Source organism: Bradyrhizobium sp. USDA 4354 (genome assembly GCF_054060315.1).
In genome coordinates this window covers 5,117,643-5,174,324 of sequence record NZ_JBSSDC010000001.1, presented here as the reverse complement: position 1 = coordinate 5,174,324, position 56,682 = coordinate 5,117,643, and the positions used below count along the sequence as shown (strand labels likewise).

Genomic DNA, 56,682 nt, shown 5'->3' with positions numbered 1-56,682 from the left:
AGTACTTCGTCCGCGGCCTGACTGCCGGGGCCGTGAAATGATGGGGTCGTCATGGCAGCACTGAGCATCCGCGCCCTGTCCAAGCGCTACGCCAATCTGGAGGTGCTGAAGGGCATCGATCTCGACATCGAGAGCGGCGAGTTCACCGTGCTGGTCGGACCGTCCGGCTGCGGCAAGTCCACGCTGCTCAACATCGTCGCCGGGCTCGACCGCCCGAGCGCGGGGACGATCGAGATCGGCGGACGCGTCGTCAACGATGTCGCGCCCAAGGACCGCGACATCGCCATGGTGTTCCAGTCCTACGCGCTCTATCCCTCGATGACGGTGCGCCAGAACATCACCTTCGGCATGGAATGCCGAGGCGTCGCCAAGGCGGAGCAGGAGAAGGCGGTCGCGAACGTGGCCAAGCTGCTCCAGATCGAGCCGCTGCTCGGCCGCAAGCCGTCGCAACTGTCCGGCGGCCAGCGCCAGCGCGTAGCGATGGGCCGGGCGCTGGTGCGCAATCCCCTGCTCTTCCTGTTCGACGAGCCGCTCTCCAATCTCGACGCCAAGCTGCGCGTCGAGATGCGGATGGAGATCAAGCGCCTGCACCAGCGCATCGGCGCCACCATCGTCTATGTCACCCACGACCAGATCGAGGCGATGACGATGGCGACGCGGATCGCCGTGATGCATCAAGGCAGCGTGCAGCAATTTGCCGACCCCGACACCGTGTACCGCTACCCCGCCAATCTGTTCGTCGCGCGCTTCATGGGCTCGCCGCCGATGAACACCATGCCGGCGCGGCTCGAGGCCGCGAATGACGGGCCGGTGGTCGTGATCGGCGCGGGGCGAGCCGACGAGGTTCGTCTGCGCCTGAGGGGATATGACGCTGCGGCACCCTATGTCGGGCGCGAGGTGGTGTTCGGGATCAGGCCGGAATGCATTGCCGAGGGCAGCCGCACGTTTTCCAGCGATGCGCCTGTCCTCGTCAACGCGCCGGTGGAGTTGGTCGAGCCGACCGGCGCCGAGACGATGGTGTTGCTGCGGCTCGGGGGTGAGCCCGCGATGGCGCGGATCTCGCCGGATATCCGCCCCGCGCCCGGCACGTCCGCCGCCTTCGCGCTCGACACACGCCGCATTTGCCTATTCGACCCCGAGACGGAGCGACTGATCGCATGACGAAGACGACCTATTCAGGCCTTGCGGGCCGCGTGGTGTTGATCACCGGAGGCGCCAGCGGCATCGGCGCCGCCTTCGTCCGGGCCTTCGCGGCCCAGGGCGCCCGGGTCGCCTTCTTCGACATCGACGCGGACGCCGGCGAAACGCTGGCGCGGGAAGTGGCGGCTTTGTCCGTGACCGCGCCGCTGTTCGTGCCGTGCGATCTCCTCGACATCGACGCCTTGCACAGCGGGATGGCAGAAATTCATCGTTCGCTCGGTGATGCCGCCGTTCTCGTCAACAACGCCGCCAACGACCAGCGCCAGGTTCTGTCCGAGGTCACGCCGGCCGAATTCGACTGGATGATCGGCGTCAATCTCAAGCACGTCTTCTTCGCAGCGCAGGCGGTGGTGCCGCAAATGCGGGCGCGCGGTGGCGGCTCGATCATCAACATGTCATCGATCGCATGGATGCGCGGCGCGCCGGCGCTGCCGGTCTACGCCGCGGCAAAAGCGGCGATCGTCGGCTTCACCAACTCGCTGGCGCGGTCGGTTGGCCCCGACCGCATTCGCGTCAACGCGATCGCACCGGGCATGGTGATCACCGAGCGCCAGCGCCGGCTATGGTATCCCGACGCGCAAGTCATCGCCGAGATGCGCGCGCGTCAGGCCGTGCCCGACGCGGTGACGCCCGACGACATCGCCAACATGGCGCTGTTCCTCGCCTCCGACGAGAGCCAGCGCATCACCAGCCAGTGCTTACGGGTCGACGCGGGCCTCGGTTAGGGCGTGTACTCATGAAATCGTTTCGGGTCCGCTTTGCTGTTCGAGTGAGACGCCAAACACACACATCAATGCATGCCGCTGGGCCAATCGGCGCCTTGAGCGCAGCCCACCTGATCGCAAGATGTGATTTTCGACAATAGCTATTGGAACTAGGAAACCTTGGGAAGTTCGCGCGTTTAGGGGCCGGAGCAAGCCATGGAGGAGAACCATGCGAACAGCAATTCTCGCATTGATTGTAGCTGCCGCAAGCGCAATTAGCTTCCAAGCAACGGCCCAACAGCAAAAGGCCGCACCCAGTGACCAAACCAAGGAGGAGATGCACCGTGATGTAGACCAAGGGCTCAAGGCTGGCGAGCCCAACGAGCAGATGCAGCGTGAAGCGGACAAAGGGATCAAGACCCGCAACTCCGGAGAGTCCGGATACGTGGCCGATCAAGACAAGCCGGCCGCTTCTGCGCATCCTCCGGGACGACCGGGAAGTGAGCAGACCACGGGTTCAGGTGGCCAGACCAGCGCTCCGAAATAGAACCCTTAGCGATGCGTTCTAGGTCGGTCACGAGTTGCATGGCGCCCAGAAGTGGCCAGCGTCCAACTTCGCGTTCGGGCCCTGCTTGGCGTGTCAACCTAAAGCGGAACGGCTTAGGTTGAATCGATCGCTGTGGCGCGTTTACGTCTCCCGCGAGAGGCGTAGACCGCCTCCGGCGGCCGTCATCTCTAAAGACGCCGAGGCAAAGCCTCGGCTATGGCGAAGCGCTGGGTGACGGCTTTCACGTCTCGGGTCACCATCAGGAAGCAGACCTCGCGGCGCCCCGAGCTAAGGTCAGCCACGGGCCAAAAGCGAAGATGACGCCCCATTCGCTTTAGCAGACTCAGCGGTCCTCGTTCTGGAAGATAGATCTAAGCCACTCAACTGAAGGCCGCACCAGCAGCCAACCTCGCAACCCAAGAGCCTTCTTGCAAGCGAGCAACCACCACCGGCGCGTTCCTCGAACGCTGGGATCGATGCTCACCGCAAGCTTCGAAAGGCGTGCTGAGCTTTCCATCGCTCCTTCGTTGAAGGCAGCGCTTGCGCAGCGGATCGCTTCAAGCGCCAACATGTGGATCAACCAGGCACGAAGATCATCAGCGTTCGTCAACCTGGCGGCGCAACTATTCAGGAAGTGTTCAATCGCCGCCTTGCGTTGGAGCAGGTCTTGCTCCCGCGAAGGCTCACTTGACATATTGGCCGAGTGCGATCGATACACGGCTTGATCAGCAGCAATGACCCCCACGTCGCCGTGTGCGGCGAGCCGCAACCACATTTCCATATCAGAGGCGTAGGGCAAGTCAGCCAAATACCCGCCCACTCTTTTCTGCAGGCTCGTGCGAACCACTACGGTCGGTGACAGCACAATGTTTCTTGCGCCGCTCAGTGCAATGAAATCACGTCCGGACAAAACGTGGGTTCTGGATCCCACTCCTGTTCTACGGCGCGAACTCTCCCCTCGTTGATCCAGGACAACCGCGCCTCCGAAGGTGAAAGCGACAGAAGGATAGTCGTCCATCAGATCGGCCGATCTCTTGAGGGCACCGGGCAGCAGGTAATCGTCCGCAGACAGCAAAAGCATGTAGTCGGCTCTCACCCAGGCGATGCCTTCGTTGGCGGTAGCGATGAGACCTTGATTCGAGGTGTGCCTGCGGTAATTGGCGCGGGGATCGGAGCCAACTAACTCTTGCGCAACTTCCGCAGTATTGTCGGGCGACGCATCATCGATGATCAGCACGCGCAATTCGGGACCGCATTGCCTCAAAACGCTCTCGACGCACTCTCGCAGGAAGTGCCCGTACCGGAAGCAGGGAACAACGACGTCTACGGAGCTCACGTTTATTGTCGGATTCCACCGACTCACAAAAAGCGTCGAGATCTATCTGTTCAATGAAATATGATTGAATGGGTTCCTGGCCCGCTGCCACGACAGGTCGTTCATCTGCTGCTTTCAACGCTGCGGATCAAATCCCGCTCCTTTCAGGGTACCCCCCCCGGGCCCGCAATGGGTCACAGATCGCCGCCAGGCCAAGTGACTTCCGCTGGGCCGTCGCAAGCAGACGTTTTATCAGTACTCGCCCTAGGTTGTTCGCCGGTCCTTGCGCATGGTCGCGAGAACGATGTCGGCGGCGAGCACGCTCGGCGATTTGTTGCCGGTCGACATGATCTGATCGAGCTTGGCGAATGCCTCGACCTGCTCCCGGCGGAGCGGCGAATCCGTCAGCAGCGCGGAGAGCGCCGGTGCCAGCTTCTCCGGCGTGCACTCCTCCTGCAAATACTCCGGAATGACATCCTTGCCGATCACGAGATTGGCGAGGATCACCGAGGAGACGCGGATGGCGCGGCGCAGGATGAACGCCTCGATGGCACCGACACGATATGCCGTCACCATCGGAATGCCTGACAGTGCGAGCTCGAGCGTCACAGTGCCGGATTTCGCCAGCGCGGCGTGCGCGATCCGGAAGGAGGCACGCCTCTCGTTCTCGCCGATCACGATGTGAGGCTTGACCGGCCAATGCGCGATGCCTTCGCGGATGGTGGCTTCGAGATGCGGCATGGTCGGCAGCATCAATTCGAACGCGCAGCCCTCAGCCTGCAAGCGGCCGAGCGTAGCGCCGAACACGTCGAGATGATGCCTGACCTCGCTTCGGCGGCTGCCGGGCAGCACCAGCAGCACGGGCGGCTCACCGTCGCGGCGCTTCTGCTCCTCCACGCTCGGCCGCAGCGAGCCCAACTGCTCGATCAGGGGATGGCCGACATAGCTGCAGGGCGGCCCGCCGAGCTTGCGATATTCCTCCGGCTCGAACGGCAACAGGCCGAGCACATGGTCGACATAACCGAGCATGGTCCGTGCCCGTCCCGGCCGCCATGCCCAGAGCTGCGGCGAGACGTAATCGACGATCGGAATCGCCGGACTGCGTGAACGCACGCGGCGTGCGACACGGTGGGTGAAGTCGGGGCTGTCGATGATGACGAGCGCGTCGGGCGCGGCCTCGGTGACGGCGTCGGCCGTCTTTCGGATCAGTCGCAGGATCTTCGGCAATTGCTGCACCACCGCGGCAAAGCCGACGATCGACAGCTCCTCGATCTGAAACTGCGATTCGAGGCCCTCGCGCGCCATGGTGCGGCCGCCGACGCCGACGAACTGCACACCATCGCCGAGCCGCTGGCGCAGCACCTTCATCAAGGCACTGCCGAGCCTGTCGCCGGATTCCTCCGTCGCGATCAGGAAGATCTTGCGCTTGGGATCGCGGTCCTGCATCACGCGGGCAGGCCGAGGACGAAGAGATATTTCGCGTCGGCAATCGCGATCATCGCTTGCGGCTCCGCGGCGATGGTATTGCCCGCAATGACGGCGATGCCGGCAAGGCCGGCGGCCGCGACGCCCTCGATCGTGCGCGGGCCGATCGTCGGCAGGTCGAAGCGCAGATCCTGGCCGCTCTTCGGCACCTTCACCAGCACGCCGCGTCCCGTGGCGGCGCGGATGCGGCCCTCCTCGCGCAGCCGCGCGACGCGGGCGAGCAGCGCGTCGGTGCCCTCGATGTCCTCGACTGCGACCACATGGCCGTCGATCACCACCGCAGCCTGGCCGATGTCGAACGGACCGAGCGCGGTCAGCACCGCTCGGCCGCGCTCGATATCGGTCTTGCTGGTGTCGCTCGGCCAGGCGCGGCTGATGCAGCCCTCGGGCATCAGCAGATCCGGCGCGACATCCTTGATGCCGACCATGCGGAAGCCGTCCTGCTCGAGGATGCGCCCGACCCCCGACAGCAGATGATCGTCGCCGCCGCGGAAGGCGCGAATGACATTGCCGAGCAGGCGCAGCGTCTTGACGTCGAAACGGATCTCGGACAGCGAGGGCCGTACCAATGTGCCGATGAAGATCAGGTCGCGGCAGCCTTCCTGGCGAAACAACCGCATCGCGCGGCCGAGCTGGCCGACCGAGATCCAGCGGTGCCGGAACTGCTCCACGCGCGCCGGATCGCAGGCCCCGCGCAACGGAAACAGCACCGGCGTGATGCCGCGCGCGGCGAGCGACTCGGCGACCGCGAACGGCATGGCGCCGCCGCCGGCGACGATGCCGACCGGTGACGAAACCTGCGAAGCCGCCGATGTCATGCCCGCGGCCATCACAGGATCACTTCGCGATGGCAGGAAGACAGAGCGGGCGCTTGCCCTTGCCGATGAAGTCGAGAATCTCGGCGATCGCGGGGTCCTCGCCCGCGAGAGGCCGCGCCGCCTCCAGCCGCTCGGCGAAGGTGCCGGGCCCGTGGAAGAGTTTCTGATAGAACGCACGCACGGTCGCGAGCCGCTGCTTGGTGAACTTGCGACGCTTCATGCCGATCAAATTGAGACTCTCCAGCACCGCATATTGGCCGTTGACCAGCCCATAAGGGATGACGTCGTCGCGCACGCCGCACACGCCTCCGACCATGACATAGGGGCCGATGCGTGTGAACTGGTGCACCGCGGACAGGCCGCCGATGTAAACGGCATCGCCGATCTCGCAGTGACCGCCGAGCGTCGCCGACGTCGCGAAGATCACGTTGTCGCCGACGATACAGTCATGACCGACATGGCTGTTGTTCATGTAATAGCCGCCGTTGCCGACGCGGGTCAGCCCGCCACCCTTGATCGTGCCGACATTCATCGTCGCACCTTCCCGGATGGTGCAGCCAGAACCGATCTCGAGCCGGGTCGGCTCACCCTTGTAACTGAGATCCTGCGGGGCGCCGCCGAGCACTGCGAATGGCGAGATCACGCAGCCATCGCCGAGCGAGGTGCGGCCGATGACGGTGACATGTCCGATCAGCTTGCAGTTCGCGCCGATCACGACGTTCGGGCCGATGATGCAATAGGGTCCGATTTCGGTACCCTCGCCGATCACGGCGCCGTCCGCGACCCGTGCGGTGGGATCAATCTTGCTCATCAAGCCAATCTTACTCGTCAAGAAGGTCTGGTTATGTATTGAAGTCGCTTGGTTTTCGGGTGGTTAGCGCGACTATGACCGATCTGTCCAGTGACGTATCATCTCGGCGTGTTTCAAGTGCCGGACGAGGCGGCCTTCCCGGCCCATCAACACGTTCATGCGGAGCTTCAACGATCGTGGTCAGGGCCCTGATCCTTCTGCTTGCACAGCTCGCGGCTACACCGATCGTGTCCGAGACGGTCGAGACCGGCGAACACCGGCTCGTCGATCTCGGGACATTTGAATGCCGGGACATCACCCGCAGCACCGTGCTTCAGCGGGTCTGCTACGATCGCGCGCAGCAGGACCTGATCGTCGCGAGCAACGGCGCCTATGACCGCTATTGCGGCGTGACCGCCGAGACGGTCGAGCGCCTCCTGGGCGCGCCGTCGATGGGCCAGTTCTTCAACCGGAATATCAAGCGCGAGACGACCGCCGGGCGCTACGCATGCCCGACGCGCGAGCCGGTCCAGAACGGTTGAATCCACTCAGTCCGTCAGCATGGCGCCGACGTCGGCCTCCGCGACGACCTGGCCGTTGACCTTGGCGTCGCCGTGAAACCACCACATGGCCTTGCGGCGCCCGAGCGAGCGCATGTGATACTCGATGGTGTCACCGGGCAGCACCGGCTTGCGAAACTTGCATTTGTCGATGGTGAGGAAATAGACCGCGCGTGGCTTCTCGGTGCCTTCGACCGACTTGATGCCGATCACGCCGGCGGTCTGCGCCATCGCCTCGATCATCATGACGCCGGGATAGACCGGGCGTTCGGGGAAATGCCCCTGGAAGGCCGGCTCGTTGAAGGTGACGTTCTTGATGCCGATGCCGCTGTAATCGGCGCGGATGTTGATCACGCGGTCGATCAGCAGCATCGGAAAACGGTGCGGCAGGGTCTGGAGGATCGCGTTGATATCCACCAGCTCGAACTTAACAGGTGATTCCGCCGTCATTCCCGTCCCTCGTCCTTCGGATCGGCCTTGCTGTCGCGTACCAGGCGCTCCACCGCGATGATCTCCTTGAACCACTGCTTGGTCGGCTTGGCGAAATGCCCGCCCCAGCGACCGCCCGGCGGGATGTCGTCCTTGACGGCGCTCATGGCCGTCACCTGAGCTCCGTCGCCGATCTTGAGGTGGTTGTTGATGCCAACCTTCGCTCCGAGCGCCACGTTGTCGCCGATGGTCAGGCTACCGGCGAGGCCGATCTGAGCCGCCAGCAGGCAGTGCCGACCGATCGTCACATTGTGGCCGATCTGGACCTGATTGTCGATTTTGGTCCCCTCGCCGATCACGGTGTCGCGCAAGGACCCACGGTCGATCGTGGTGTTGGCGCCGACCTCGACATCGTTCTGGATCAGCACCCGTCCGGTCTGCGGCACCTTCAGATGGCCCTCGGGGCCGAAAAAGATGAAGCCATAGCCGTCCTGGCCGATCGAGCAGCCGGGATGGATCAGCACATTATTCCCGATCAGGGCGCACTGGATCGCCGTGCGGGCGCCGACATTGCAGTCGCGGCCGATCTTGACGCCGGGGCCGATCACCGCTCCGACGCCGACCACGGTACCGCTGCCGATCTCGACGTCCGGGCCGATCACGGCCAGGGGATCGACGATCACACCGTCCTCGAGCCGGGCCGAGGGATCGATGACGGCGGACGGCGCGATACCGTCATTGCCGACCCAGGATTGCGGCCTCAGCGCGTCCCCATGCCACTCCCGCGCGATCCTGACGAAGGCGCGGAACGGCTGCGCCACCCGCAGCACGGCCACATGCGCGGGCACCTCGGCCTCGAAGCGCGGGCTGACCAGACAGGCACCCGCCTTGGTCGCCCTGAGCTGATCGGCATATTTGAGGTTATCGAAGAACGCCAGATGCATCGGGCCCGCTTCGTCGAGCGAAGCGAGGCCCGTGATGACGTGGCCGCCCCTCTCGGGATCGACCAGCTGCGCCTTGGTCAGCGTGGCAATCTCGGCCAACGCTGTGGCAGGCGGCTTTGTGAAAAAGATCGGCTGCGCCATTCCACCTCGTCGCGGTCCGGCTTCGGCATGAAGCGGTCAGGCCGCATCATGCCTCATGTCTTGGATTGGCACGATCCCTTTCGGAAACCGGCTCCAGTGATCCGGATCGTGCCGTGCTGATCGAACTAGAACGTGGTGCCGCCGCCGAACCGGAACTCCTGCGTGCGGTCGTACTTGCCCTTGGTGAGCGGTACGGCGTAGTCGAAGCGCAGCGGACCGAACGGCGACTGCCAGATCAGGCCGACACCGACTGACGTGCGAACGACCTTGCTGTCGTCGAAGACGAGGCCGGTACAGGTTCCGGCGCTCGACGGATTGACCGTCGACGGGATACAGCCGGGCACGTTGACCTCGTTGGTGGCGGTCCAGCTCGTTGGTCCCTTGTAGTCGTAGAGGCCGCCGGCGTCGGCATAGACCGCGCCCTTCAGGCCCACTTCCTTGGGCAGGAACCAGAACGGCATCTGCAGTTCGAGCGAAGCGCCCCAGTACTTGGTGCCGCCGAGCGCGTCCTGCGAGCCAAAGGGATTCAGGTCGCGCGGGCCGATGCCGTTCGGGGCAAAGCCGCGGACGAGGTTCGGGCCCATCTGGAAGTGGTCGAGCATGCGCAGATCGCTGCCGATCTTGTTCAGCATGCCGCTCTGCAGGCGCACGAGGCCGACGATGTCGGACACCAGCGGCGTGTAGTACTTCGCGTCGATGACCGACTTCAGATAGGAGACGTCGCCGCCGACGCCCGCGAAATCCTGCCGGAAGTCGACGAGCAGACCGTCGGTGGGGTTCTTGTTGTTGTCCAGCGTGTTGTAGGTCAGCGTATAGCCGAGCGCCGAGGTTAGGGTCTTGCCGTTGGCAAGCTCCTTGCGCACCGGCAACGAGGCTTCGCCGTCGCTGTAGCAGCCGAGGCCACCGGTCGAGCTCAGGTCGATCGGCGGCGTCTGCGCCGCGGCGAAGGCCGGGCTCGGATTGAAGTTTGGTCCGGGAACGTTGTTACAGTTCGCCAGGTAGTACGGCAGCGTGATTTCCTGCTGGTAGATCGAGTAGCGCACTTGGAGCGCCAGATCTTCACGCAAGGAGAAGCCGAGGCGCGGCGAGAAGCCGAGCGTCTTGGTGCCGTAGGAGATGTAGCTGTTGGACAGCTGCTGGCGCTGATAGAGGTCGAGGCCGAGCGCGACGCGATAGTCGAGCAGATACGGCTCGACAAACGACAGCGAGTAGCCGCGGGCGTACTGGCCATAGGTCACCGACGCCTTGGCGAACAGGCCGCGGCCGAGCAGGTTGCGCTCGGAGACCGAGACTTCCGCCAGCGCGCCGTCGGTCGTGGAGTAACCGCCCGAGATCGAGAAGTCGCCGGTCGATTTCTCTTCCATGTCGACGATCAGGATGACGCGATCGCTGGAGGAGCCGGGCTCGGTCGTGATCTTCACGCTCTTGAAATAGTCGAGGTTCTTCAGGCGCCGCTCGGCGCGGTCGACCAGCGCGCGGTTGTAGGCGTCGCCTTCCGAGATGTCGAACTCGCGGCGGATCACGTAGTCGCGCGTGCGGGTGTTGCCGCGCAGGTTGATGCGCTCGATATAGGTGCGCGGGCCCTCGTCGACGTTGAACACGACGGACACCGTGTGCGCTTCGAAGTTGCGGTCGCCGCCGGGCCGGACCACGGCGAAGGCATAGCCGCGGCGCGAGGCCTCGATCTGCATCTCCTCGACCGATTTCTCGACCGATTCGACGTTGTAGAGCGAGCCAACATTGACGCGCGAATAGGCGCGCAGCGAGGAGGGATCGAAGTTCGGAATGCTGGAGCGGAAGTCGACCGCGCCTACGCGGTATTGCGCGCCTTCCTCGATCTTGAAGGTGACGTTGAAGCCCTTCTTCTCCGGATCGTATTCGGTGAGCGCAGCAACCACCTGGACGTCGGCGAAGCCGTTCTTGAGGTAGAAGCGACGGATCAGATCGCGGTCGGCCTCGACACGGTCCGGATCATAGATGTCGCCGCTGGCGAGGAAGCTCAGGAGGTTCGATTCGCGCGTCTTGATGACGTCGCGGAGGCGGTAGGACGAGAAGGCATTGTTGCCGACGAACTCGATCGACTTGACGCCGGTCTTGGCGCCCTCCTCGATGGTGAAGATCAGATCGACGCGGTTGTTCGGCTGCTCGATGACCTCGGGCGTGACGCGCACGTCATAGCGGCCGGACCGGCGATAGATTTCGGCGATTCGCAGCGTGTCGGACTGTACCATGGCGCGGGAGAAGGTACCGCGCGCCTTGGACTGGACTTCAGTGGTGAGCTGCTCGTCCTTGATCTTCTTGTTGCCCTCGAAGGCGATGCGGCCGATCACCGGGTTTTCCACCACGGAGACGATGAGCTGGCCGCCGGAACCGCGGTTGATCCTGACGTCCTGGAACAGGCCGGTCTCGATCAACGCCTTGAGGCCGTCGTCAATGGCGGCCTGATCCAGGCGGCCGCCCGGACCCGGCTTGAAATAGGAGCGGATCGTCTCCACCTCGACGCGGCGATTTCCTTCGACGGAAATCGACTGAACGGTCTGAGCGAGCGCAGACGAAGACACCAAAACAGCCCCAACCGGGGCAACCACCGGCGCGCCGAACAAGATCAGGGTTGCGAGCAAGCCCCCCCGGAGTCGCAGTCCAAACTTCATCGCGCAACGCGCCCTTATCATTCCGTGCCAGACCCAACCCCAACGCCGGTCCGGAGATTCCCCAAGTTCAGGCCGCTTGTAGCCAATTTCGCCGACGCCGCAAACGGCCGAAAGCGCCGTAATTTCAATTTCATTCCAGGACGTTGCTCAACAGCAACGCCACAAAAAAGCCCCTATCAGGAAGCGGCCATCCGCAGGATGTCGTTATAGGTCGCAAACACCATCAACATCAGCACCAAGCCGAGTCCGATTCGGAACCCCATCTCCTGGGTCCGCTCGGACAAGGGCCGGCCCCGGACCACCTCGGCCGCATAGAACATAAGGTGGCCGCCATCGAGCAGCGGGATCGGGAACAGGTTCAAGAGGCCGATTGAGACCGACAGCACCGCGCAGAGATTGATCACGAACTGGAACCCGGCGCTGGCCGCCTGTCCCGACATCTTCGCGATTCCCAGGACGCCGCTGACCTCGTTCGGATTGCCCTGCCCGACGAACAGGGAACCCAGGAACTTGAAGGTGCTGGTGATGATGAACCAGACCTGCTCGACCCCGATCTTGAGCGCTTCGCCGATGCCGACCGGCGTGGTCGAGGCCTCCCCGGCCTGCGACTTGTGCTCGACACCGAGCACGCCGAGACGGTGGCTGTTGCCGAACGGATCCTTGCGCTCGAGCAGCGCCGGGGTCGCGGTCAGCGAGACGATGGCGCCGTCGCGCTTCACTTGGAAGGTAAGCGCCGAACCGGCGTTCATCGCAACGATTCGCTGCATGTCGGCAAAGCTCTCGATCGGCCTGCCGTCGATCTGGACGACGACGTCCCCGACCTTGAAGCCGGCCGCAGCGGCCGCGCCATCGGCGACGACACCGTCGACGCGCGCGATCGTGCTCGGCTTGCCGTAGTAGAGGGCCATGCCGGCGAAGATCAGCGCGCCCAGAATGAAATTGGCGATCGGTCCGGCCGCGACGATAGCCGCTCGCGGGCCGACCTTCTTGTGGTGGAAGCTGCCGGCGCGCTCCTCGGCCGTCATCGCCGCGAGCGTCTGGGCCGACGGGGTTGAGGCCTCGCTCTCGTCGCCGAAGAACTTGACGTAGCCGCCGAGCGGGATCGCCGAGATCTTCCAGCGGGTGCCATGGCGGTCGTTGAAACCAACCAGCTCAGGGCCGAACCCGAGCGAGAAGGTCAACACGCGCACGCCCGCCCAGCGTGCGACCAGGAAATGGCCGAGCTCGTGGAAGAACACGACGATGGTCAAGACGAACAGGAAGGGAACCGCGTAGCCGAGGAGCCCATGGCTCAACGTATTGAAACTATGGACGAAAAAGTCGATCATCGATTTCCCTCACCCAGCGCCGCAAGGCCCTGGTCGCGAACCAACTAGGATGCCTTTAAGGCAATTTGAGGCAATAGGGCGGCAGCCCTATTTCGAGCAACATGGTCAACAGAGATTGCATCGTCGGCGGACGTCAGGGGCGCCTGGTTCCCGCCTTTGATCCAGTCGTCAAGGGTCGCCTCGACCAGCCGGGCAATCGCGCCGAACCGGATCTTGCCGGCGATGAAGGCGGCGACCGCGACCTCGTTGGCGGCGTTGTAGACGGTGGTCGCCCCCTTCCCGGTCCGCAGCGAATCGTAGGCCAGACGCAGTCCGGGGAAGCGCTCGAAATCCGGCGCCTCGAAAGTCAGCTGGCCGATCTTGGCGAGGTCCAGCTTGGCCGCCGGCCCCTTGATGCGATCGGGCCAGCCGAGGCAATGCGCGATCGGCGTCCTCATGTCGGGCGCGCCGAGCTGGGCCACGACGGAGCAGTCGGAAAACTCGACCATGCCGTGGATGATCGACTGCGGATGAACGAGGACGTCGATCTCGTCCGGCGCGAGCGCGAACAGATAGGACGCTTCGATCACCTCGAGCCCCTTGTTCATCATCGAGGCGGAATCGATCGTGATCTTCTGCCCCATGCTCCAGTTCGGATGCTTCAGGGCCTGCTCGAGCGTGGCCTGCTCGATGTCTGCGGGGTTCCAGGTCCGGAACGGGCCGCCGGAGGCCGTGATGATGACGCGGACCAGCTCGTCGCGATTGCCTGAGCTGAGTGCCTGGAACAGCGCATTGTGCTCGGAATCGGCCGGCAGGATGCAGGCGCCCGCCTTTGCCGCGCGCTGCATGAAGAAATCGCCGGCGCAGACCAGACATTCCTTGTTGGCGAGGGCGACATGGGCACCGCGGTCGACCGCCGCCAGTGCCGGCTTCAGCCCGGCGGCGCCGCTGACGGCCGCCATCACCCAGTCGGCGGGACGCGCGCCAGCCTCGATCACCGCGCTCTCGCCGGCGCCGCATTCGGTGCCGGTGCCCGCGAGTGCTGCCTTGAGCTCAGCGAGCTTGGAGGTGTCGGCGATCGCGACGTAGCGCGCGGAGAATTCCCTAGCGAGCTTGGCCAGCGCTGCGACATTGCCGTTCGCCGTCAGCGCCTCGACACGGTAGCGCTCGGGCGAGGCGCGCAGCAGATCCATCGTGCTGTCGCCGATCGAGCCGGTGGCGCCGAGAACCGTGACGCTGCGGACGTCGGACGCAGCAAGCTTGTTGTTACGCAATGGGACCGCGCTCATATCCTCACCAAACCATAAGACCGCTTCCGGCGCTATGCACACCATGGCGGACGAAGCCGATAATCCATGCCGCCAGGATGGCGGCGACAAAGCCGTCCAGACGGTCCATAAGCCCGCCATGGCCGGGAATTAAGTGACTGGAATCCTTGACACCGAAGCGCCGCTTCACTGCGGATTCGAAGAGGTCGCCGAGCTGCGACAACACCGACAGGACGGCGCTGACGAGCAGCAGCGGAACCGCCTTTCCGATCCCGCCTGCGGCAAAAGAGGCCGCAACCGCAAGGCTCGCCGCAAAGCCGCCGAGCGCTCCGGCCCAGGTCTTTTTCGGGCTCACGCGCGGCCACAGCTTCGGCCCGCCAATGATGCGGCCGGCGAAATAACCGCCGATATCGGTCGCCCACACCACGAGCAGCACGAACATCAGCGCGGAGAAGCCGTTGACGAGATCCTTCCGCACCAGGATCGAGGCCAGCAGCGCCGCCGCTGCGTAGGCAAATCCAGTAGCCGCCCAGACGAACTTGCCTCGCGCAATCAGCATCACGATCGCGCCGCCGATGCAGCCAGTGATGACGGCGGTCTTCAGCGCACCGAAGGTCACGCAGAATCCCATCGTGGCGATGACGATGGTCCCCGCCCCCGTCAGCGCGACCGAGCTCGCGCCCACCACCGTCAGCCATTCCGCGAACAGCCCGATCGACACCAGGGTGACGAGAAGTGCCCAAAGCCAGCCGCCGGCGTAGGCAATCGCAATGGCAAGCGGCGCCAGCACCAGAGCTGCGAGGACTCGCAGCACGAGATTGCTCGGGGCAGGCTGAGAGCCCGCCGGTGCGGCGTCGGGTTCGCTCACGAGGCGGTTTTCGCGACCAGGCCGCCGAAACGGCGCTCGCGCCTGGCAAATTCGGCGATCGCGCTTTCCAGCGCCGCCTTGTCGAAATCGGGCCAGTGGATCGGCACGAAAACGAGCTCGCTATAGGCGGCCTGCCACATCAGGAAATTGGACAGGCGCTGCTCGCCGCTGGTGCGGATGATGAGATCGGGATCGGGAATGTCGGGAGCGTCGAGATGCGCGCCGAGTGTCTCGGCGTCGATCGTGGCAGGATCGCGCCTGCCTTCCGCAACCTCGCGGGCGAGCTTCTGCGCCGCTTTCGCGATCTCCTGCCGCGAGCCGTAGTTGAAGGCGACGACGAGCGTCAGGCGCGTGTTGTCGCGTGTCAGCTCCTCGGCCTCGTTGAGAAGCGTGCAGATGTCGCCCTCGAGCCCCTCGCGCTCGCCGATGATGCGGACCTTGACGCCGTCGCGATGCAGGCTCGCCAGATCGTTGCGGATGAAGCGCCGCAGCAGGCCGAACAGGTCGCCTATCTCGCTCGCCGGCCGCGACCAGTTCTCCGAGGAGAACGAGAAGATGGTGAGATAGCGAATGCCGAGTTCATGCGAGGCGCGCACCACGCGGCGCAGCGCGTCCACACCGCGGCGATGTCCTTCCGCACGCGGCAAGCCGCGCGCGGCCGCCCAACGCCCGTTGCCATCCATGATGATGGCAACATGCGCAGGCGCATCGGACCTGTCAGGTCCTTCCGTTGCGGGCGCGGCGGCGTTGGACATGAAGGCGATGCCTTAAACGGTGAGGATTTCTTTTTCCTTGGCGGCCAGCAACTGGTCGATCTCGGCGATGGTGCCGTCGGTCGCCTTCTGCACCTCGTCGGCGTGACGCTTCTGGTCGTCCTCTGACATCTCGTGATTCTTCTCGAGCTTCTTGAGCACGTCGAGGCCGTCGCGGCGGACATGGCGCGCGGCGACCTTGGCGGCTTCCGCGTATTTGTGCGCGACCTTCACCAGCTCCTTGCGGCGCTCCTCGTTGAGCTCGGGGATGCGCAGGCGCAGCATCTGGCCTTCGGTCGCCGGCGACAGGCCGAGATTGGAATCGACGATCGCCTTCTCCACCGCCTTGACCATCGACTTGTCCCAGACCTGCACCGAGATCAGCCGCGGCTCGGGCACGCTGACCGTGGCGAGCTGGTTGAGCGGCATGTGGCTGCCATAGGCCTCGACCTGCACGGGATCGAGCATCGAGGCGGAGGCGCGGCCGGTGCGCAGGCCGCCGAGCTCGTGCTTGAGGGACTGGACGGCGCCTTGCATGCGGCGCTTCACTTCGTTGAGGTCGAAATTACCCGTGGCCATCACGTTCCTCCTTCAAAATCCCGGCGACCGCTCCGCACCCTTCCCTTTCGGGCGCGCCAGACGAGCCGTCAGCCGGCGACGATGGTTCCGTGGCCGACGCCACGCAGAATCGCGCCGATCGACCCCGGCTCCGCGATCGAGAATACGATGATAGGCAGCGATGTCTCGCGGGCAAGCGCGAAGGCGGTCGCATCCATCACCTTGTAGCCGCCCTCGATCGCCTGCGAATGCGTCAGGCGGTCGAACCGCGTGGCGGTGGGATCCTTCTTCGGGTCGGCCGAGTAGACCCCGTCGACATTGGTCGCCTTCAGGACCACCTGCGCCCCGATCTCAGCGGCCCGCAGCACCGCGGTCGTGTCGGTGGTGAAGAACGGATTGCCGGTCCCGCCGCCAAGCAGCACGATCCGGCCTTCGGCCAGGTATTTGTGTGCCGCAGTGCGGGTGAACAGCTCGGAAATCTCGGGCATGACGAAGGCCGACAGTGTCCGTGCCGGCGTGCCCTTGCGCTCGATCGCCGCTTCCAGCGCGAGGCAGTTCATCATGGTGGCAAGCATGCCCATGGTGTCGCCGGTCGTGCGCGACACCCCGCGGGAGGAGACCTCGACGCCGCGGACCATGTTGCCGCCGCCGATCACGACCGCGACCTCGGTGCCGAGCTTGCGGGCGGCGATCAGATCGTCCGCAACCCGGTCGACGGTCGGCTGATCGATGCCAAAGCCTTGCTGTCCCGCGAGATATTCGCCGGACAGCTTGATCACGACGCGACGATAGACCGGATCAGTCATGAGCACTTTCCTTGTCCGGGCGCCGCTTCCGGCGGCACGCCGGAAGGAACGTTCCGGCGCTTACTTCTTGCCGCTGGCCGCGGCGACCTCGGCCGCGAAGTCGTTTTCCTGCTTCTCGATTCCCTCGCCGAGAGCATAGCGCACAAAGCCCGCGATCTTCACAGCGCCGCCAACCTTGCCCTCGGCCTCCTTCACCGCCTGCGCCACCGACTTGCCGGTGTCGTGGATGAAGGCCTGCTCGAGCAGGCAGACTTCCTTGTAGTAGGTCTTGAGGCCGGACTCGACGATCTTCTCGATCACGTTCTCGGGCTTGCCCTGCTGACGGTATTTGTCGGCGAGCACGTCCTTCTCGCGCTTGACCACGGCCGGATCGAGGCCGGACGGATCGAGCGCCAGCGGGTTGGCGGCCGCGACATGCATCGCGATCTGACGGCCGAGCGCGGCGAGCTCGTCGGCCTTGCCCGGCGATTCCAGCGCCACGATCACGCCCATCTTGCCGGCGCCGTCGACGACGGCCCCGTGGACGTAGTGGGAGACCACGCCCTGGCTCACTTCGAGCTGGGCGGCGCGGCGCAGCGTCATATTCTCGCCGATGGTGGCAATCGCATCATTGATCGCGGTTTCGACCGTGACGTCGCCGACCTTGGCGGCCTTGATCTTCTCGACATCCGCACCGACGTCGAACGCGACCTGGGCAATCATTTTGACCAGGCCCTGGAACTGGCCGTTGCGCGCCACGAAGTCGGTCTCGGAGTTGACCTCGACCACGACGCCCTTGGTGCCCTTGGTGAGCGCGCCGATCAGGCCCTCGGCCGCGACGCGGCCCGACTTCTTGGCGGCCTTGGACAGACCCTTCTTGCGCAGCCAGTCCTGCGCCGCTTCCATGTCGCCAGCGGTCTCGGTGAGCGCCGCCTTGCAGTCCATCATGCCCGCGCCGGTGGACTCGCGCAGGTCCTTGACCATCGCAGCTGTGATCGTTGCCATCGTTGAAAATCCTTTGTGCCTGCCGGTTTGCCGCGGCGCGGCATCAAATCGCCCCGCCGCGGTCCATCTCAGGAATTCGCGTCAACTGAAATGGTGGCCGGATCCTATCCGGCCAACCCATCGCTCTTTTTGACTATTCCGCTTCCGCGGTCAGCGCCTTGGCCTTGGCCACCCAGGCATCGGCGCGGCTCGGCAGACCGACTTCTTCGCCGATCGTATGCGCGGTGTCATGGTCGAGCTCGGCGAGCTGCCAATAGTGGAAGATGCCGAGGTCGTTGAACTTCTTCTCGATCGCACCCGACACGCCCGGGAGCTTCTTGAGGTCGTCGGCGGTGCCGCGCGGACCCGCAAGGCCCTGGAAACCGCTCGAGGACGTCGCTGGCAGCTCTTCGGCGAGCGGCTTGGCCGACGCACCGATGTCGATGCCCGAATCGCCCTGGGCACGCGAGATGCCGTCGATCGCCGCACGCGCGATCAGATCGCAGTACAGCGAGATGGCGCGGCCCGCGTCGTCGTTGCCCGGCACCACATAGGTGATGCCCTTGGGGTCCGAATTGGTGTCGACGATCGCGGCAACCGGGATGTTGAGGCGCTGGGCCTCCTGGATCGCGATGTCTTCCTTGTTGGTGTCGATCACGAAGATCAGGTCGGGCAGACCGCCCATGTCCTTGATGCCGCCGAGCGAGCGGTCGAGCTTGTCGCGCTCGCGCTGCAGCGTCAGGCGCTCCTTCTTCGTGTAGGAATTGGCTTCGCCGCCCGAGAGCACGTCGTCGAGGTGACGCAGGCGCTTGATCGAGGCCGAGATCGTCTTCCAGTTGGTCAGCGTGCCGCCGAGCCAGCGCGAATTGACGAAATACTGCGCGCAGCGCTTGGCCGCGTCGGCAACGCCGTCCTGGGCCTGGCGCTTGGTGCCGACGAACAGGATGCGGCCGCCCTTGGCCACCGTGTCGCTGACGGCCTGGAGGGCCTGGTGCAGCATCGGCACGGTTTGGGCGAGGTCGACGATGTGGATGTTGTTGCGTGTGCCGAAAATGAACGGAGCCATTTTCGGATTCCAGCGGTGAGACTGGTGACCAAAGTGCACGCCAGCTTCGAGCAGCTGACGCATAGTGAAATCGGGCAGTGCCATCGTTCTAATTCTCCGGTTGGTTCCTCCGGAAACGTGTGAGCAAAACGGAGCGTTCTCGCCCCGGCTGCCACCGGACGGCCTTGTGAGCCATGTTTCCGTGTGAGATGGCGCGCTATATAGCGCCATTTCGGCCAGAAGCAAGGAAATAAGGCGCCGTCCGGGACGCCGGCTGGCTGCTGTCGCTCCCGGCGCCCCCTGCCCTTCAGCGTCCTAGCACTTCGGCTGGCCCGGCGGGCAGCTTCTTGGCGGCGGGCCGGCCGGCCGCGGAGGCGGCGCATGCGGCGCGGCGGCCATCGGTGGCGGGGCCGGCCGCGCGACCGGCGGTGGCGGCGGCGCAGCCCGTGCGACGGGAGGTGGCGGCGGCGCAGGCCGTGCGATCGGAGGCGGAGGTGGGGCCGGCCGCGCCATCGCAGGCGGCGGCGCCGGCGCCGGTCGGGCAACGGGCGGCGGAGGTGCCGGCCGCGCCACGGCCACCGGCGGAGGCGCAGCCCGCGGCGGCGGGGGTGGTGCAACCCGGGGCGGAGGCGGCGGCGTCGGTCTCGCCAGGGCCTGAGGATGCGGCGGCGGCGCAGCAGGCTTGGCGGCCTGCGGTGGCGCGGGCCGGTGATCCTGAACTCCGGACGGTGCCCGCGTCGCCACCGGCGGCGGTGGAGGTGTGGCGGGCTTGATCGCGGTCGGGACGGCCGGCTTGCCGGGGCCGGCGCTCGGAGGCGGCACAGCGCCCGGTTGGGGGCCGGCCGGCCTGCCGCGCAGGTCAGGCGCCGGCGAGGACGTTGTTCCCGGCGGTCTGGGCAGGCCCGCGGACGGGGTGGTCGAACCTGCGGGAGCCGGCGGGCGGTTGGGCGCCGTGGCGGTTGCCGCGTTCGGTTGCGCCGGCGGGACATTGCCGGCGGGCGCCGTCGCGGTCGCAGCCGGTTTGCCATGAGGCGGGGCAGCGCCGGGCGCGCCCCCTGCCCCGGCCGCCGGCGGCGGTCCGCCGGGAGTTCCCGGCACCGGCAGCGTGTTGGCCTGCGGCAGCTTGGTCGGCGCTTGCGCTGGCGGTGTCGCAGCTGGAGCGTTGGCGGCAGGGGCAGTCGCGGTCGGACTGGGTGCGCCACCCGGCGTGACAGCACCAGGCGCCACCCCCGCTCCTGCCGGCGGGCGGCCGGGAGCTCCCGGTGCCGGCAAGGTATTGGGCTGCGGCAGCGTATTGGCCTGCGGCAGCGTATTTGCCTGCGGCAGCTTGGCTGCAGCCGGCGGCTGCGCGGTCGTGGCAGGAGCGACATTGGCCGGAGCCGGTGTCGTGATACCCGGTCTCACCGTCGGCTGGATCGTCGCGCTCGGCGGCATCGGCGCCTTGCCCTGCTGGATCAGGGCGGCGCGTTGCGTGACCGCCTGCGGCACAGCGGGACCTGCCGGCGTGGCGCGGCCGGCAACCGCCGGCGCCAGATTGCCCGGGCCGGGCGCCGGCCCTGCGGCCGGCGGCGGCGCGGGCGGGCGGTTAATCACGGTGTTGATGACCGTCGTGTTGTGGATGTTCTGGTAGATGATGTTGTTCGGTGGCGGCGCGACATAGACCGGCGGCCTGACGAACACCGGGATCGGCACGAACACCGGCTGCGGCAGCACGAACAGGCCGACCACCGGCAGCGGCGGCGGCAGCACGACGAAGTCCGGCGGCGGCGGCGGCAGATAGTAGACCGGCGGCGGCGGTGGCGGCGCGAAGCCGAAATCGGGATCGCTGAAATACAGCACCGGGCGATCGACATAGACCACCTCCTCCGGCGGCGGTGGCAGCACGTCGTAGTCGATCATCGCAAAGCTCGGCGGCGGTTCGGCCGGCGCGGTGAGGATCGCCAGGCGCCGCCGCGCATCCGCCGCATGCGGGCCGCGCGGATAGCGGCGCAGATACGACCAATAGGCCTCCGGCGTGTCGGTCCGATAGGTCCGTCGCCACGTGATGGCTTCGCGGCGTGCGGCGACGATCGCCATCACGCGCTTGGCGAGCGGATCGCCGGGATAGGCTGCGAGAAACTCCTCATAAGCCGCCAGCGTGTCGCGCTCGAGCGCGGCGGCATAGGCATCCTGCACGCCAAGATCGCGGATCGGCTTGTTGCGGATCGCGGCGACCTGGTCGGGCGCGGCCTCGGGCGGCGGCGCGTCGGGCCCGCGCTCGAAGAACGAGAATTGCGCCGAGATCTTCTGCTCGTTCCAGGGCACCTGCGCGCCCTTGGAGGCCTCGTTAACGCGCAGGCGAACGCGGTCGAACACCTCGGGCAGCGGCAGGCCGCCGGTGCGGATCATCTCGGCAAGCGACTGTGCGTAAATGCCGTAGGGCCCCGGCTCCTCCGGCGCCACCGTGCCGGGCGCGGCGTTGAAGGCGATCAGCATGTTCGCCTCGGGCTCGACCAGCGCCAGACCGCTCGCGATCGGCTGACCGCCCTCGATGAAGGGCTGCGCCCGGGCGGCGTCGAGCACGACGATGTTGGCCTTGAGCGGAATGGAGGCGAGCTGGCGCGCATAGTCACTGATGCGCAGGGCCTCGGTCGGTATGTCGGTGTCGCGGGTGATGTTGGAATCGACCGGGATGAAATAATTCTCGCCGGCCAGCTGCACGCCGTAGCCGGCAAGATAAAGCATTGCGACGGTGCCCGGTCCCGAAGCCTGGGCCTTCTGGATGAAATCGCGCAAGCTCTTGCGCAGCGTGTCGCCGTCGAGATCGCGCGCGCCGACCACGTCGAAGCCGGCCGCCTGGAGCGTCTGCGCGATCAGGCCGGCATCATTGGCCGTTGTTGCCAGCGGCGATTTGGCAGAGGCGCCGTTGCCCACCACGAGTGCAATGCGCTTCTCCGGCTGCTGGGCACGCGCCTGGTCCGGCACGCCGGCGGCAACGGCCACGATCGGCAGCAGCAGGCAGATGAAGGCTCTGAGCGTCCCACGCATGGCTTGCTTGCCCACTATTGTCGTTGAGGTGCCACCACGCATCAGGCGCGCAGCCAGCTGAACGGCGGTTGAACGAAAAGCTCGGATTGAGGCGCTGGCGTGGCCACGCCGCTGCCGGCGTCAGCTCCAGGTCGGCCTCACCTCAGCTCAAAACGGCGCAAGGCTCCTTCAAGTCCCCACCCTGCGCGTTCCGAGGATCTGTAGCGCGCCTCACTCCACCGCCTGCAACTCGGCGAGCTTCGTTCGCGCGGTCGCCTCGTCGATCGGCACGAGCTCGGCCGGCCCGGGATTCGCCTCGCCAGCGGTCGCGATGGAGACGGCTGCAAGCCCGACCAGCCCGCCGAGGACCGCTCCGCCGGTGGCGGCATCGTGCCTGGGGCTGCTCTTGATGAGATAAAAATGCGTCCGGCCGGCTTCCATCATGATCTCGCGCTTGGTGTCGCCCGGAAACATCAGCTCCGTCACCAGCAATTCGTGCCGACCTGCCGGCCGATCGGCATAGGCATATTTCCCAGCCACGACTTTACCGAGCGGTGCACCATCGAGCTTCACCTCGCAGGCGCAAATGGCCATGCTGAGGCCATTCCTCTTGTCCTGCAGCAGGACAACGCGCGAATGCCCCGCGCGCGGGGGCCCCACCTTTTTCGTTACAGACGCAAAGTCGGTTCCAACCTGATCGCTGACACAGCCCACCAGCATGGCACCGACGGCCAACAACAACGCGCCCCATCGCAGCATCACACACCCCAGTCCATTCCCCGGGGGCATGCTAGCTGGGATCAGCGACAGGTTGCAACAACATCCGACGACCACTGCGTGGCTTGCGCGGACGGGTGTCAGAGCTGCGGCCGGCCTGTGCCGGACGAGGCGCGGCCGCCGGCGCCTGCTCAGGAAGGTGGGCTCAGCCCTGGGCGAGCAACTCGACGGTCCCCGTGCTCAGCCGATAGATACCGCCGACCACCTTGAGCTTGCCCTGCTCGACCGCTGCGTTGAGGATCGGGGCAGCCGTTTTCAGCTTGGCAACGTTGTCGGTGACATTCTGACGAATGGCGTTGTCGAGCGCGTTCCCGCTCTGCTGGGCCGCCGTCTTCACAGCCGGTGCTATCGCGGAGACCAGCGTGGGGATGTGTCCCGGCAGCGGCTTGTCGTCCTTCAGCGACTTGATCGTCGCATCGACGGCGCCGCAATTGTCATGGCCGAGCACCAGGATCAGGGGCGTGCCGAGCACGGCGACGGTGTACTCCATGCTGGCGACGGTTTCGTCGCCCGCAAAGTTTCCGGCGACGCGGCACACGAACAGGTCTCCGCGTCCACTGTCGAAGGCATATTCCGGTGCGATGCGCGAATCGGCGCAGCTCAAAACAGCTGCGTAGGGATTCTGGCCGCCGACCAATGCCTCGCGCTCGTGCGTGAAGTCATGGCGGCGCGACACGCCCGAGACGTAGCGTGCATTGCCTTCCATCAGCCGCTTCAGCGCCGCATCGGGCGACAGCACGTTCTGCGGCTTCGGCGGCGCCTTCGCCTGCTTGGCCGACGCGGCCCCGCCGAACGCCGCCGCCCCGAGCGCCGAAGCAGCAAGGAGCATCATGGAGCGCCGGGAGGGAGCAAGCGATTGATGCGGATTTTCAGAGCATTTGTCGCACATGGTTCTTCTTCCTTGGTTTCGCGCCGGGAAACAACTGATAACCGTGCGCGGCAGGCTTCGAAACCAGGTGTGAACTTGATAGTTAAGCTTTGGTTTGCGGCGGCGCGCGCAAGGTCAGAGCTGCTGCACGTCCACCACGCCCGCGACCGCCTTGATCGCGCCGGCGATCTGGGGCGAGACCTTGAACCGGCCGGGCAGCTTCATCTCCACCTCGGTCTCAAGGTCGAGCAGCATCACCACCGAGACCTCGCCGTCGCCGTTTGAGCGCGATGCGATACCGGGACTGCCGACCTTCGGCGCGCCGCCGTTGGAGGCGGCCATGTCGGGCCCGGCCAAGCGCTTGGCGATCGAGTCCAGCGGCTTGGTGTCGCGCAGGAAGATGCGCAGGCCCTTCTGCGTCTTCGCCGCGGCGTCATCGAGCGGCTCGGCATGCAGCACGCGGGCGCGGACGTCCTCGCCCTGCAGCTCGGCGCCGAGCTGCAGCAGCACGGCCGCGCCCGGCTCCAGCACGTCGCGATATTGCGCGAGGCCTTCCGAGAACAGCACCGCCTCAAAGTGGCCCGTGGGATCAGAGAGCCCCATGATGCCCATCTTGTTGCCGGTCTTGGTGCGCCGCTCCATGCGCGAGACCACGGTCGCCGCGACCTTGCCGGCGGTGGCGCCGGTCTTCACCGCGCGCGAGAACTCGGCCCAGCTCTGCACCCGTAGCCGCTTCAGCACGGTCGCGTAATCGTCAAGCGGATGTCCCGACAGGAAGAAACCGATCGCGTCGTATTCGCGGCGCAGCCGCTCGGCCGGCAACCACGGCTCGACCTGCGGCAGCATGATGGTCGGCGCATCGGCCGACATGCCGAACATGTCGTTCTGGCCGATGGTCGCAGCTTCATGCGCCCGCTGGCAGGCGGCGAGGATCGCGTCCGCGCCGGCGAAGACGCGCGCCCGGTTCGGCTCCAGCGTGTCGAAGGCGCCGGCCGCGGCGAGACTTTCGATGATGCGCTTGTTGATCGCGCGCGGCGAGACCCGCGCGGCGAAATCGGCGAGCGAGGTGAACAGGCCGCCTCTGGTGCGCTCTGCGATGATCTGTTCGATCGCCTGAATGCCGACGCCCTTGAGCGCGGCGAGCGCGTAGTAGATCGTGTTCTCGCCGACCTCGAAGGTCGCGCCGGACCGGTTGATGTTGGGCGGCTCGACCTTGATGCCGAGGCGCTGCGCCTCTGAGCGGAATTCGGAGAGCTTGTCGGTGTTGTTCAGATCGAGCGTCATCGACGCCGCGATGAACTCCACCGGATAGTGCGCCTTCATGTAGGCGGTGTGGTAGGACACCAGCGCGTAAGCCGCCGCGTGGCTCTTGTTGAAGCCGTAGTCGGCGAACTTTGCGAGCAACTCGAAGATGGTCTCGGCCTGCCCCTTCGGCACGCCGTTCTTCACCGCGCCCGCAACGAAGATATCGCGCTGCTTGTCCATCTCGGCGCGGATCTTCTTGCCCATGGCGCGGCGCAAGAGGTCGGCGTCGCCGAGCGAATAGCCCGACATCACCTGCGCGATCTGCATCACCTGTTCCTGGTAGATGATGACGCCGAAGGTCTCCTTGAGGATCGGCTCCAGCACGGGATGCAGATATTCCGGCTCCTCGTCGCCGTGCTTGCGCGCGCAATAGGTCGGGATGTTCGCCATCGGGCCCGGGCGATAGAGCGCGACCAGCGCGATGATGTCCTCGAAACGGTCCGGCCGCATGTCGATCAGCGCCCGCCGCATGCCCTGACTTTCAACCTGGAACACGCCGACCACATCGCCGCGCGCCAGCATCTGGTAGCTCTCGGCATCGTCGATCGGCAGCGTGGCGAGATCGATATGGATGCCGCGCGGCTTGAGCAGCTTCACCGCGACGTCGAGCACGGTCAGCGTCTTCAGGCCGAGGAAGTCGAACTTCACGAGGCCCGCGGGCTCGACCCATTTCATGTTGAACTGGGTCACCGGCATGTCGGATTTGGGATCGCGGTAGAGCGGCACGAGCTCGCTCAACGGGCGGTCGCCGATCACGATGCCGGCCGCGTGGGTCGAGGCGTGGCGCGTCAGGCCTTCCAGGCGCTGGGCGATGTCGAAGGCGCGCGCCACGATCGGATCTTCGTCGCGGAACGCCTGCAGCTTGGGCTCGCTCTCGATCGCGGCGGCAAGCGTCACCGGCGCGGCCGGATTCTGCGGCACCAGCTTGGTCAGCTTGTCGACCTGGCCATAGGGCATCTGCAGCACGCGGCCGACGTCGCGCAGCACGCCGCGCGCCTGCAGCGTTCCAAAGGTGATGATCTGCGCGACCTGGTCGCGGCCGTAGCGCTCCTGCACGTACCTGATCACCTCGCCGCGGCGGTCCTGGCAGAAGTCGATGTCGAAGTCCGGCATCGAGACACGTTCGGGATTGAGGAAGCGCTCGAACAGCAGGCCGAACTTGATCGGGTCGAGGTCGGTGATGGTCAGCGCCCAGGCGACCAGCGAGCCGGCGCCGGAGCCGCGGCCCGGCCCGACCGGAATGCCTTGGCTCTTCGCCCATTTGATGAAGTCGGACACGATCAGGAAGTAGCCCGCGTATTTCATGCGGGTGATGACGTCGAGCTCGAAGGCGAGCCGCTTGGCGTAGGTCTCTTCCGTCGTGCCCTGCGACAGGCCGTGCACGCGCAGGCGCCTGGCGAGCCCCTCCTCCGCCTGGCGCTTCAATTCGGCGGCCTCGACCGCGGCCGCATCCGAGCTCGAGGCGGCGCCGACGGTGAAGAACGGCAGGATCGGCTTGCGCGTCATCGGCCGGAACGAGCAGCGCTCTGCGATCTCCACCGTCGAGGCCAGAGCCTCCGGAATGTCGGCGAACAGCACCGCCATCTCGGCGCGCGTCTTGAAGCGATGATCGGGCGTGAGCTGCTCGCGCTCGGTCTCGGCGACCAGCCGCCCGCCGGCGATGCAGAGCAGCGCGTCATGCGCTTCGTAATCGTCGGTCGCGGCGAAATACGGCTCGTTGGTCGCAACCAGCGGCAGTCCCTTGGCGTAGGCGATGTCGACCAAGCCGCTTTCGACGCGCCGCTCCTTCTCGGTATTGTGACGCTGCAACTCGATGTAGAGGCGGTCGCCGAACAGGCCGGCCAGACGCTCGCAGCGCGCAGCGGCGAGCTCGCCAAGACCACCGGCAAGCGCCAGCGAGATCGGCCCGTCTGGTCCTCCCGTCAGCGCGATCAGCCCCTCGGTTTCGCCCTCGAGCCAGTCGAACTTGATGAACGGAGCATGGCTGTCCGGCGATTCCAGGAACGCGCGCGAGTTCAGCCGCATCAGGCTGCGATAGCCGCGCTCCTGCGCGGCCAGCAACACCACGCGCGACGGCCCCATCGCGTTGCGCGCATTGGGATCCTGATCGCCGAAATCGATCGCCAGCTCGCAGCCGACGATCGGCTGGATGCCGGAGCCCGCCATCTTGTCGGAGAACTCCAGCGCACCGAACAGATTGTCGGTGTCGGTCAGCGCCAGCGCGGGCTGGTGATCTTTCTTCGCAAGCTCGGCAAGCTTGGCGATCTTGATCGAGCCCTTGAGCAGCGAATAGGCCGAGTGAACGTGAAGGTGAACAAATCCGGCGCTCGGCATGGTCGCGTGACGGCCTCTTGCAGATGAGATGGAGCGGTCGCCGACGCCAGGGGATGTCAGGGAGATCAAAAGAGCATCCTGCACCGCCCGGCCGACTCGCCTCACAATGGTGGGGCGTCACTGCTCCAGAGTCCACGCCGGAGGGGCCGCTTCGCCGCGTCGTCCCGCTTTTCCCCAATCAGTCGCAGCAAGCTAGCCAGCCTAGAGCTGTGGAATCACCTGCGCCCAGATCGCGATCATCCCGACGAACAGCGTGATGGACGCCAGTGCGGCGGCTTCTTCCACGAAAACCCTGAACATGGCCTGCTCCTTTGTTGGAACGTATGAAGAACATTGTTCTCATTTTGTTCTAAGGAGTCAAGCGATCCAGGACGTCTCGAAACGCGATGGTTAACTTACTGAATTCAAACAATAAAAAAAGCCCCGGCCAATGGCCGGGGCTTTCGACAACCGCTCGACGAAGAGCGATCAGTCTCGGTCTTTTGCTCAGTACCTGCCGAGCATCGGGCCGCCGAACTTGTAGTTCAGGCGGACGAGACCCATGTCGACGTCCTGACGGATGCGCTCCGTACCGGCGAAGCCGGCGAAGGTCACGTCGTTGTCGGCCAGGAAGATGTGGTTGTACTCGACGCCAACCGACCAGTTCGGCGCGAAGCCGTACTCGAGACCGGCACCGACCGTACCGCCCCAGCGGGTGTCGCTGGTCGACGCGAGCAGCCCGCCGCCGAGGTTATAGATCTCGTACTTGTCGCTGACCACAGCCGCACCGCCCTTCACGTAGATGAGGACGTTGTTCCAGGCATAACCGACCTGGCCGGTGATCAGGCCGAACGCATCGATCTTCGTGCGGTTGCTGGTGGCGAACAGCGCGCTGAGATTGTCGCCGGAGAAGTCGGCCCAGTTGCCCTGGCCTTCAACGCCGAACACCCACTGGCCCGACTGCCAGCGATAGCCGATCTGGCCACCGACGGTGCCGCCGGTTGCATCGTGCGAGCCTTCGCGACCAACGCCAACGAAATCCCAGGTCGTGTGCGACGAACCGCCGCCGCCGTTGATGCCGATGTAGAAGCCGCTCCAGTCGTAGACGGCAGCGATTGCCGCCGGCGGAGCTTTGGTGTAGGGCCGCGCCGCGAGGTCAGCAGCCAGCGCCGGCGCAGCCGCGCTGAGCGCGACGAGGCTGACAGCGGCAAGCAACAAATTCTTCTTCATTTGATTCCCGTTCCAGTTTCTTCAGAAGGCCCCCGGGCCGTGACCGTCGTCATAACAGCGATCGACGGAATTGCTGTAACCACTACGCAACAGTTCGGTCCAAAGGACCTTGCTCATTAACGAATGTTTATCGGCGCGTGCGCGGAAACCCTTTGAAACAAGGGTTTTCATGAGTTCCAATGTCGACTACAGGACATAAACTGCATGCGCGCGTAACGACGTCGCGCGCACATTCGCGTGATTGGAGAATCGAAATGCGCGGTCGAGTTCCTCATCCCATTGTCGCCACATTTTCGCTCGCATTCATCACATTTGCACTCGCATCGATTGCAAGCACGCCCGCGCGCGCATTCGGCAAGAACCATCCGTTCTGCCTCACCGGTGATGAATGGCCGGGACTGAGCAATTGCAGATTCGACACCTACGGGCAGTGTCAGGCGAGCGCGTCCGGTCGCGCGCTGACCTGCATCGCCAATCCGTATTTCGTCGGACAGAGCGAAGACCCATACGCGTATCAAAATCGTCCGCGCGCGCAGACACCGGGCCACTTCCTGCCTCGCTGAGATGCGCCGCGCCGCACGGATGCTCGCCCTCACCGGCATGCTCCCGGCAAGCGGAGCTGCGCACGCGCAGACCTATGATCCGAGCTATCCGGTGTGCATGCAGATCTATGGCCCCGTGGGCTATTTCGACTGCCGCTACAGCTCACTTGCGCAGTGCCGATATCTCGCCGTTGGACGCTCCGCGAGTTGCGTCGTGAATCCGTACTTTTCAAAGAAGGAACCAACGTCTCCTCGCCGCTCGACTGCCGTTGGCACCGGATGATCAACACCGTTCGGCTCCAGCCAGGCATCCTGTGGCGCAGAGGTTGCGTCTCCTCAGCTCTGCCACGGCGTGTTGCGGATGCGCGTGCACGCGTTCGGCTTGCGGAAGCTCGGATCGTGATCCTCGATGTAATCGAAGTTGACCGTCCCGAACGTCGTCTGCGGCTTCTTCAGCGCTGAGCAGGTCTGCACCTTCAGGAACTCGTTCTTGAAGTCGCCGCGCGGATACGCTGATATCACCTGGTCGCGCTGCTCCGGCGTGTAGTCGTCAAATCCAACGCCAACGACGTCCACCAGGACGCCTGCGTTGGTGAGCGCGATCTCCGGTCTCATATATTGCGGAATGCCGGGGGTGGTGTGCAGCGCGATTGCTTCCCACACCAGGTCGGCTTGCGGCTCGGCAATGCCGCGCGCCCGCAGAAAGTCGCGCGCGGCGTCGGCGCCGTCGACCTCAAACCGCTTGGTCTCGGTGTGGTAGTGATCGACGAGGCCGAGGTCGTGAAAGACCGCCGCGACATAGAGCAGCTCGGAATCGAACTTCAGCTTCTGACGCAGCCCCTTGATCGCGCCGAACACGTAGACGCGAACCGAATGGTTGAACAACATCTCGTCTTCGTAACTGCGCACCAGCTCGGTGGCTTCGCGCGCCAATTGGCTGTCGGGAATTTTGACGCCGGAGATCACGCTCGTCATTTTCAGGCTCCTGGTTTCTGTGCCGGCTGATGCCCTTCGCCGTCAGGCTGCATTCTCGAGCGCAGCCTGTGGCGTCTTTCGGAAGCTGATCGACATGCGATTGTACGCATTCATCAGGCTGATCGCGATCGTGAGATCGACCAGCTCGCGCTCGCTGAAGACCTTGCGGGCGGCTTGATACGCTTCATCCGGAACGTTGGTCTCGGCGACGCGGGTGACAGTCTCGGCCCATCCAAGGGCGGCGCGCTCGCGTTCGTCGAAGAGATTGCCGGCCTCGGCCCACGCCTGGACCAGCGCGAGCTTTTCGATCTTCACGCCGTCCTTGAGCAGGTCGCGCGTGTGCATGTCGAGGCAATAGGCGCAGTTGTTGATCTGCGACACGCGGAGATAGACCACGGTGACCAGCGTCGCGGGAAGCCCGCTCTGCGTGACATAGCCGTAGACGCCGCCCAGCGCCTTCGCGCCGGCCGGTGCGATGTGGTTGTAGTTGAGACGTTCACTCATCTGCTTGTTCCTTGATGATTAAGGGGATGGACGCTCCCCGTTGCCCCTAGGTGCCCCTGCCCTGGTCCATAAAAAAGCACCAAGAACGCACGAAAATCGTGTACCACCCAGCCATGACCAAGCCGCTGCGTCTGAAGCTCGATCGATCTGCGAAGGCGCCGCTGACCGAGCAGATTCACAGGGGGATCAGGACCGCCATCGAGAGCGGCGTGCTCGCCCCGGGCGCACGCCTGCCCTCCTGGCAGGATCTGGCCGCCCAGCTCGGCGTCGCGCGCGGCACCGTGCGCGTCGCGTACGAAAAGCTCTCATCCGCCCAACTGATCGTCGCGGCCCGCGCAACTGGAACACATGTCGCAGATCGGCCGTCCTTGCCGGTACGGCACGACAAGGCCCCGGCCCCTGGCTCTTTCATGGAGATGTACCAGGAGCTCACGGCCGGGCCGGCGATGTTCCAGATGGGCGTGCCTGCGCAGGAGACCCTTCCCGCGACGCTGCTGGCGCGGATGCGCGCGCGGGCGGTCCGAATTGAGGTGAGCGCACCGGCGATCTACCCTGACCCGCGCGGTGAGCCGGCGTTGCGGCGCGAGATCGCGGCCCACCTTGCGCTGGCGCGCGGGATCGAATGCGCGCCCTCCCAGATCATCATCACCGGCGGTTTCAGCGGCGGCCTTGGTCTGGCGCTCCGCGTCCTCGGACTCGAGCAGAAGAAGGCCTGGGTCGAGGACCCGGGCTTTCCCTTCACCCGACACGGTCTCGAGCTTGCGCGATTATCGGTCGCGCCGATCCCCGTTGACGCCGACGGTATCGACGTCGATCACGGCCTGAAACATGCTCCTGATGCGGCACTGGTCGTCGTGACACCAGGCCAGCAGGCGCCACTCGGCTCGACATTGTCGCTTGCGCGGCGTTCACGCCTGCTCGACTGGGCTGCGCAAAGCAAGGCATGGGTGATCGAGGATGACTATCTGAGCGAGCTTCAGCTCAAGGGCCGGGCGACGCCGGCGTTGGCATCGCTCGACCGCGCCGGCCGCGTCATTCACATCGGCTCTTTTAGCAAGACCGTGACACCTGCCCTCCGTCTGGGCTTTGTCGTTGCACCGGCCGCTTTGGCGTCGCGATTTGCCGAAGTTGCGGCGTGCCTCGCGCCGGCGCCTGGACCCGCGGTGCAGCTCGCGATGGCCGATTTCATCAGCGACGGCCATTATCTCCGGCATCTTCGCCGCACCAAGCGGGTCTACGCAGCGCAAGGCGATGCATTGCTGAAATGCCTTCGCCCGCGCACTGCAAACGTTGCGATTGCCGGTTTGGCCGCAGTCCTGCGGTTGCCGAAGGGAGCACCCGATCTGGCCATCGCCAGAGAAGCGGCACCGCTTGGACTGGCGCCCACGCCGCTATCGCTCTGGTATGCGTCGACAGGCTCAGTGCGCCCAGGATTGTTGCTCGGGGTCGCAACGTCTCCGCTCAAGAGGATCGAGGCGTCCTGCGATCGGCTCCTTCAGATCATCGATCGTCTTGCGTGACCTGACTGACCTCGGTTGCTAATCGGCCAGCGTGACGGTCAGCGCCTGCGAAGGCGGCTTGCAAATACCGGCGCGCGCCAGGTGCACGCGCGAAGAAAGTCATCCCGTGACCAAGCTGCGCGATGGCGTCGTGTTCAATGCACCTGGATTGAGCTACATGAAACCCGGATTGCGCGGGAGGTAGCTGCCCCAATCTCCGAACTGTCGATTTGACATCAGCAGCATCGGGAAGGTCAGACGCATCCCGTTTTCAATCGCCACCTTGAGAGCCGGCTCGCTCGCGCCGGATACGAAGGCCGAGATGGTCGGAAAATCGCTCTGCGCCGCGAACGACAACGCAGCAGCAAGCGCCGAGCCCATAAGATCCGTCCGGCGAACTGCAAGCGGGCCAATGTGTCCATCCGAAATATAGACATACCCTACGCATTCACTGCCGGCGTGAATGGTGAACCCGCTCGTCGTGCTGTCGTTCAGGAGATATCGATGATGCTTCTCTCTGGAAATACCGAGAGCACTGGCATCAACGGACGCCAGCTCATCAAACCCGCTGGTCTGGGCGACGAGAGATTCAAGATGGAGCCGCGGCTCGGCCAACCGCGACGCCAGGCGGTCACGAGGCACACTGACCATGTAGATCGGAAAGCGCGGAAACAATCCGTGCCGAATGTAGAGCCCTTGAGACACGTTGTTGAATGCGAAGGTGATCAGCGCCTTGATGGATGCTCCGCGCATGTCTGCGTGCGCGAACATCCGACTGATGAGTTGATTGCCAATGCCGTCGCTCTGGCGATCAGGGGCCACGAACAGCTGTGCCAGAAACCAAAGCTCGCCACAAACCCAACTCCACGCGAAGCCGACAATTTCTCCGTCGTCATCGGCGACCCATAAACCTTCTGGATCATCCGCGAGCGAGAAAGCCTGCAAAGTCTGCGGGCGAGAGGATGCCATCTTTCCAAAGCCGTGCCGCTCAGTAAGTTCATTGATGCTGGCGACTACGATCTCGTCGGCTCTCACCAAATCGTCCATGCGAGCGGGTCGGCACACGATAGCCATTCTGGAGTCCTCCCAGGGATCAGCACGCCAAGCCAACGTTAAGACCGGGGCCGGAGCGTAGCGCCTTTCTGCTGCCGGCTAAACAGGATCAGAACGACGCGATCCTCAGCCGCCAATCAGGCCAGCGGCCGGATGTTCTGGTTCATGCGGAAGAAGTTCGCCGGGTCGTATTTCGCTTTGATCCGCTGCAGACGCCGGTAGTTCGGTCCATAGGCGGCAGCCACAGGATCGCCCGTCTCGTCATCATCGAGATAATTGACATAGCGGCCGGAAGCAAAGAAGGGCCGCATCCTTTCGTAGGTTTCGCGCGCCCAGGAGATGCAGCGGCTCGTATCGCTGGGCTGCATCCACTGCGCGAGAATCAGGAAATTGTAGCCCTCCTGCCGATGCGGAAATGCCGTATCCCCCGTATCGATGCGGGCCGCCGCACCGTGGATGTGTTCGAGGAGGAACTGTCCCATGGGAGTCGGGCAGCGCGCGAAACAATCGATTATGGTCGAAATCGCACCATCACTCAGCTCGGTCAGGAAGTTCGATTTCCAATAGTTGAAAGCGCCTTTCGGATAGTTGGCGTCGAGCATGCGGTTGAGCTCGCAATAGGGTATCGGCCCGACCGCATCCAGGATCGGTGCCCCGAACTGTTTCAGCGGCCGCACCGCTCTTTCGGCATCCGCCGCCGAACCGCAGTGGCTGGTGACAAGGGCGGCGACCTCCGTGCCGGACCCGTCGGGCGCATGGGTTAGGGATGCGAACAGCGTGTGCTCGTCCGTAAGCGAGCGCGTACTGGTCCGGAAAAATTCCAGCACGTCACGGGAGCGCTCGATGGGGTGGATGATCGGGCCACCCGTGATGATCGGCCCGACGATATGGAGATCATATTCGAGGCTGGTGGCGATCCCGAAGTTTCCGCCGCCGCCGCGTACGGCCCAGAACAGATCGGGCTCCTGATGCTTGCTGGCCCGCAAAACCTTGCCTTCGGCGGTGACGAGTTCGACGGCGCGCAGATTGTCTAGCGCCAAGCCGTACTTGCCCATCAACCAGCCCAGACCTCCTCCGAGAGTCAGGCCGGCGATCCCCGTCGTTGAGACCACGCCGCCGGTGACTGCCAGTCCGCGAAGTTGCGTTTCGCGATTGAGCTCACCCCATGTGACCCCGCCCTGCGCCCATACGGTCTTGCCGACAGCGTCGACCCGGACGCCCCTCATGGGTGAGAGGTCGATCATGATCCCGCCGTCGATAGTTGCACGTCCTGCTACATTATGGCCGCCGCCGCGAACCGCGACCTCAAGACCGAGCTTGGTCGCAAGAGCGAGGGCATCGACGACATCAGCCACGCCACGGCATCTGGCAATCAATGCTGGCCGTTTGTCGACCAGCCCGTTGTGGACCTTTCGCATCTCATCGTAGCCCTCGTCCGCTGGCTTGAGCAGTTGTCCTCCAAAGGAGGGACCAAGATCCGCGGCGGCGCTGGCGACAGATGCGATGGACGACATGACACGGTCTCCTCAGCTTGATCCGCCACATCCTCGGTCGCGGGCTGTCTCGGAGCAAATCCGAAGAATTCAGGTGACGATGAACTGATTTCACCTAGACTGGCGGCATGCACAGGTTGCCGCCGCTGATCGAGCTTCGCGCGTTTGAAGCCGCTGCCCGCCATCTCAGCTTCAAGAGGGCTGCGGCAGAACTCGGCGTGACACCAACGGCAATCAGCCACCAGATCGGACTGCTCGAGCAGTATTGCGGTCGGGCGCTGTTCCGGCGCAGACCACGGCCTCTTTCGTTGACCGATGCCGGAGCGCGGCTCTTCCCTGCCATTCGCGGCGGCCTCGAGGTGTTTGCCGCGGCCATTGCGGCCGTCAAGCAGGAACGCGATCAGCAGCCCCTCCGGGTGACGACGACCAACGCTTTCGCCAGCCGCTGGCTCGTGCCCCGCCTGCCGCTGTGGCGGAAGCTGCATCCCGACGTGCCGCTGGAAGTCATCGGTACAGATTCAGTACTCGATCTGCAGGCCGGAGACGGCGATGTAGCCATTCGTTATGCGACCAGCCGGGCACGGCCGACCGACGGGATCGTCGATGATCTCTTCAGCGATACGTTCTGGCCGGTTTGCAGTCCGCGTTTGCTTGCAACGGAGCGCCTGAAGCGACCAGTCGATCTCGCTGACCACGTTCTGATCCACTCCTATTGGTCGCCCGCCGATCGTGAGCCGCCGACATGGCAGAGATGGCTCGCCGCAGCTCAGCGCAGGTGGCGAGAGGTGCCACAATTCAAGGACATGCAGCATTTGAGCTTCCGGGAGGAACTGCACGCTATCGAGGCGGTGATCGCCGGACAGGGAGTCGGGATTTTCAGTGACGTGCTCGTGGCACACGACCTCGCCGCCGGTACGCTCGTGAAGGCGTTCAAGTTGAGCTTGCCTGGCTACGGCTTCCATGTGGTCAGTAAGCCAAGCCATCCGCAGGCACGGACCATCCGAGCTTTTTCGCAGTGGTTGCGGTCAAATCCTTGATCCGCCTCCACTCCGGTTGACCGCCGGGGCAGAGCCCGGACTGATCGCAACATTTCCGCTTGCCGCTCCAAAGCAGACGCGCTGGCCACTATGTCTCTACGCCTTGCACAGGCGTATAGATCACGAGCTTCAGCGCGGGATCGTCGTTGGCCTGAAAGCTGGTGTGCTCGAACCGGAGCACGCCCTTGGTCGGATGGTTCATGGTCTTGAGGCCCGAGGCGGTGCTGCGGATCTCGTGCGCCTCCCACCATTTGACGAATTCCGGACTGCCCTGGCGCAGCCGCGTGAGCAGCTCGGTGAAGGCGGGATCGCCGGCCCAGACGTCGTGGGTGGCGCGAAACATCGCCACCATGGACTTGGCGACGTCCGCCCAGCCGGCGCCGTAGGATTTTCGCGTCTGCTTGTTGGTCATCATGAGGAGCAGCGTGTTGCGATCCTGCTCCAGCAATTGCCCAAAGGCAAAGACCTCTTCGGCGGCCGCGTTCCAGGCCAGCACGTCCCAGCGCCGCCCGGTGATGTAGGCCGGTTGCTTCAGGCTTTCGATCATCCGCTGGATCGGCGGCGGCACGATCTCGCGGGTGAATGGACGCTTGTCCCCGTCGCGCGCCAGCGCCTTCAGGTGCGCGTGCTCGGCCTTGCTGAGGCGCAGCGCGCGGGCCAGCGCGTCGATGGTGGTGACAGAGGGGCTGACGGTGCGGCCCTGCTCGAGGCGGATGTACCAGTCGACCCCAATGCCGGCGAGCTGCGCAACCTCCTCACGCCGCAGCCCTGCAGTGCGCCGGCGGCCACCCACCGCAAGGCCCACGGTCTTCGGCGACAGCTTTTCGCGGCGGGACCTCAGGAAATCGCCGAATTCGACGCGCCGTGGGTCGGCCATTGATGTCGCTCCCGCAATGGAGGGTCCTTGGAATATTAGGATAATACCAGGCCTTCCTGGCCCCTCCAAGGCGGCGCATATCGGCCTCACCCGACTTTGAGGTGAACATGATCAAAGCTGCCGTGCTCAAATCCTTCGGCTCGCCACTGGCAATCGAGAACGTCCCCGAACCGGTGCTCGGCACCGGCGAGGTCATCGTCGATGTCGTCGCCACACGCGTGCTGTCCTACATGAACGAGGTCTTCAGCGGGGAGCGCAACTACGCACTCGACTTGCCGATCATCCCGGGCCCCGGCGGCATCGGCCGGGTGCGCGCGATCGGCCCGGACGCGACCAAGCTCGCGATCGGCGACTGGGTGTTCTGCGATCCGACCGTGCGCTCGCGCGATGACGCCGTTGCGCCCGATATCGCCCTGCAGGGGCTGACGGCCGCCGGACCCGGCGGCATGTCTCTGCAAAAGCACTTTCGCCACGGCTCCTTCGCCGAGCAGATGCGCCTGCCGACCGAGAACGTCAAACGCCTCGGCGCGATTACGCCGGAGGAAGCGACGCGTTGGTGCGCGCTGGGCACGCTGCTGGTGCCCTATGGCGGCTTCCTCGCTGCAAAGCTTCGTCCTGGCGAGACCGTGCTGGTGAGCGGCGCCACCGGCAATTTCGGCAGCGCCGCCGTCTCTGTCGCGCTCGCGATGGGCGCAGCCTGCGTGGTCACGCCAGGGCGCAACGAAAATATCCTCGCCGACCTCGTCCGCCGTTTCGGCAGCCGCGTGAAGCCGGTCAGGCTCACAGGCAATGAGGACGACGACCGCGAAGCGATGAAGCGCGCTGCATCGGGCCCGATCGACTGCGTGTTCGACATCATGCCACCCTCGGTGAGCCCGACCGTCGTGCGGGCAGCGGTGATGACGGTGCGCGCGTATGGCCGCGTCGTGCTGATGGGCGGCGTCGGCATGGCCGGCGGCGCAGGGCTCGAGCTGCCCTACCCCTGGATCATGCGCAACTGCATCAGCATCCACGGCGTCTGGATGTACCCGCCGGATGCGGCGAGCCGGCTGATCGCGCTGGTACGCGCCGGGTTGCTGCGGCTCGAGGAATACGAGACCACGGCCTTCGACCTCGACCATGCCAACGAAGCCGTGGCGCACGCCGCGGCCAATGGCGGACCGTTCAAACTGACCGTGATCAGGCCTTGAGCCCTGAGGCGGCGGCGGAGCACTGTTGCCGATTTTTTTCGAAAGTCCCGCCAAGCACTTGGCTACTGTGCATGGGGTTGTTTTCGCAGTTTTGCTAGTCGAGCTCGACCACCTGGCCGTGCGACAGCGAGACCCGCCGGTCCATGCGGCCGGCGAGCTCCATGTTGTGGGTCGCGATCAGCATCGACACGTGCGTCGCCTTGACCAACTGCATCAGGGCCTGGAACACGTGCTCGGCGGTACCGGGATCGAGATTGCCGGTCGGCTCGTCCGCAAACAGCACGCGCGGCCCATTGGCGACCGCACGTGCGATCGCAACACGCTGCTGCTCGCCGCCGGACAGCTCGGCCGGGCGGTGGGTGATGCGGTCGCCGAGCCCGAGATAGCCCAGGATCTCCTTGGCGCGCTTGACGCTCTCGGACTTCTTCAGGCCGCGGATCATCTGCGGCAGCATCACGTTCTCGAGCGCCGAGAATTCCGGCAGCAGCCGGTGCGACTGATAGACGAAGCCGATATCGGTACGGCGCAGCTGCGTGCGCTCGATGTCGGGCAGCTGCGACGTCGGTGCACCCGAGACATAGACCTCGCCGGAATCCGGCGCTTCCAACAGCCCCGCGATGTGCAGCAGCGTCGACTTGCCCGAGCCCGACGGCGCCACCAGCGCGACCGACTGGCCGGCCCACAGCGCCAGCTTGGCGCCATCGAGGATCGTCAGCGGCACCTCGCCCTGCAAGTACTGCCGCTTTATCTCATGGAGATAAATGACCGGTACATCCTCCGCCCCCTGCTGCTGCTCCATCAGCCCCTCACTCGTACCGCAGCGCTTCGACGGGATCGAGGCGCGCGGCGCGCCACGACGGATAGAGCGTCGCCAGGAACGACAGCGTCAGCGCCATGATGACGACCGCCGTGGTCTCGCCGACGTCGATCTCGGCGGGTAGTTTCGACAGAAAATAGAGTTCCGGCGAGAACAGCTCGGTGCTGGTCAGCCAGGACAGGAATTGCCTGATGGACTCGATGTTGAGGCAGATCACGAGGCCAACGCAGAAGCCGACCAGCGTGCCGACCACGCCGATCGAGGCGCCCGTGATCAGGAAGATCCGCATGATCGAGCCCTGCGAGGCGCCCATGGTGCGCAGGATCGCGATGTCGCTGCCCTTGTCCTTCACCAGCATGATCAGGCCGGAGACGATGTTGAGCGCCGCGACGAGCACGATCATCGTCAGGATCAGGAACATGACGTTGCGCTCGACCTGGAGCGCATTGAAGAAGGTCGAGTTGCGCTGCCGCCAGTCGACCAGGAATATCGGCCGGCCCGCCGCCTCCGTCACCGCCTTGCGGAAGGCGTCGATCTTGTCGGGGTTGGTGGTGAAGACCTCGATCGAGGTGACGTCGTTGCTGCGGTTGAAATAGGCCTGCGCCTCCGCCAGCGGCATGAACACGAAGCCGAGATCGTATTCGGACATGCCGATCTCGAATACGGCGACGATCTTGTAGGGCTTGATCCGCGGCGTCGTGCCCATCGGCGTGACCGCACCCTTCGGCGCCACCAGCGTCACGCTGTCGCCTGCATGCAGCGACAGCTGGTCGGCGAGGCGGCGGCCGATCGCGACGCCCTGCCCGTCGTCAAAGCCTTCGAGCGAGCCCTGCTTGATGTTCTTGGCGATCGAGGTGAGGTTGTTGAGATCGTCGGAGCGGATGCCCCGCACCAGGACGCCCGAGGCGTTCCATGGCGATGACGCCAGCGCCTGACCATCCACGACGGGGGCCGCGAGGCGAATGCCCTCGACCTGACTGATGCGCTCGGCGACGTCCTTCCAGTCAGTCAGCGGCGATTCCAGCGGCTGAACCAGGATGTGGCCGTTAAGCCCAAGGATCTTGTCGAGCAGCTCTTTGCGGAAGCCGTTCATCACGGCCATGACGATGATCAGCGTCGCGACGCCCAGCATGATGCCGAGAAAGGAGAACCCGGCGATGACCGAGATGAATCCCTCCTTCCGGCGCGCCCGCAGATAGCGCGCCGACAGCATCCACTCGAATGGCGCAAAAGGCGCGGTTTGCACGGTTTCGGTCATGGTCTCATCCATCGCTCGATAATCCCATGATTCGGGGTCAATTGTGGCCGGATTGGCGGCCGCAATATCGCGCGATGAACAATATTCAGCCGACCAGCCTTATCAGCCCACAAGTCTTGCGACCGCGTCCGCAGGCGACATGGTCTCGCGGGCGCCGTCGCTGCGTCGTTTGATCTCGACCTTGCCGTCGGCAAGCCCCTTCGGCCCGATCATGATCTGCCAGGGGATGCCGATCAGGTCGGCGGCGGCAAATTTGGCGCCGGCGCGCTGGTCGGTGTCGTCGTAGAGCACGTCGACGCCCTTGGCCGTGAGCTCGGCATAAAGTTTCTCGCAGGCCGCATCGACGGCGGCATCGCCCTGCTTGAGGTTCAGAATCGACACGCGGAAGGGCGCCACTGCCTCGGGCCATTTGATGCCGGCATCGTCATGGCAGGCCTCGATGATGGCACCGAGCAGGCGCGAGACGCCGACGCCGTAGGAGCCGCCATGGATCGGCACGTCGACGCCGTCGGGGCCCGCCACCAGCGCCTTCATCGGCTCGGAGTATTTGGTGCCGAAATAGAAGATCTGGCCGACCTCGATGCCGCGGGTGTTGACCCGCTTGTCCGCCGGCACCTCCCGCTCGAAGCGCGCGGCATCGTGGACGTCCTCCGTCGCCGCATAGAGCGAGGTCCACTGCTTGATGATCGGCGTCAGATCGCCGTCATAATCGACGTCCTCACCCGGCACCGGCAGGTCCAGCACGTCGCGATTGATGAACACGCCGGATTCGCCGGTCTCCGCCAGCACGATGAACTCGTGGCTGAGATCGCCGCCGATCGGGCCGGTCTCGGCGCGCATCGGGATTGCCTTCAGCCCCATCCGCGCGAAGGTGCGCAAATAGGCGACGAACATCTTGTTGTAGGCGACCCGCGCTGCGGCTTCGTTGAGGTCGAAGGAATAGGCATCCTTCATCAGGAACTCGCGGCCGCGCATCACGCCGAAGCGCGGGCGCTGCTCGTCCCGGAATTTCCATTGGATATGATAGAGATTCAGCGGCAGGTTCTTGTAGGACTTCACGTACGCGCGGAAGATCTCGGTGATCATTTCCTCGTTGGTCGGCCCGTACAGCAGCTCGCGCTTGTGGCGGTCGGCAATGCGCAGCATCTCCGGGCCATAGGCATCGTAACGACCGCTCTCGCGCCAGAGGTCGGCGAGCTGGAGCGTCGGCATCAAGACCTCGATCGCGCCGGAGCGGTCCTGCTCCTCGCGCACGATCTGCTCGATCTTCTTGAGCACGCGGAAGCCAAGCGGCAGCCAGGCATAGATGCCGGCCGCCTCCTGTCGGATCATGCCGGCGCGCAGCATCAGGCGATGCGAGACGATCTCCGCCTCTTTCGGGTTTTCCTTCAGGATGGGCAGAAAGAACCGCGACAACCGCATGGGAATACTCTGAGAATCAGTGATCGGCTGCAGTGAAACGCGGATTGGGAGCGAAAACACAAGGCCAGGAATGAGGAAAAGCCGCTAACGCGGCGAAATTCCTTGTCATTTTTCCGTCGACTTCAGGTTTGGCTTGAACCGCAGCGGCGCCCCCTTACGGCGGCGCCGGCTCAATCGTCCTGCAGAGTGACCCGAACGAAATCGGTCACCGGCCCGGCGATCCGCAGGTGCCGGCGGCCAGCCGGATCCATCTCATTTCATCTTCATTCCCGAGTGATCCGGCATTTTCTTCATGTCCATGTGACCCGAGTGCCCGGCGTCGCCCGGCGCCTGCGCGCCGACGCCCTGGACGTCGAGGGAGACGGCGACCTTGCCGGCCTTCTCGAACTGCAGCGTCACGGGCACCTTGTCGCCCTGCTTGAACGGGCCTTTCAGTTCCTGGAGCATCAGGTGATAGCCGCCGGGCGCGAACTTCACCGTCTTGCCGGGATCGATCACCAGCCCCTTCTCGAGCGGGCGCATCTTCATCACGCCGTTGTCCACAGCCATCTCGTGGATCTCGGCCTTGCCTGCGATATCCGCGGACACGCTGACCAGTCTGTCCGCCGCTGTGCCCTTGTTCTCGATGGTGAGATACCCGCCCGCAACCTTCGCGCCGCCCGGCGTCGCACGGCTCCACGCCTGCGAGATCATGAGGTCGCCGGCCTTGACGTCGGCGGCGGCCGCCGGTGCTGCGGAGATTGCGAGAGCGAGCGCAGCGAGCATCACGTTTCTCGAGATTGTCTTCATGTCGGTATTTCCTTTGCAGACTTGAACTTCAGTGTTTGGCGAGTTGCTGCGCCGACCACTTTTCGAGATCGGCTATTTCAGCCGAGCCTTCGATCGTCGTGATAATCCCGTCCCGCGAGATCAGCATTGTCCTGGGGATGTCGCCCTGCCAGGCAGGATCGATCTCGAACCGCAAGCGCTCGACAAAGCCGTCATTGAAGATGAAATTCTCGGTCGACGACAGCCCCGCCTTGTCGAGCATCGATTGCGTGGCGGCCGGCAGGTTTGGCACGAGATCGGCGCTGATCGTGACGACATCGATCTCCGGATGATCCTTTGCAAACCGCCCGAGCAAGGGCAGCTCGACCTTGCAGGGCCCGCAGGTCACGCCCCAGAAATGCACGAGCGTCGGACGACCCGCATGCCCACTCAGCACGCTTTGCCAAGTGCCGCGTTCAAACGGCTTGAGGGCCGACGGCGCCCCGAGCGCCGATACTGATGTGATCAGGATACCCAGCCCCAGAATAGCTGCAAATCGACGTCTCATGGTTGGTCCTCGATCGCTGTCAGACGATAGCCGTCCGCCTTCGTCATCCAAGACAGATACACTTGCCGGCCATTGGCGACGAGCAAGGGATGGTCAGACGTGTCGGCCGTGCTCGCTATCGTCTTCGGCGGCGACCAGGTCTCGCCATCGTCGTGAGAGATCGTCATCCGAACCGAAGTCTTCTCGCCGTCGAACTCCTTCCAGACCATCACCGTTCCCGCCGGGTTCGCGAGCACGAAGGGACGCGTCGGGTTACGGCCCGGCTGTCCCAGCGCCATGGGTGCAGAGAACGTACGGCCTTCGTCGCGCGAATGCGCGTAGAACAATCCCTTCCGCGCCTTGCCGTTCGTGTACCAGGCGACGTGATAGGTTCCGTTCGGCGCAACGGTGAGGCTCGGCCCGTGATGCGGGCAGGCGTTGATCTGCCAGTCGTCGTTACTGACCCGACGGATTTCACCCGGTGTCGAAACATCGGTGAAGGTCATGACCGCATGATCGCGCACGGCCCCTTCGAAGATGTTCCTGAAGATCACAGCCGGCCGCCCCGGCGCCGCGAACGCCAGCCCCAATCGGCAGCACTCGCAGGTGCCGTCACGTGCGGGACTGGCCTCTTGGTAAGTAGCGCCGCCATCGCGAGACGAGGCAAAGAACAGCGCTGCTCCTTCGTACTTCCGTCCCGCCTCTCTTGCGGGAACGCGATTGCGCTTGTCGAGCCAGGCCGCGAAGATCGTTCCGTCCTGATCGAGCGCCAGCGCTTCGAAACGCTGGCTCTCATTGCTTGCGGTGATGGGCTTCAGCTCCGCAAAGCTCCTCCCGCCGTCGGCCGACCGCGTGTACAGCACCTGGCCGTTGAAGGCCTCGTCCCTGAAGATCGAGAACGCGACGGCGATGCCGCCCCTGCGATCGACCACGATCTTCGGCCGGGCATCGGGCCCCCAATCGAGGTTCAGCCTCTTCGTCGTGATCTGGGTGGGGCTGGAAAAGCTGCGCCCCGCATCCTGCGAACTTGCGACCGAGACGTGCCCCCCGGCCATCCAGACCAGCCACAGCGTCCCGTCCGGACCGAAGGCGGACGTCGCCTTGGTCGCACAGCGCAGCGTCGGCTCCTCACAGGCGGCTTCAGACGCGTGCTTGCCGTGCATCTGCCCGAGCGCCGCACCTTGCAAGGCTGCAAGAGAGACGATCCCGAGCAAGCAGCTTCGGATCATAGCCCCACTCCATTCGCGAGCCCGCATCATTTGAACGCCACCTTCATACCGGCAACGAAGGTGCGCGGCGAGCCGGCATAGATCGATCCTGTCGTGTTTGCGAGCACGCTCGCAGGATTTTGAAGGCCTGCCGTTGTGATCGTGTTGGCAATGTTGTTTGCCGAGGCGACGTAGGTGCGATCGAACACATTCCTGACCTCGAGAAACAAGTTCAGCGATCTGAAGGTGTCGGACACCAGATCGGTCTTGTAGTGGACGTTCACATTGACCAGCTCATAGCCGGGCGCCTTCAGCAGATTTGCGTTGTCCATAAAGAAGGAGTCCTTCCATTGGATCTCGACGAAACCACCGAGGCCGGTCAGTGGCCCGGCGAACTCGTCATAGCCAATTCGCGCCGTCAGCTCGTTGGGGGAGATGCCGGGAATCTTGTTGCCCGCCCGGTTGAAGCTGAACACCGCGCCATTGGTGATGTTCTCGACATACTCGGTGTAGACCTCGTCGAGATAGGTGTAGGCCGCCGTGAACCGCCAGCCCGGAGAGAACTTCCAGTCCGCCGCAAGCTCGATGCCCCGGTGCTCCGATCGCGGCGCGTTGAACGTGTAGGATATGCCGGCAATCGGGGTCGCCTGACTGACGATCTCGTTGCGAAAGAACTCGTAGAAGCCAGTCGCACTGAGCTTGAACGTGCTGTTCGGCGTCCAGTCGAAGCCGAGATCGTAGCCTAGATTTTTCTGCGCCTGGAGCTGGGTATTGTTGCCCGACAACCCAGTCGGAAGCACAAAGAGGTTCGAAACCTGCGGTGTCCCGTATCCTGTGGCAACCCGTCCGCGAAACAGCCACTCGTTGTCGAGATTGTAGAGGAGCGCCAATTCTGGCGCGGCATTTTGGAACTGCCGGTCGGCGGTCGTCAGGGTTGTTGTGGTGATGCCGGTTGGACCTGCGTACGCATAGGCCGTGTTTGTCCCCTTCAGCAGGGTGGTCTCCCAACCAACGCCGGCGACCGCGGTCAGCGAGGTCGTCAGCCTGAGCTCTTCCCTGACACGTACACCATAGTTGGTCGTTTCGCTGAAGAGATTGCTCGAAAGCCTGCCGAGCGTGCCATTGCCGCCCGGCATCACGTTTCGCGTGTCACTCGACGCCGTCAGGGTGTTGTAGAAGGCGCCGAAGAACGCGGTCGACTCCAGGCCGAGAAGCTCGCCACGCTTGGTTAGATCGCTCATGAAATTGTACGACGGAAAATCTCCGATCGCGCTGGTCGTGCCAGTCGGCTGGCTGATGTTTCGGTCGTCGAACACGAATTGGTTGCGCCAGGTCATGGTGTTGTCGAAATCGTGCTCCCACCGGCCGCCGACGATGGTCCGGCGATCGTTGCGACCGAGCCCGGCCTGCACGGCCGTCTCCGTATCGGTCCCGGCGGCTGCGTTGAAGCCGTTGTTGAATAGCCTGACCGTACCGCAGCCCGGCGCGGCGGTGGCGCCGGTCGCACATCCCTGCTGGAACGGGTTGAGATAGTACTGGTTCAGCGACTGCCGAAGCGGCAGCCGCGCGCTGAGATCGTTGTTGATGATCTTGACCGTGAAACGATCGTCCGGCGTCGCCTTGAGCGTTCCGAGGAAGTTGACGGTCTGCGTATTGAACCAGCTGTTGCCAATGTAGCCGTCGCCTCGCTCGTCGCTTGCAAACAGGGAGGCCTCAAAATTGCCGACCTTCTTGCCGGCCCCCAGGTAGTTGTTGAGATAGCCATAGCTGCCGCCGTCGACGCCATATTCGACACCATCGACCGTGCCGCCCGGCCGTGTCCGGAAATTGAGCGCGCCGCCGGTCGCGTAGTTGCCGTAGAGCGCCGATGAAGGTCCCCGGATCACGTCGATCGCAGCATACGCATGGGGATCGATCAAATCGCTGCGCGACAGGCCGTCCGGCTGCGTCACCGGAAAGCCATCCTCGAAGATCACGAGATTGCGGATAGCGAAACCGTTGCGGGCATTGGAGCCACGAATCGAGATGCCGAAATCGCGGGGACCGTTCCCCTGCTTGACCGAAATGCCCGGACTGTCCCGCAAGACGTCGCTGACCGAAAACGCCGGGCGGTTGTCGAACTGGCTACGATCGATCGTCGTCGCGGTCTGGCCGGCCGGCGACTGATTGAGACCCGCCCGGGCTGCGCCGGCAGACACGGCCAGGTTTTCGGTCCGCGCGCTGGCGGCCGCATTCTGTGCAACGGGTCTCGCTGCGCGCCCCGCGGAAGTGGATCGCAGTCGCGATGGCCGGGTAATTGGTTTGGGACGGGGAGCCTGCGGCGCCTCCACCGTCACTGCGGGAAGCGCTTCCGAGGCGCCCTGGGCTAGCGCGTCTGAGCCGATCGAGGACACCAGCCCGCAAAGCACGGGCAAGCTCGCGCGGCTGATCGCACGAATGCGTAACATCTGTTGAATTCCTGACAATCCGGCACGTCGGCCGGTCCATTGAGCACGCCACCGGCACGGCAACGGCGCGCGCCCATGGTTCGGTTTGGTCGCTACGTCAGGAAAATCGAGGCGGCGCGCGAGCCTGGGCGCTCGAGCGCTTGTCAGCGGCGACCGCGGACGCATGCGCCGGATGCCACACCACGCGCTCGGCATGGCGGACGGGAATCGCGAGTGCCGCATGCGTCGGCGAATCGAGCGACGCGTTGGCCTGGGCTAGGCAACACAGGGCACACGCGCCGGCATGCGCGGCCGGCCCGCCGGTCTGACCGTTCAGGCCACTCTGCTCGCTCGCGCTGTGGCAGATCACGCCGGCAGACAGTGGATCGGCAACGGCTTGGCCGGTCGCCAAACAGGCGGCAATCGGCGCCAGCACCTGCATCGCCAGGGCGAGCAGGACCAGAGGTAAGAATCTTTGCAGCCGTGCGCGCATCCGCCGAACCATTCGTTCGTGCGCTAACTAAACACCGCGCCGGCACCCGAGTCGAGGCCAGTTCCGCCGCCCGCTTGGCCCAGCGCAAATTTCGCGAAAACTGTGATTGGACTCCCCTGCTGCCGGGCGGGGGTCGGCATTGAGGCAGCCAAACCACCCCCGCCCATCCACAGATTTCTTATATCTGTCATATGCTTAGATGGCCAGAAGCCCGATCATTTCGTCAGCTGCTGTTATTTTGAACAATCGTTGCCGAAAATGATGACAAGTGAGAAAAGTTGATCTAGCATCCTCTTGCTCAGGCGCTGACCGCGAGGTCGAGGCCTGGTGGTCCAAGTCTCGGGAGGAGCCCCTGGCGCGCAAAACGCAGCGTCGCCCCGTCAATCAAGAGCAAATCTTAGAATCGGGGATAATAGGGTCGACACAATTTTTGAGCGGGGCCAGGGCCCCGCTCTTTTTTTGCGTGCATGGCCGATGCGGCCGATGAACGCTTCTTCCGACCAAATCGTGCAGCCACGGTAGCCGAGCCCTTGCCCGCACGACGCATCGCGCTCGCGCAAGGATCGATGCGCGCGCTGACAGGCGATGCTCGACCTCGCCGTGACGCGCAGCGACACTCCCGGCTGATGCGACGCCTGCCTCGCGGTTGTTTGCAGATTGAGTGGCAACAACTCTTGTGAGAGACTTTCGGACATCGGTCGCGCAGGCAATGACGCGCCGACGACAAAATTTTATGGGAGCGAGCGATGTCCGGGACGAAAGATTTCTCGACGACGAGGCGCGATCTTCTTCAGGCGGTAGCGACCGCCGGCGCCGCAACTGCCATCCTCGGCAGCATGGGCATAAATCCAGCACTGGCCGCCGAGGTAGGGCGCAGCGAGAAGCCGCTGAAAGCGGCGTTCTCAAACGCGGGCCTCCAGGCGACCTGGTGCGCACAGGGCAAGCAGGCGGCGGAATTCTGGGGCAAGCTGTTCAACGTCGAAGTGACCTGGTTCGACGGCCAGCTCGATGCGGTGAAGCAGCGCGCGGCGATCGACAACATGGCCTCGCAGAAATGGGATTTCGTCGCGATCCAAGCTTTCGGCATCGGCACCCTCACCCAGCCCGTGCAGAAGATGATCGACGCCGGCACGCCCGTGATCGACATGGACACGCTGATCGCGCCGCTCGACCAGATCAACGTCCACTCCTTCCTCGCCCCCGACAACGAGTTCATGGGCGCTTCGGTGACGCAGGCCTTGTGCAACGCCATGGGCGGCAAGGGCAAGATCATCATGACGCAGGGCGCGCTCGGACATACAGGCGCGCAAGGCCGGGCCAAGGGCTTCAACTCGGTGGTCAAGCAATTCCCGGGAATCGAGGTGCTCGACACCCAGCCGGCCGACTGGGACGTCTCCAAGACGGCGCGTCTCTGGGAAACGTACCTGACGAAATACCCGCAGATCGACGCGGCGTTCTTCCACAATGACGACATGGCGCTCGCCGCCGCCAACATCATGAAGGCGCGGGGCCGCACCAACATCCTGATCGGCGGCGTCGATGCCATGCCGCCGGCGATCCAGGCGGTGAGCGAAGGCCGCATGTTCGCGACCGTCCGCAATCCCTCCTGCCGCATCCATGGCGGCGCCATCATTGCAGGCGTGTCGGCCGTGGTCGGCGGCGAGAAGAGCGGACAGGGAATCCCGAAGCACGTCATCACCGACGGCCCGGTCGTAACCAAGGCCAACGCCGCCGGGATGCAGTGGATGCAGGATCACTTCCTGATCTGAGCCTCCAGATCTGAACTTTTATGACTGCGGGACAACAGCCCATCCTGGAACTCCAGGGCATCACGAAGAGCTTCGGCGGCGTCGAAGCGCTTCGTGGTGTCGACTTCGCGCTTTATCCCGGCGAGATCCACGGTCTCGTCGGCGAGAACGGCGCCGGAAAAAGCACGCTGATGAAGATCATCGCCGGCGTGCACACCGAGTTCTCCGGCCGCTTCCTGGTCGATGGCCGGGAGATGCATTTCCGATCGGCGCGCGATGCGCACGCCGCCGGCATCGCCATGGTGCACCAGGAGCTCAGCGTTGCGCCCGACCTGACCGTCGCGGAAAACGTCTTCCTCGGCAACCAGCCGACCAACGCCCTCGGCCTCGTGCAATGGCGGCGGATGGCGCGCGAGGCGGGCGAGCAGCTCGCCCGCTTCGGCATCGACGTCGACCCGATGGCGCGGCTTGGCGATCTCCCGATCGGATTGCAGCAGCTGATCGAGATCGCGCGCGTGCTGTTCTCCGGCGCCCGCATCGTCATCCTGGACGAGCCGACCTCCGCCCTCTCCCCACCCGAGGTCGAGCGGCTCTTCACCACGCTCCGGCGGCTGCGCGAGGCAGGCACCGCAATCGTCTTCATCTCGCATTTCATCGAGGACATCCTGCTTGTGTCCGATACAGTGACCGTGTTCCGGAACGGGCGGAAGGTTGCGGAGACCGCAAGCGCCGCGACCAGCAAGGGCGCGCTGATCGAGGCCATGATAGGCCGCGGCGGCGAAGCGCTCGAGCACAGCTACACCGACGATCTGATGCTGCCGCGGCCGAGCGACAGCAAGGTCGTTCTCAAGGTCGATCAGCTGTCGCTGTCCCGCAGCCTTCAGGACGTCTCGTTCGAGGCCCGCGCCGGCGAAGTGCTCGGCATCTACGGCTTCATGGGCTGCGGCCAACAAGAATTGTCACGCATCCTGTTCGGCAAGCTGAAGCCGGACACCGGCACGCTTTTCGTCGAGGGCACGCCGAAGACCTTCGCCAGCACGGCGGCGGCGCGGCGCGCCGGCGTGGCGCTGGTGCCGGAGAGCCGGCGCGACATGCTGTTTCACCAGGAACCGGTGTACAAGAACATCTCGATCAGCATTCTCGACCGCATCTCGGCGCTATTGCTCAAGCCGGCGCAGGAGCGCGACATCGCAAAACGCCAGGTCGAGCAGTTGCAGATCCGGCCGCCGGTGGTCGGCCTCGATCTCGGCATGCTCTCGGGCGGCAATCAGCAGAAGGTCGCGCTGGCGAAATGGCTCACCCACCCGCCCAAGCTGCTGGTGCTGTGCGAGCCGACCCGCGGCATGGATGTCGGCGCCAAGAACGACGTCATCAACATCGTCCGCGACCTCCGCACAAAAGGGCTCGCGATCATCGTGCTGTCGACCGAGCCGGAAACGGTGCTGTCGCTGGCCGACCGCATCCTCGTGCTCAAGCGCGGCGCATTGGTGCGGGAATTCAAGAACGAGCCGGTCAGCAAGGACCGCCTGCTGGAAGCGGCGTGACGGAGAAGCACATGAGCAGCGAGACGGCTTTGGCGACGGGACAGCGGGCGCGAGGGCTTGCGCCCTTCCTGCGCTCGCAGATGCGCAACATCGCCCCCTTCCTGACGTTGATCTTCCTGTCCGCCTTCTTCGCCTTCGCCAGCCCCTCCTTCGCGACCCTCGACAATCTCGGCAACATCCTGACGCAGGTGTCGGTGACGGGCATCATCGCCGTCGGCCTCACCTTCGTGATCCTCTGCGCCGAGATCGACCTGTCGATCGCCAGCATCGCGAACGTCACGGGCATCGCGGTCGCCTACTTCACGCTGCAGGAATCCTACGTCAACATCGCCAACATCCCCCTGCCCGGCGCGGTCGCGATCATCCTGTCGATCCTGCTCTGCGCCCTGCTGGGGCTCGTCAACGCGTTGGGGCTGACCGTGATCGGCATCCCCTCGTTCATCATGACCCTGGCGATGATGCAGATCGCCGCCGGCATCTCGGCGCTGCTGGTGCGCGGCCAGATCGCCTACAAGGTGCCGAGCCTGATCACGACGCTCGGCTCCGGCTCGATCGGCGGCATCCCCTGGATCGTCATCGTCGCCGCCATCATGCTGCTCGGCGGCCATCTGGTGCTGACCTACACGCGCTTCGGCCGCTACGTCTACATGGTCGGGGGCAATCGCGAGGCCGCCGAATATTCCGGCCTCAACGTCAAGCTGATCTTAGGCAGCGTGATGGTGATCTCGGCGGTGTGCTCCGGCATCGGCGGCATGCTCGGCGTCGCTCATTTCGGCAGCGCGCAGCAGAACGAGTTCGACACCTACCTGCTCGACTCCATCGCCGCGGTGGTCGTCGGCGGCACCAGCCTGTTCGGCGGCCGGGGCGGCATCGGCAACACCATCGTCGGCCTGTTCGTGCTCGGCGTGCTCAACAACGGCCTCGACCACGTCAACATCGACAGCTTCCTGAAGATCCTGATCCGCGGCCTGATCCTCTTGGCGGCGCTGGTCATCAACGTCTATGCGCAGCGGTTAAGGGAAAAAGCGGCGGATTAGATGGCCGCCAAACGAAAAGCGCGAAAACAACCCCATGCACAGTAGCCGGGGCTAGCAAAATCAATGACTTGCCGACAGCGGCGTGAACTTCCGATTTGGCGAAGTCAATTTGACTCGTCGGGCAAAACAGGGGCATGATGTCATCGTGGCGACGAGCACATCGGCGGCAGTCCTTCCAAGAGTTTTTGACGTCAATTGCAAACTGATGACCGTCATCCCCGCGCAACGGCGAAGCCGTTGTCGCTGGAGGTGCGCAGCGTGCGATGCGAACGCAGCACGCTGAGCCTCCGAAGGATGAACGGCCGATGTGCCAGCCGGGCCGTCGCCCTTCGAGGGCCGCTGAAGAAGCGGCCACCTCAGGGTGACGGTGATAGAGCGAGGCTCGCTGCACCGATCTAGTCATTGCGAGCGCAGCGAAGCAATCCAGAGTCTTTCTGCGGAGGGATTCTGGATTGCTTCGCTGCGCTCGCAATGACGACGTGGCGGCAGAACGGCGATCCGGGATCACCTATATCGCGGGTGAGCGGGTGCGGTCTAATCGCGAGAAGCGGAAATTGCAGTGGCTGGCGCCGCTCGCCAGCGTCTGCGTCCTTTCCAGGCGGATGCCGCGCGTGGCGTAGGCATCGAAATCGAGGCCGCAGATGTTCGGCAGGATCTCCTTGTCGCCATGGCGCGCCGCGAGTTTGCAGAAGCCGCAGGCCTTGTAATTGATGCCGAATTCAAACTTGTCTTGCGGACCCGGCTCGACGAAATCGTAGACGAAGTCTTCCGGAAACTCCTTCTGATGGCTTTCCGTAGCGCTCCTTGCCGCTTGCTCGCGCAGCAACGCCTGGTTCTCGGAGGACATGAACTGCCGCCCCGCGGCGAGACGCTCGGCTTCGGGCGTCGTCAGCAGCTGCGCCTTGTAGGTGTCCCGCTCGATCTCGCCGATCACGGGCACCGGCACGCCGTGGCGTCGCAGCACCCGACTGATGGCCATGAAGCCGGTCAGGCGCATGAAGAAATCACTCATGCGGCTTGCCGCACCGCCGACATAGGGCATCTGGGTGAGGACGATCTCGAATTCGTCCATCACTTCCTGCCTGATTCCGTCGATATCGGAGAGATGCGCGCGCTCGCGAAGCATCGCTTCGGCAAGGTCTATTCGCTCGCGCATGGCGGCCTCCATCGCGTGCCGGTGCGTCTGGTAGAACGGATGGATCTCAGCCATTGGACACCTGATATGATTGGCTCATTGCAACATCGACGAAGCCGCGTCATTCCGCGGCGATCGCCTCGATCTCCAGCAGCCATTTGCTGTCGACGGTCTCGACGACCACGACGGTCAGTGCTGGCTGGTGCTCCCCGAGCATCGCGCGCCGAATGGCGCGGTTGGTGACGACTTGACTGCGGTCAGTCAGGAACGTGGTGACCTTGACCAGGTGCTCGATGCCGAGACCTGCCGCGGCGAGCACCTCCCTGACGTTGCGCCAGGCCTGCTCGCATTGCGCCTCGAAACCTTCGGGCACGGTGCCGTCAGAATTTTCGGGCACCTGGCCGCTGATGAACAACAGGCGGCGGTGCTGCTTCAGCTCGAGTCCCATGCTGTAGCCGCCGGCGGGCGCGTGAACCGTTGCGGGATTGTGGCTGACGATCTGAGCTGGGGGCATGGCATTTCTCCGGATTTGTGAGCCAAGCGTATCCGGCGGCATCACTGCTGCGCAAAGCATCATTCCTGCGGTTCAGCGCAAGAAAATCTATTGCAAGGCCGCGGCCTATCGGTGTCAAACTTGCTGTGCAATGACCTACGCCCTTCCCCCGCTCAACGCGCTCCGCGCCTTCGAGGCCGCCGCCCGGCATCTCAGCTTCAAGCTGGCTGCGCATGAGCTGCATGTCACGCCCGCCGCCGTGGGGCAGCAGGTTAAAGCGCTGGAGGCGCGCCTCGGCGTGCAGCTGTTCGAGCGGCTGCACAAGCAGCTCATCCTCACCGCGGCCGGCCAGGCCTATCTGCCAGGGATCTCCGAAGGCTTTCGCCACCTTGCCGAGGCGACCTCGCAGTTGAAGCCGGCAGGTGCGGAGCAGCTGCATTTGGGAGTCCACGGCAGTTACGACCTGCGCCGCATAGAACTTGCGGCGTTTCGCAGCGAACACGCGGAGATCGGCTTGCGGGTGCTGCAGCCCGCAGGCTTGCACGAGCTGATCGAGGGCAAGGTCGACCTCTTGATCGCCCGCGGCGTGGGCCACCACCCGGGCTATCGCTGCGACCGGGTCGATGAGGGGGCCGGCTTGGGCGATTGGCTCGTTGCGCCTGAAGGCACAGCGGATTGTCCCGAGATCGTCAGTTTTCGCGCGTGGTTGCGCGCACGGCCGGCCGAGAACCCGCTCGCTAATCGCCGCCCGCGTCTGGTCGGCGGCGTCGGGAGTTGACGCCACCAAAGGTTGCGTGCCGGGGGCCCATGGCTTCCGTTCAACTCAATGCACCCTTACCCGTACAGAGAAAAATCGTGGTGACCGTCCAGGGCGCGTCGTCATAAACCCGCGCCGCAGTTGGAGCGCGGATGGAGGTCCGCTTGCTCCTGATAGCCGCGCAGAAGCCGGCGTCACCAGACGTAAGAGTTGGGCCACAACCCGTCTCTCTCAGTATCGTAGAGGCTTCTGAAAATGGAGAGAACATGAGCGTGCCAGAAATCATTCGACGAGCCATCGAAATCGGTCAACGTGACGGTAAGATTACCTTCGATGAGCTGAATGAGCTGCGTGACAGCCGAGTACTGGACCCGAAAGACATCGATCGCATTCTAAACGCCCTTAGCGAAGCAGGAATTGGATTGAAGGAGACTGAGGTCTGCAATGGATAAAACTCCGAAGAACTCAGGTCGAGCAAGGCTGGTCAGCTCTGGCGCAATGAGGCGCAATCGCTGATGGGCCATAAGCTCTCCTTCGTCGGCGCTCTGGTCGTGACGTTTCATCGCGCGCAGCGCACGCCATCTTGAGCTAGACTGGAACACCTTAGCGCTGAAGACGAAAGCCGGGAGGAGCCCATGGATATCGGGGCCTGGCTGTGTGGTCTGGGGCTGGGACAGTACGAGCAGGCGTTCCGGGAGAACGACATTGATGCCGAGGTCCTCATGGACCTCACGGCGGAGGATCTGATCGGTCTTGGGGTCGTCTCGATCGGGCATCGCCGCAAGCTGCTCGCCGCCATTGCTGCACTGCGCGCCGGCTCAATGCCGGCTACCACCATTGCGGTCGTCCCTACCGTTACCTCCGGAAACGGTTCGCTTGCACCCGAGGCCGAGCGCCGCCAACTTACCGTGATGTTTGTCGACCTGGTCGACTCGACCGCGCTCGCGGCTCGGCTCGATCCGGAGGAAATGGCCGAAGTCCTGCGGACCTATCAGAGCGCGGTGGCGGGCGCGATCGGAAGGTTCGAAGGGCACGTCGCGAAGTACATGGGCGACGGTGTCCTGGCCTATTTTGGCTATCCACGCGCCCACGAAGATGAGGCCGAACGCGCCGTGCGGGCCGGCCTCGCCGCGGTCGCGGCGGTACAAAACCTGGCATCGGCGCATGGTGAGGTGCTGGCGGCCCGCATCGGCATCGCGACCGGCCCCGTCGTTGTCGGTGAGTTGATCGGCGAAGGCGCCGCGCGCGACGGTGGTCGGCGACACGCCCAACCTCGCGGCGCGCCTGCAAACCCTTGCCGAGCCCGACACCGTGGTGATCTCCGCCCGCACCCGAGAGCTTATTGGCGGGCTGTTCGAGCTCGCCGAGCTCGGCCTGCAGATCCTAAAGGGATTTCCAGTTCCCGTCCGCCTGTGGCGCGTGGTCGGGGAAGGCAGCGCCGAGAGCCGGTTCGAAGCGTTGCACGGCGCAGGTTTAACGCCCCTTGTCGGTCGCGAGAACGAGATCGGCCTGCTGCTCGAGCACTGGGAGCGAGCCAAGGAGAGTGAGGGCCAAGTGGTCCTGCTGACGGGCGAGCCTGGCATCGGCAAGTCGCGCCTCGTGCGGGCGCTGCGCGGGCGACTTGAAAATGAGCCGCATACCGCCCTCGGCCACTACTGCTCACCGCACCATCAGACCAGCCCGTTTTATCCGGTGATCGGGCATTTGGAGCGGGCGGCGGGCTTCGCCGTGGACGATTCTGCCGCAACGCGGCTTGACAAGCTCGAGGCGCTGCTTGCGCTCTCGACCCATCATGTCGCGGCGGTGGCCCCACTGCTCGCGGCATTGCTGTCGCTCGAGACGGATGCGCGTTACCCGCCACTCGACATGAGCCCGCATCGGCAGAAGGAGCGAACGCTCGAGGAACTCGTGGATCAGGTGTTGGGGCTCGCAAGGCGCCGGCCCGTCCTCGCCTTGTTCGAGGACGTGCACTGGGCAGATCCGACCTCGCTCGAGCTGCTCGATCTCCTTGTCGATCGGGTGCAAGGCGTCCCCGTGCTCGTCCTCATCACCTTCCGGCCCGAGTTCGAGCCACGCTGGACGCGCTATGCCCACGTTACCGCGCTGAACCTCAGACGGTTGAGCCGCCGGCAGGGCGCGGCCATGGTCGCACGGCTGAGCGGCGGCAAGGCGCTACCTCCTGTGGTGCTCGACCAGATCGTCGCCAAGACGGACGGCGTGCCGCTGTTCGTCGAGGAGCTGACGCGGACGGTGCTGGAGACCAATCTGCTCCGCGATGAGGGGGACCATTACGCGCTCGCGGGGCCCCTGCCGCCCATGGCGATCCCAACCACGCTCCAGGAGTCGCTGCTGGCCCGGCTCGACCGGCTGGCCCCCGCTCGTGAGGTGGCTCAGGTCGCGGCCGCGATTGGCCGGGAGTTCTCGCACGAACTGCTCGCGATGACGACAGCGCTGCCGGAGGGCGAACTGCAGGTGGCCTTGGACGACCTCGTCGGCTCGGGCCTGGTCTTCCGGCGCGGGACGCCGCCCCAGGCGACCTACAGCTTCAAGCATGCGCTCGTGCAGGACGCCGCCTATGCGACCCTGGTGCGTGCAAAGCGGCAGCGCTTGCACGCCCGAATTGCCGCCGCGCTCGAGCAGCATTTTCCGGAGAGGGTGCAAGCACAGCCGGAGCTTTTGGCCCGCCATTATACTGAGGCGGGGCTGGCCGAACCGGCGACGGACTATTGGCTGAGGGCGGGACAGCGGGCCATCGCCCGCTCGGCTATGGCCGAAGCGCTTGCACAGTTGCGGAACGGCTTGGACCTGCTCGCGAGCTTGCCGGAGGCCGATCAGAAGCGACGAGAACTTGACCTTCAAGTGGCGTTGGGCGTGGCGCTGATGGCTACGCAAGGCTGGTCAGCGCCCGACGCCGGACGGGCCAACGCGCGTGCCCGCGAGCTCTGCGAGCAGATCGGAACCACCGCCCAGCTTTGGCCCCTACTCTATGGTCAATGGGTGTTCCACGGCGTGCGCGCCGAGCACAACGCGGCACGCGAAGTGGCAGACGAGTTTCTGCGTCGGGCGCAGGACCATCAGGAAACCTCGGCAACCGTGGTGGCCCACCGCGTCAGTGGGACCGGTGCCTTTTGGCGCGGCGAGGTGACGGCTGCCCGTATCCATCTGGAGCGGACACTCGCCCTCTATGACCAGGAGCAGCATCGCTCGCTCGCCTTCCTCTACGTGCAGGA

The 56,682-nt window shown here is 64.6% G+C and carries 51 protein-coding genes and 1 pseudogene (2 of these 52 running past the window's edge); 17 read left to right on the top strand and 35 right to left on the bottom strand.

Annotated features, from left to right (window positions below; translation table 11 throughout):
- The 4 genes from ACVIIV_RS23955 to ACVIIV_RS23940 form a co-directional block, all read left to right on the top strand.
- Positions 1-41, top strand: the 3' end of a protein-coding gene (locus ACVIIV_RS23955; RefSeq protein WP_456746342.1) for a carbohydrate ABC transporter permease. The gene continues 817 nt to the left of window position 1, outside the view; 41 of the gene's 858 nt are visible here — the last part of the coding sequence; its start codon lies off the left edge, out of view; its stop codon occupies positions 39-41.
- A 10-nt stretch (positions 42-51) separates the two neighbouring features.
- A complete protein-coding gene (locus ACVIIV_RS23950) occupies positions 52-1,161 on the top strand; it encodes an ABC transporter ATP-binding protein (protein WP_456746341.1) in 1,110 nt (369 codons plus the stop codon).
- On the top strand, positions 1,158-1,925 hold the full coding sequence (locus tag ACVIIV_RS23945; protein ID WP_456746340.1) for an SDR family NAD(P)-dependent oxidoreductase: 768 nt from the start codon (positions 1,158-1,160) through the stop codon (positions 1,923-1,925). The genes ACVIIV_RS23950 and ACVIIV_RS23945 overlap by 4 nt, the downstream gene beginning before the upstream one ends.
- Before the next feature lie 208 nt (positions 1,926-2,133).
- The gene (locus ACVIIV_RS23940; protein ID WP_456746339.1) at positions 2,134-2,451 is read left to right on the top strand and encodes a hypothetical protein; all 318 of its coding nucleotides are present in this window, start codon (positions 2,134-2,136) and stop codon (positions 2,449-2,451) included.
- Between the two features lie 343 nt (positions 2,452-2,794).
- On the opposite strand, the gene ACVIIV_RS23935 is transcribed toward ACVIIV_RS23940, so the two are convergent.
- The 4 genes from ACVIIV_RS23935 to lpxA form a co-directional block, all read right to left on the bottom strand.
- Positions 2,795-3,787, bottom strand: coding sequence for a glycosyltransferase family 2 protein (locus ACVIIV_RS23935; protein WP_456746338.1), 993 nt, complete (start codon positions 3,785-3,787; stop codon positions 2,795-2,797).
- Positions 3,788-4,030: 243 nt separating this feature from the next.
- On the bottom strand, positions 4,031-5,215 hold the full coding sequence (lpxB, locus tag ACVIIV_RS23930) for a lipid-A-disaccharide synthase (protein ID WP_456746337.1): 1,185 nt from the start codon (positions 5,213-5,215) through the stop codon (positions 4,031-4,033).
- On the bottom strand, positions 5,212-6,069 hold the full coding sequence (locus ACVIIV_RS23925; RefSeq protein WP_456748808.1) for an LpxI family protein: 858 nt from the start codon (positions 6,067-6,069) through the stop codon (positions 5,212-5,214). The genes lpxB and ACVIIV_RS23925 overlap by 4 nt, the downstream gene beginning before the upstream one ends.
- A gap of 19 nt (positions 6,070-6,088) precedes the next feature.
- Complete coding sequence (gene lpxA / locus ACVIIV_RS23920) at positions 6,089-6,880, bottom strand: acyl-ACP--UDP-N-acetylglucosamine O-acyltransferase (protein ID WP_456746336.1); 792 nt, start codon at positions 6,878-6,880, stop codon at positions 6,089-6,091.
- 176 nt (positions 6,881-7,056) lie between these two features.
- Between lpxA and ACVIIV_RS23915 the strand changes: the two genes are divergently transcribed.
- A complete protein-coding gene (locus ACVIIV_RS23915; protein WP_456746335.1) occupies positions 7,057-7,401 on the top strand; it encodes a KTSC domain-containing protein in 345 nt (114 codons plus the stop codon).
- Positions 7,402-7,407: 6 nt separating this feature from the next.
- On the opposite strand, the gene fabZ is transcribed toward ACVIIV_RS23915, so the two are convergent.
- From fabZ to ACVIIV_RS23835, 16 genes are all read right to left on the bottom strand, one after another.
- Positions 7,408-7,869 (bottom strand): 3-hydroxyacyl-ACP dehydratase FabZ, encoded by a 462-nt coding sequence (fabZ, locus tag ACVIIV_RS23910; protein ID WP_024341283.1) that lies wholly within the window; start codon positions 7,867-7,869, stop codon positions 7,408-7,410.
- Positions 7,866-8,933, bottom strand: a complete 1,068-nt coding sequence (gene lpxD / locus ACVIIV_RS23905) for a UDP-3-O-(3-hydroxymyristoyl)glucosamine N-acyltransferase (protein ID WP_456746334.1) — start codon at positions 8,931-8,933, stop codon at positions 7,866-7,868. The genes fabZ and lpxD overlap by 4 nt, the downstream gene beginning before the upstream one ends.
- Before the next feature lie 125 nt (positions 8,934-9,058).
- Entirely contained in the window at positions 9,059-11,584 is a 2,526-nt protein-coding gene (gene bamA / locus ACVIIV_RS23900) for an outer membrane protein assembly factor BamA (protein ID WP_456746333.1), read from the bottom strand.
- 176 nt (positions 11,585-11,760) lie between these two features.
- The gene (gene rseP / locus ACVIIV_RS23895; protein ID WP_456746332.1) at positions 11,761-12,912 is read right to left on the bottom strand and encodes an RIP metalloprotease RseP; all 1,152 of its coding nucleotides are present in this window, start codon (positions 12,910-12,912) and stop codon (positions 11,761-11,763) included.
- Between the two features lie 44 nt (positions 12,913-12,956).
- Positions 12,957-14,180, bottom strand: coding sequence for a 1-deoxy-D-xylulose-5-phosphate reductoisomerase (gene dxr, locus ACVIIV_RS23890; RefSeq protein WP_456746331.1), 1,224 nt, complete (start codon positions 14,178-14,180; stop codon positions 12,957-12,959).
- Positions 14,181-14,184: 4 nt separating this feature from the next.
- Positions 14,185-15,027: a phosphatidate cytidylyltransferase gene (locus tag ACVIIV_RS23885; RefSeq protein ID WP_456746330.1), complete on the bottom strand. Its 843-nt coding sequence runs from the start codon at positions 15,025-15,027 to the stop codon at positions 14,185-14,187.
- Positions 15,024-15,782: an isoprenyl transferase gene (locus ACVIIV_RS23880; RefSeq protein ID WP_456746329.1), complete on the bottom strand. Its 759-nt coding sequence runs from the start codon at positions 15,780-15,782 to the stop codon at positions 15,024-15,026. Before ACVIIV_RS23880 ends, ACVIIV_RS23885 begins: the two co-directional genes overlap by 4 nt.
- A 12-nt stretch (positions 15,783-15,794) precedes the next feature.
- Positions 15,795-16,358, bottom strand: a complete 564-nt coding sequence (frr, locus tag ACVIIV_RS23875; RefSeq protein ID WP_456746328.1) for a ribosome recycling factor — start codon at positions 16,356-16,358, stop codon at positions 15,795-15,797.
- Between the two features lie 68 nt (positions 16,359-16,426).
- On the bottom strand, positions 16,427-17,143 hold the full coding sequence (gene pyrH / locus ACVIIV_RS23870; protein WP_456746327.1) for a UMP kinase: 717 nt from the start codon (positions 17,141-17,143) through the stop codon (positions 16,427-16,429).
- Positions 17,144-17,203: 60 nt separating this feature from the next.
- Complete coding sequence (gene tsf / locus ACVIIV_RS23865; RefSeq protein WP_456746326.1) at positions 17,204-18,127, bottom strand: translation elongation factor Ts; 924 nt, start codon at positions 18,125-18,127, stop codon at positions 17,204-17,206.
- 133 nt (positions 18,128-18,260) lie between these two features.
- Positions 18,261-19,256: a 30S ribosomal protein S2 gene (locus ACVIIV_RS23860; RefSeq protein WP_456746325.1), complete on the bottom strand. Its 996-nt coding sequence runs from the start codon at positions 19,254-19,256 to the stop codon at positions 18,261-18,263.
- Positions 19,257-19,466: 210 nt separating this feature from the next.
- Positions 19,467-22,178 carry a caspase family protein gene (locus ACVIIV_RS23855; protein WP_456746324.1) on the bottom strand — a complete coding sequence of 904 codons (2,712 nt, stop codon included), beginning with the start codon at positions 22,176-22,178 and terminating at the stop codon, positions 19,467-19,469.
- Positions 22,179-22,388: 210 nt separating this feature from the next.
- Entirely contained in the window at positions 22,389-22,916 is a 528-nt protein-coding gene (locus tag ACVIIV_RS23850; protein WP_456746323.1) for a DUF2846 domain-containing protein, read from the bottom strand.
- Between the two features lie 163 nt (positions 22,917-23,079).
- Positions 23,080-23,823 carry a carbonic anhydrase gene (locus tag ACVIIV_RS23845; protein ID WP_456746322.1) on the bottom strand — a complete coding sequence of 248 codons (744 nt, stop codon included), beginning with the start codon at positions 23,821-23,823 and terminating at the stop codon, positions 23,080-23,082.
- 114 nt (positions 23,824-23,937) lie between these two features.
- On the bottom strand, positions 23,938-27,441 hold the full coding sequence (gene dnaE, locus ACVIIV_RS23840) for a DNA polymerase III subunit alpha (RefSeq protein ID WP_456748807.1): 3,504 nt from the start codon (positions 27,439-27,441) through the stop codon (positions 23,938-23,940).
- 486 nt (positions 27,442-27,927) lie between these two features.
- A complete protein-coding gene (locus ACVIIV_RS23835; protein ID WP_456746321.1) occupies positions 27,928-28,650 on the bottom strand; it encodes an outer membrane protein in 723 nt (240 codons plus the stop codon).
- Between the two features lie 254 nt (positions 28,651-28,904).
- On the opposite strand from ACVIIV_RS23835, the gene ACVIIV_RS23830 reads away from it, so the two are divergent.
- Entirely contained in the window at positions 28,905-29,213 is a 309-nt protein-coding gene (locus tag ACVIIV_RS23830; protein ID WP_456746320.1) for a DUF3551 domain-containing protein, read from the top strand.
- 1 nt (position 29,214) lies between these two features.
- Entirely contained in the window at positions 29,215-29,475 is a 261-nt protein-coding gene (locus tag ACVIIV_RS23825; protein WP_456746319.1) for a DUF3551 domain-containing protein, read from the top strand.
- A 53-nt stretch (positions 29,476-29,528) separates the two neighbouring features.
- Here ACVIIV_RS23825 and ACVIIV_RS23820 read toward each other — a convergent pair whose 3' ends face one another.
- Both ACVIIV_RS23820 and ACVIIV_RS23815 read right to left on the bottom strand, forming a co-directional pair.
- On the bottom strand, positions 29,529-30,167 hold the full coding sequence (locus ACVIIV_RS23820) for an HD domain-containing protein (protein ID WP_456746318.1): 639 nt from the start codon (positions 30,165-30,167) through the stop codon (positions 29,529-29,531).
- 42 nt (positions 30,168-30,209) lie between these two features.
- Positions 30,210-30,671 (bottom strand): carboxymuconolactone decarboxylase family protein, encoded by a 462-nt coding sequence (locus tag ACVIIV_RS23815; RefSeq protein WP_456746317.1) that lies wholly within the window; start codon positions 30,669-30,671, stop codon positions 30,210-30,212.
- 113 nt (positions 30,672-30,784) lie between these two features.
- On the opposite strand from ACVIIV_RS23815, the gene pdxR reads away from it, so the two are divergent.
- Positions 30,785-32,191 (top strand): MocR-like pyridoxine biosynthesis transcription factor PdxR, encoded by a 1,407-nt coding sequence (pdxR, locus tag ACVIIV_RS23810; RefSeq protein WP_456746316.1) that lies wholly within the window; start codon positions 30,785-30,787, stop codon positions 32,189-32,191.
- A gap of 153 nt (positions 32,192-32,344) precedes the next feature.
- Here pdxR and ACVIIV_RS23805 read toward each other — a convergent pair whose 3' ends face one another.
- Both ACVIIV_RS23805 and ACVIIV_RS23800 read right to left on the bottom strand, forming a co-directional pair.
- Positions 32,345-33,217, bottom strand: a complete 873-nt coding sequence (locus ACVIIV_RS23805; protein ID WP_456746315.1) for a GNAT family N-acetyltransferase — start codon at positions 33,215-33,217, stop codon at positions 32,345-32,347.
- A gap of 143 nt (positions 33,218-33,360) precedes the next feature.
- A complete protein-coding gene (locus ACVIIV_RS23800) occupies positions 33,361-34,737 on the bottom strand; it encodes an FAD-binding oxidoreductase (protein ID WP_456746314.1) in 1,377 nt (458 codons plus the stop codon).
- A 107-nt stretch (positions 34,738-34,844) separates the two neighbouring features.
- Between ACVIIV_RS23800 and ACVIIV_RS23795 the strand changes: the two genes are divergently transcribed.
- Entirely contained in the window at positions 34,845-35,753 is a 909-nt protein-coding gene (locus ACVIIV_RS23795) for a LysR substrate-binding domain-containing protein (protein WP_456746313.1), read from the top strand.
- Between the two features lie 88 nt (positions 35,754-35,841).
- On the opposite strand, the gene ACVIIV_RS23790 is transcribed toward ACVIIV_RS23795, so the two are convergent.
- Positions 35,842-36,630: a helix-turn-helix transcriptional regulator gene (locus ACVIIV_RS23790; RefSeq protein ID WP_456746312.1), complete on the bottom strand. Its 789-nt coding sequence runs from the start codon at positions 36,628-36,630 to the stop codon at positions 35,842-35,844.
- A 110-nt stretch (positions 36,631-36,740) separates the two neighbouring features.
- On the opposite strand from ACVIIV_RS23790, the gene ACVIIV_RS23785 reads away from it, so the two are divergent.
- Positions 36,741-37,820: a zinc-binding dehydrogenase gene (locus ACVIIV_RS23785; RefSeq protein ID WP_456748806.1), complete on the top strand. Its 1,080-nt coding sequence runs from the start codon at positions 36,741-36,743 to the stop codon at positions 37,818-37,820.
- 94 nt (positions 37,821-37,914) lie between these two features.
- Here the strand turns inward: ACVIIV_RS23785 and ACVIIV_RS23780 are convergent, their stop codons facing one another.
- The 8 genes from ACVIIV_RS23780 to ACVIIV_RS23745 all read right to left on the bottom strand — a co-directional run bounded on the left by ACVIIV_RS23780 (position 37,915) and on the right by ACVIIV_RS23745 (position 46,738).
- Complete coding sequence (locus ACVIIV_RS23780) at positions 37,915-38,619, bottom strand: ABC transporter ATP-binding protein (protein ID WP_456746311.1); 705 nt, start codon at positions 38,617-38,619, stop codon at positions 37,915-37,917.
- A 7-nt stretch (positions 38,620-38,626) separates the two neighbouring features.
- Complete coding sequence (locus ACVIIV_RS23775; RefSeq protein ID WP_456746310.1) at positions 38,627-39,907, bottom strand: lipoprotein-releasing ABC transporter permease subunit; 1,281 nt, start codon at positions 39,905-39,907, stop codon at positions 38,627-38,629.
- 90 nt (positions 39,908-39,997) lie between these two features.
- The gene (proS, locus tag ACVIIV_RS23770) at positions 39,998-41,317 is read right to left on the bottom strand and encodes a proline--tRNA ligase (protein ID WP_456746309.1); all 1,320 of its coding nucleotides are present in this window, start codon (positions 41,315-41,317) and stop codon (positions 39,998-40,000) included.
- A gap of 252 nt (positions 41,318-41,569) precedes the next feature.
- Positions 41,570-42,106: a copper chaperone PCu(A)C gene (locus ACVIIV_RS23765; protein ID WP_456746308.1), complete on the bottom strand. Its 537-nt coding sequence runs from the start codon at positions 42,104-42,106 to the stop codon at positions 41,570-41,572.
- A 28-nt stretch (positions 42,107-42,134) separates the two neighbouring features.
- Positions 42,135-42,632 (bottom strand): TlpA family protein disulfide reductase, encoded by a 498-nt coding sequence (locus ACVIIV_RS23760; protein WP_456748805.1) that lies wholly within the window; start codon positions 42,630-42,632, stop codon positions 42,135-42,137.
- Entirely contained in the window at positions 42,629-43,840 is a 1,212-nt protein-coding gene (locus ACVIIV_RS23755) for a sialidase family protein (RefSeq protein ID WP_456746307.1), read from the bottom strand. The genes ACVIIV_RS23760 and ACVIIV_RS23755 overlap by 4 nt, the downstream gene beginning before the upstream one ends.
- Before the next feature lie 26 nt (positions 43,841-43,866).
- A complete protein-coding gene (locus tag ACVIIV_RS23750; RefSeq protein WP_456746306.1) occupies positions 43,867-46,017 on the bottom strand; it encodes a TonB-dependent receptor family protein in 2,151 nt (716 codons plus the stop codon).
- Between the two features lie 346 nt (positions 46,018-46,363).
- Positions 46,364-46,738 carry a DUF2946 domain-containing protein gene (locus ACVIIV_RS23745; RefSeq protein WP_456746305.1) on the bottom strand — a complete coding sequence of 125 codons (375 nt, stop codon included), beginning with the start codon at positions 46,736-46,738 and terminating at the stop codon, positions 46,364-46,366.
- A gap of 746 nt (positions 46,739-47,484) precedes the next feature.
- Between ACVIIV_RS23745 and ACVIIV_RS23740 the strand changes: the two genes are divergently transcribed.
- From ACVIIV_RS23740 to ACVIIV_RS23730, 3 genes are read left to right on the top strand one after another with little or no spacing between them, the layout of a single operon-like run.
- The gene (locus ACVIIV_RS23740; protein WP_456746304.1) at positions 47,485-48,507 is read left to right on the top strand and encodes a sugar ABC transporter substrate-binding protein; all 1,023 of its coding nucleotides are present in this window, start codon (positions 47,485-47,487) and stop codon (positions 48,505-48,507) included.
- Positions 48,508-48,527: 20 nt separating this feature from the next.
- On the top strand, positions 48,528-50,030 hold the full coding sequence (locus ACVIIV_RS23735) for a sugar ABC transporter ATP-binding protein (RefSeq protein ID WP_456746303.1): 1,503 nt from the start codon (positions 48,528-48,530) through the stop codon (positions 50,028-50,030).
- Positions 50,031-50,041: 11 nt separating this feature from the next.
- Positions 50,042-51,067: an ABC transporter permease gene (locus tag ACVIIV_RS23730; protein ID WP_456746302.1), complete on the top strand. Its 1,026-nt coding sequence runs from the start codon at positions 50,042-50,044 to the stop codon at positions 51,065-51,067.
- Positions 51,068-51,575: 508 nt separating this feature from the next.
- Here the strand turns inward: ACVIIV_RS23730 and ACVIIV_RS23725 are convergent.
- A complete protein-coding gene (locus tag ACVIIV_RS23725) occupies positions 51,576-52,277 on the bottom strand; it encodes an L-2-amino-thiazoline-4-carboxylic acid hydrolase (RefSeq protein WP_456746301.1) in 702 nt (233 codons plus the stop codon).
- A gap of 46 nt (positions 52,278-52,323) precedes the next feature.
- Positions 52,324-52,716 carry a RidA family protein gene (locus ACVIIV_RS23720; RefSeq protein ID WP_456746300.1) on the bottom strand — a complete coding sequence of 131 codons (393 nt, stop codon included), beginning with the start codon at positions 52,714-52,716 and terminating at the stop codon, positions 52,324-52,326.
- A 130-nt stretch (positions 52,717-52,846) separates the two neighbouring features.
- On the opposite strand from ACVIIV_RS23720, the gene ACVIIV_RS23715 reads away from it, so the two are divergent.
- The 4 genes and pseudogenes from ACVIIV_RS23715 to ACVIIV_RS23700 form a co-directional block, all read left to right on the top strand.
- Positions 52,847-53,473, top strand: coding sequence for a LysR family transcriptional regulator (locus ACVIIV_RS23715; RefSeq protein WP_456748804.1), 627 nt, complete (start codon positions 52,847-52,849; stop codon positions 53,471-53,473).
- A 245-nt stretch (positions 53,474-53,718) separates the two neighbouring features.
- On the top strand, positions 53,719-53,904 hold the full coding sequence (locus ACVIIV_RS23710) for an RNA polymerase sigma factor region1.1 domain-containing protein (RefSeq protein WP_456746299.1): 186 nt from the start codon (positions 53,719-53,721) through the stop codon (positions 53,902-53,904).
- A 183-nt stretch (positions 53,905-54,087) separates the two neighbouring features.
- Positions 54,088-54,612, top strand: a pseudogene (locus ACVIIV_RS23705) (adenylate/guanylate cyclase domain-containing protein); the annotation flags it as partial.
- 91 nt (positions 54,613-54,703) lie between these two features.
- Positions 54,704-56,682, top strand: partial view of an AAA family ATPase gene (locus ACVIIV_RS23700; protein WP_456746298.1) — the 5' portion only. It continues 805 nt past the right edge of the window; only the first 1,979 of its 2,784 coding nucleotides appear in the window; it begins with the start codon at positions 54,704-54,706; its stop codon lies beyond the right edge, outside the window.

Excerpts from the sequence above, each read along its gene's own strand:
- fabZ (WP_024341283.1), bottom strand. The coding sequence starts at position 7,869 with ATGACGGCGGAATCACCTGTTAAGTTCGAGCTGGTGGATATCAACGCG.
- ACVIIV_RS23815 (WP_456746317.1), bottom strand. The coding sequence starts at position 30,671 with ATGAGTGAACGTCTCAACTACAACCACATCGCACCGGCCGGCGCGAAG.
- ACVIIV_RS23710 (WP_456746299.1), top strand. The coding sequence starts at position 53,719 with ATGAGCGTGCCAGAAATCATTCGACGAGCCATCGAAATCGGTCAACGT.
- lpxA (WP_456746336.1), bottom strand. The coding sequence starts at position 6,880 with ATGAGCAAGATTGATCCCACCGCACGGGTCGCGGACGGCGCCGTGATC.
- ACVIIV_RS23780 (WP_456746311.1), bottom strand. The coding sequence starts at position 38,619 with ATGGAGCAGCAGCAGGGGGCGGAGGATGTACCGGTCATTTATCTCCAT.
- ACVIIV_RS23825 (WP_456746319.1), top strand. The coding sequence starts at position 29,215 with ATGCGCCGCGCCGCACGGATGCTCGCCCTCACCGGCATGCTCCCGGCA.
- frr (WP_456746328.1), bottom strand. The coding sequence starts at position 16,358 with ATGGCCACGGGTAATTTCGACCTCAACGAAGTGAAGCGCCGCATGCAA.
- dnaE (WP_456748807.1), bottom strand. The coding sequence starts at position 27,441 with ATGCCGAGCGCCGGATTTGTTCACCTTCACGTTCACTCGGCCTATTCG.
- ACVIIV_RS23790 (WP_456746312.1), bottom strand. The coding sequence starts at position 36,630 with ATGGCCGACCCACGGCGCGTCGAATTCGGCGATTTCCTGAGGTCCCGC.
- tsf (WP_456746326.1), bottom strand. The coding sequence starts at position 18,127 with ATGGCAACGATCACAGCTGCGATGGTCAAGGACCTGCGCGAGTCCACC.
- ACVIIV_RS23760 (WP_456748805.1), bottom strand. The coding sequence starts at position 42,632 with ATGAGACGTCGATTTGCAGCTATTCTGGGGCTGGGTATCCTGATCACA.
- ACVIIV_RS23755 (WP_456746307.1), bottom strand. The coding sequence starts at position 43,840 with ATGATCCGAAGCTGCTTGCTCGGGATCGTCTCTCTTGCAGCCTTGCAA.
- ACVIIV_RS23720 (WP_456746300.1), bottom strand. The coding sequence starts at position 52,716 with ATGCCCCCAGCTCAGATCGTCAGCCACAATCCCGCAACGGTTCACGCG.
- bamA (WP_456746333.1), bottom strand. The coding sequence starts at position 11,584 with ATGAAGTTTGGACTGCGACTCCGGGGGGGCTTGCTCGCAACCCTGATC.
- ACVIIV_RS23925 (WP_456748808.1), bottom strand. The coding sequence starts at position 6,069 with ATGACATCGGCGGCTTCGCAGGTTTCGTCACCGGTCGGCATCGTCGCC.
- rseP (WP_456746332.1), bottom strand. The coding sequence starts at position 12,912 with ATGATCGACTTTTTCGTCCATAGTTTCAATACGTTGAGCCATGGGCTC.
- pdxR (WP_456746316.1), top strand. The coding sequence starts at position 30,785 with ATGACCAAGCCGCTGCGTCTGAAGCTCGATCGATCTGCGAAGGCGCCG.
- lpxD (WP_456746334.1), bottom strand. The coding sequence starts at position 8,933 with ATGGCGCAGCCGATCTTTTTCACAAAGCCGCCTGCCACAGCGTTGGCC.
- ACVIIV_RS23730 (WP_456746302.1), top strand. The coding sequence starts at position 50,042 with ATGAGCAGCGAGACGGCTTTGGCGACGGGACAGCGGGCGCGAGGGCTT.
- ACVIIV_RS23830 (WP_456746320.1), top strand. The coding sequence starts at position 28,905 with ATGCGCGGTCGAGTTCCTCATCCCATTGTCGCCACATTTTCGCTCGCA.
- ACVIIV_RS23715 (WP_456748804.1), top strand. The coding sequence starts at position 52,847 with ATGACCTACGCCCTTCCCCCGCTCAACGCGCTCCGCGCCTTCGAGGCC.
- ACVIIV_RS23725 (WP_456746301.1), bottom strand. The coding sequence starts at position 52,277 with ATGGCTGAGATCCATCCGTTCTACCAGACGCACCGGCACGCGATGGAG.
- ACVIIV_RS23740 (WP_456746304.1), top strand. The coding sequence starts at position 47,485 with ATGTCCGGGACGAAAGATTTCTCGACGACGAGGCGCGATCTTCTTCAG.
- ACVIIV_RS23860 (WP_456746325.1), bottom strand. The coding sequence starts at position 19,256 with ATGGCACTGCCCGATTTCACTATGCGTCAGCTGCTCGAAGCTGGCGTG.
- ACVIIV_RS23765 (WP_456746308.1), bottom strand. The coding sequence starts at position 42,106 with ATGAAGACAATCTCGAGAAACGTGATGCTCGCTGCGCTCGCTCTCGCA.
- ACVIIV_RS23800 (WP_456746314.1), bottom strand. The coding sequence starts at position 34,737 with ATGTCGTCCATCGCATCTGTCGCCAGCGCCGCCGCGGATCTTGGTCCC.
- ACVIIV_RS23940 (WP_456746339.1), top strand. The coding sequence starts at position 2,134 with ATGCGAACAGCAATTCTCGCATTGATTGTAGCTGCCGCAAGCGCAATT.
- ACVIIV_RS23795 (WP_456746313.1), top strand. The coding sequence starts at position 34,845 with ATGCACAGGTTGCCGCCGCTGATCGAGCTTCGCGCGTTTGAAGCCGCT.
- ACVIIV_RS23835 (WP_456746321.1), bottom strand. The coding sequence starts at position 28,650 with ATGAAGAAGAATTTGTTGCTTGCCGCTGTCAGCCTCGTCGCGCTCAGC.
- ACVIIV_RS23820 (WP_456746318.1), bottom strand. The coding sequence starts at position 30,167 with ATGACGAGCGTGATCTCCGGCGTCAAAATTCCCGACAGCCAATTGGCG.
- ACVIIV_RS23775 (WP_456746310.1), bottom strand. The coding sequence starts at position 39,907 with ATGGATGAGACCATGACCGAAACCGTGCAAACCGCGCCTTTTGCGCCA.
- ACVIIV_RS23845 (WP_456746322.1), bottom strand. The coding sequence starts at position 23,823 with ATGTGCGACAAATGCTCTGAAAATCCGCATCAATCGCTTGCTCCCTCC.
- ACVIIV_RS23855 (WP_456746324.1), bottom strand. The coding sequence starts at position 22,178 with ATGCGTGGGACGCTCAGAGCCTTCATCTGCCTGCTGCTGCCGATCGTG.
- pyrH (WP_456746327.1), bottom strand. The coding sequence starts at position 17,143 with ATGACTGATCCGGTCTATCGTCGCGTCGTGATCAAGCTGTCCGGCGAA.
- ACVIIV_RS23735 (WP_456746303.1), top strand. The coding sequence starts at position 48,528 with ATGACTGCGGGACAACAGCCCATCCTGGAACTCCAGGGCATCACGAAG.
- ACVIIV_RS23880 (WP_456746329.1), bottom strand. The coding sequence starts at position 15,782 with ATGTCCAACGCCGCCGCGCCCGCAACGGAAGGACCTGACAGGTCCGAT.
- ACVIIV_RS23945 (WP_456746340.1), top strand. The coding sequence starts at position 1,158 with ATGACGAAGACGACCTATTCAGGCCTTGCGGGCCGCGTGGTGTTGATC.
- ACVIIV_RS23850 (WP_456746323.1), bottom strand. The coding sequence starts at position 22,916 with ATGCTGCGATGGGGCGCGTTGTTGTTGGCCGTCGGTGCCATGCTGGTG.
- ACVIIV_RS23950 (WP_456746341.1), top strand. The coding sequence starts at position 52 with ATGGCAGCACTGAGCATCCGCGCCCTGTCCAAGCGCTACGCCAATCTG.
- proS (WP_456746309.1), bottom strand. The coding sequence starts at position 41,317 with ATGCGGTTGTCGCGGTTCTTTCTGCCCATCCTGAAGGAAAACCCGAAA.
- ACVIIV_RS23805 (WP_456746315.1), bottom strand. The coding sequence starts at position 33,217 with ATGGACGATTTGGTGAGAGCCGACGAGATCGTAGTCGCCAGCATCAAT.
- ACVIIV_RS23745 (WP_456746305.1), bottom strand. The coding sequence starts at position 46,738 with ATGCGCGCACGGCTGCAAAGATTCTTACCTCTGGTCCTGCTCGCCCTG.
- dxr (WP_456746331.1), bottom strand. The coding sequence starts at position 14,180 with ATGAGCGCGGTCCCATTGCGTAACAACAAGCTTGCTGCGTCCGACGTC.